The organism is Modestobacter sp. VKM Ac-2983 (assembly GCF_026967885.1).
Classification (GTDB): Bacteria; Actinomycetota; Actinomycetes; order Mycobacteriales; family Geodermatophilaceae; genus Modestobacter.
Genome location: NZ_JAPVBK010000001.1, coordinates 1,311,871 through 1,356,800 on the forward strand (window position 1 = coordinate 1,311,871; position 44,930 = coordinate 1,356,800).

General features: G+C 72.8%; 48 protein-coding genes, 1 tRNA gene and 1 pseudogene (1 of these 50 running past the window's edge). 34 read left to right on the forward strand and 16 right to left on the reverse strand.

Translation table 11 applies throughout. The features are described 5' to 3' along the window. Nucleotides 1–231 carry the 3' end of a radical SAM family heme chaperone HemW gene (gene hemW, locus O2W18_RS06315; RefSeq protein WP_269186679.1) on the forward strand. The gene continues 1,002 nt to the left of window position 1, outside the view, so only the last 231 of its 1,233 coding nucleotides appear in the window; its start codon lies beyond the left edge, outside the window; its stop codon occupies nucleotides 229–231. 72 nt (nucleotides 232–303) lie between these two features. Here hemW and recQ read toward each other — a convergent pair whose 3' ends face one another. Then, nucleotides 304–2,142: a DNA helicase RecQ gene (gene recQ / locus O2W18_RS06320; RefSeq protein WP_269186680.1), complete on the reverse strand. Its 1,839-nt coding sequence runs from the start codon at nucleotides 2,140–2,142 to the stop codon at nucleotides 304–306. Nucleotides 2,143–2,247: 105 nt separating this feature from the next. Between recQ and O2W18_RS06325 the strand changes: the two genes are divergently transcribed. From O2W18_RS06325 to O2W18_RS06340, 4 genes are read left to right on the forward strand one after another with little or no spacing between them, the layout of a single operon-like run. Continuing rightward, on the forward strand, nucleotides 2,248–3,150 hold the full coding sequence (locus O2W18_RS06325; protein WP_269186681.1) for an ATP-binding cassette domain-containing protein: 903 nt from the start codon (nucleotides 2,248–2,250) through the stop codon (nucleotides 3,148–3,150). Next, entirely contained in the window at nucleotides 3,147–3,887 is a 741-nt protein-coding gene (locus O2W18_RS06330) for an ABC transporter permease (protein WP_269186682.1), read from the forward strand. Before O2W18_RS06325 ends, O2W18_RS06330 begins: the two co-directional genes overlap by 4 nt. Before the next feature lie 36 nt (nucleotides 3,888–3,923). Further along, nucleotides 3,924–5,048 (forward strand): sensor histidine kinase, encoded by a 1,125-nt coding sequence (locus O2W18_RS06335; protein ID WP_269186683.1) that lies wholly within the window; start codon nucleotides 3,924–3,926, stop codon nucleotides 5,046–5,048. Continuing rightward, the gene (locus tag O2W18_RS06340; protein WP_269186684.1) at nucleotides 5,045–5,653 is read left to right on the forward strand and encodes a response regulator transcription factor; all 609 of its coding nucleotides are present in this window, start codon (nucleotides 5,045–5,047) and stop codon (nucleotides 5,651–5,653) included. Before O2W18_RS06335 ends, O2W18_RS06340 begins: the two co-directional genes overlap by 4 nt. Nucleotides 5,654–5,657: 4 nt before the next feature. On the opposite strand, the gene O2W18_RS06345 is transcribed toward O2W18_RS06340, so the two are convergent. The 3 genes from O2W18_RS06345 to O2W18_RS06355 all read right to left on the reverse strand — a co-directional run bounded on the left by O2W18_RS06345 (nucleotide 5,658) and on the right by O2W18_RS06355 (nucleotide 6,810). After that, complete coding sequence (locus O2W18_RS06345) at nucleotides 5,658–6,026, reverse strand: type II toxin-antitoxin system VapB family antitoxin (RefSeq protein WP_442929128.1); 369 nt, start codon at nucleotides 6,024–6,026, stop codon at nucleotides 5,658–5,660. Nucleotides 6,027–6,226: 200 nt separating this feature from the next. Continuing rightward, nucleotides 6,227–6,568: a type II toxin-antitoxin system PemK/MazF family toxin gene (locus O2W18_RS06350; protein ID WP_269186685.1), complete on the reverse strand. Its 342-nt coding sequence runs from the start codon at nucleotides 6,566–6,568 to the stop codon at nucleotides 6,227–6,229. Further along, nucleotides 6,565–6,810, reverse strand: coding sequence for a hypothetical protein (locus tag O2W18_RS06355; protein WP_269186686.1), 246 nt, complete (start codon nucleotides 6,808–6,810; stop codon nucleotides 6,565–6,567). Before O2W18_RS06355 ends, O2W18_RS06350 begins: the two co-directional genes overlap by 4 nt. 169 nt (nucleotides 6,811–6,979) lie before the next feature. Between O2W18_RS06355 and hrcA the strand changes: the two genes are divergently transcribed. Genes hrcA through O2W18_RS06370 form a run of 3 tightly spaced genes read left to right on the forward strand, consistent with a single transcriptional unit; the run spans nucleotide 6,980 to nucleotide 9,910 of the window. Then, nucleotides 6,980–8,002, forward strand: coding sequence for a heat-inducible transcriptional repressor HrcA (hrcA, locus tag O2W18_RS06360; protein WP_269157207.1), 1,023 nt, complete (start codon nucleotides 6,980–6,982; stop codon nucleotides 8,000–8,002). Nucleotides 8,003–8,018: 16 nt separating this feature from the next. Then, nucleotides 8,019–9,155 carry a molecular chaperone DnaJ gene (dnaJ, locus tag O2W18_RS06365; RefSeq protein ID WP_269186687.1) on the forward strand — a complete coding sequence of 379 codons (1,137 nt, stop codon included), beginning with the start codon at nucleotides 8,019–8,021 and terminating at the stop codon, nucleotides 9,153–9,155. After that, the gene (locus O2W18_RS06370) at nucleotides 9,152–9,910 is read left to right on the forward strand and encodes a 16S rRNA (uracil(1498)-N(3))-methyltransferase (protein WP_269186688.1); all 759 of its coding nucleotides are present in this window, start codon (nucleotides 9,152–9,154) and stop codon (nucleotides 9,908–9,910) included. Before dnaJ ends, O2W18_RS06370 begins: the two co-directional genes overlap by 4 nt. Before the next feature lie 76 nt (nucleotides 9,911–9,986). On the opposite strand, the gene O2W18_RS06375 is transcribed toward O2W18_RS06370, so the two are convergent. From O2W18_RS06375 to O2W18_RS06390, 4 genes are all read right to left on the reverse strand, one after another. Next, the gene (locus O2W18_RS06375) at nucleotides 9,987–11,600 is read right to left on the reverse strand and encodes a PhnE/PtxC family ABC transporter permease (protein ID WP_269186689.1); all 1,614 of its coding nucleotides are present in this window, start codon (nucleotides 11,598–11,600) and stop codon (nucleotides 9,987–9,989) included. Then, nucleotides 11,597–12,343: a phosphonate ABC transporter ATP-binding protein gene (locus O2W18_RS06380; RefSeq protein ID WP_269186740.1), complete on the reverse strand. Its 747-nt coding sequence runs from the start codon at nucleotides 12,341–12,343 to the stop codon at nucleotides 11,597–11,599. Before O2W18_RS06380 ends, O2W18_RS06375 begins: the two co-directional genes overlap by 4 nt. Next, nucleotides 12,340–13,290 carry a putative selenate ABC transporter substrate-binding protein gene (locus O2W18_RS06385; protein ID WP_269186690.1) on the reverse strand — a complete coding sequence of 317 codons (951 nt, stop codon included), beginning with the start codon at nucleotides 13,288–13,290 and terminating at the stop codon, nucleotides 12,340–12,342. The genes O2W18_RS06380 and O2W18_RS06385 overlap by 4 nt, the downstream gene beginning before the upstream one ends. Nucleotides 13,291–13,432: 142 nt before the next feature. Then, nucleotides 13,433–14,992, reverse strand: a complete 1,560-nt coding sequence (locus O2W18_RS06390; RefSeq protein WP_269186691.1) for a GAF domain-containing protein — start codon at nucleotides 14,990–14,992, stop codon at nucleotides 13,433–13,435. Nucleotides 14,993–15,143: 151 nt separating this feature from the next. Here O2W18_RS06390 and O2W18_RS06395 point away from each other — a divergent pair, with 151 nt between their 5' ends. From O2W18_RS06395 to O2W18_RS06430, 8 genes are all read left to right on the forward strand, one after another. After that, a complete protein-coding gene (locus tag O2W18_RS06395; RefSeq protein WP_269186692.1) occupies nucleotides 15,144–15,515 on the forward strand; it encodes an HIT domain-containing protein in 372 nt (123 codons plus the stop codon). Nucleotides 15,516–15,608: 93 nt separating this feature from the next. Beyond that, the gene (locus O2W18_RS06400) at nucleotides 15,609–16,739 is read left to right on the forward strand and encodes a PhoH family protein (protein ID WP_269186693.1); all 1,131 of its coding nucleotides are present in this window, start codon (nucleotides 15,609–15,611) and stop codon (nucleotides 16,737–16,739) included. A gap of 2 nt (nucleotides 16,740–16,741) precedes the next feature. Continuing rightward, nucleotides 16,742–17,239: an rRNA maturation RNase YbeY gene (ybeY, locus tag O2W18_RS06405; RefSeq protein WP_269186694.1), complete on the forward strand. Its 498-nt coding sequence runs from the start codon at nucleotides 16,742–16,744 to the stop codon at nucleotides 17,237–17,239. After that, entirely contained in the window at nucleotides 17,236–18,576 is a 1,341-nt protein-coding gene (locus O2W18_RS06410) for a hemolysin family protein (protein WP_269186695.1), read from the forward strand. The genes ybeY and O2W18_RS06410 overlap by 4 nt, the downstream gene beginning before the upstream one ends. A gap of 6 nt (nucleotides 18,577–18,582) precedes the next feature. Continuing rightward, the gene (locus O2W18_RS06415) at nucleotides 18,583–18,921 is read left to right on the forward strand and encodes a cytidine deaminase (RefSeq protein ID WP_269186696.1); all 339 of its coding nucleotides are present in this window, start codon (nucleotides 18,583–18,585) and stop codon (nucleotides 18,919–18,921) included. Between the two features lie 100 nt (nucleotides 18,922–19,021). Then, complete coding sequence (locus O2W18_RS06420) at nucleotides 19,022–19,903, forward strand: UbiA family prenyltransferase (protein ID WP_269186697.1); 882 nt, start codon at nucleotides 19,022–19,024, stop codon at nucleotides 19,901–19,903. Then, nucleotides 19,900–20,979: a sensor histidine kinase gene (locus tag O2W18_RS06425; RefSeq protein ID WP_269186698.1), complete on the forward strand. Its 1,080-nt coding sequence runs from the start codon at nucleotides 19,900–19,902 to the stop codon at nucleotides 20,977–20,979. Before O2W18_RS06420 ends, O2W18_RS06425 begins: the two co-directional genes overlap by 4 nt. Next, on the forward strand, nucleotides 20,976–21,635 hold the full coding sequence (locus O2W18_RS06430) for a response regulator transcription factor (protein ID WP_269186699.1): 660 nt from the start codon (nucleotides 20,976–20,978) through the stop codon (nucleotides 21,633–21,635). The genes O2W18_RS06425 and O2W18_RS06430 overlap by 4 nt, the downstream gene beginning before the upstream one ends. Here the strand turns inward: O2W18_RS06430 and O2W18_RS06435 are convergent, their stop codons facing one another. Beyond that, on the reverse strand, nucleotides 21,636–22,235 hold the full coding sequence (locus tag O2W18_RS06435) for a hypothetical protein (protein WP_269186700.1): 600 nt from the start codon (nucleotides 22,233–22,235) through the stop codon (nucleotides 21,636–21,638). It abuts the gene before it with no gap. Nucleotides 22,236–22,310: 75 nt separating this feature from the next. Between O2W18_RS06435 and era the strand changes: the two genes are divergently transcribed. The 3 genes from era to O2W18_RS06450 all read left to right on the forward strand — a co-directional run bounded on the left by era (nucleotide 22,311) and on the right by O2W18_RS06450 (nucleotide 24,820). Beyond that, nucleotides 22,311–23,228 (forward strand): GTPase Era, encoded by a 918-nt coding sequence (era, locus tag O2W18_RS06440; RefSeq protein WP_269186701.1) that lies wholly within the window; start codon nucleotides 22,311–22,313, stop codon nucleotides 23,226–23,228. An 84-nt stretch (nucleotides 23,229–23,312) separates the two neighbouring features. After that, nucleotides 23,313–24,059 carry a DNA repair protein RecO gene (gene recO, locus O2W18_RS06445; protein WP_269186702.1) on the forward strand — a complete coding sequence of 249 codons (747 nt, stop codon included), beginning with the start codon at nucleotides 23,313–23,315 and terminating at the stop codon, nucleotides 24,057–24,059. Next, nucleotides 24,056–24,820 carry an isoprenyl transferase gene (locus O2W18_RS06450; protein ID WP_269186703.1) on the forward strand — a complete coding sequence of 255 codons (765 nt, stop codon included), beginning with the start codon at nucleotides 24,056–24,058 and terminating at the stop codon, nucleotides 24,818–24,820. Before recO ends, O2W18_RS06450 begins: the two co-directional genes overlap by 4 nt. A gap of 61 nt (nucleotides 24,821–24,881) precedes the next feature. Here O2W18_RS06450 and O2W18_RS06455 read toward each other — a convergent pair whose 3' ends face one another. Next, entirely contained in the window at nucleotides 24,882–25,241 is a 360-nt protein-coding gene (locus tag O2W18_RS06455; protein ID WP_269186704.1) for an ArsR/SmtB family transcription factor, read from the reverse strand. Nucleotides 25,242–25,306: 65 nt separating this feature from the next. On the opposite strand from O2W18_RS06455, the gene O2W18_RS06460 reads away from it, so the two are divergent. Continuing rightward, nucleotides 25,307–25,582: an antibiotic biosynthesis monooxygenase family protein gene (locus O2W18_RS06460; RefSeq protein ID WP_269186705.1), complete on the forward strand. Its 276-nt coding sequence runs from the start codon at nucleotides 25,307–25,309 to the stop codon at nucleotides 25,580–25,582. Nucleotides 25,583–25,585: 3 nt separating this feature from the next. Here O2W18_RS06460 and O2W18_RS06465 read toward each other — a convergent pair whose 3' ends face one another. After that, nucleotides 25,586–27,559, reverse strand: coding sequence for a methyl-accepting chemotaxis protein (locus O2W18_RS06465; RefSeq protein ID WP_269186706.1), 1,974 nt, complete (start codon nucleotides 27,557–27,559; stop codon nucleotides 25,586–25,588). A 136-nt stretch (nucleotides 27,560–27,695) separates the two neighbouring features. Here O2W18_RS06465 and O2W18_RS06470 point away from each other — a divergent pair, with 136 nt between their 5' ends. The 3 genes from O2W18_RS06470 to O2W18_RS06480 all read left to right on the forward strand — a co-directional run bounded on the left by O2W18_RS06470 (nucleotide 27,696) and on the right by O2W18_RS06480 (nucleotide 29,914). Further along, nucleotides 27,696–28,142: a DUF1622 domain-containing protein gene (locus O2W18_RS06470; protein WP_269186707.1), complete on the forward strand. Its 447-nt coding sequence runs from the start codon at nucleotides 27,696–27,698 to the stop codon at nucleotides 28,140–28,142. 16 nt (nucleotides 28,143–28,158) lie between these two features. Then, the gene (locus tag O2W18_RS06475; RefSeq protein WP_269186708.1) at nucleotides 28,159–28,422 is read left to right on the forward strand and encodes a hypothetical protein; all 264 of its coding nucleotides are present in this window, start codon (nucleotides 28,159–28,161) and stop codon (nucleotides 28,420–28,422) included. A 79-nt stretch (nucleotides 28,423–28,501) separates the two neighbouring features. Next, on the forward strand, nucleotides 28,502–29,914 hold the full coding sequence (locus O2W18_RS06480; RefSeq protein ID WP_269186709.1) for a glycine--tRNA ligase: 1,413 nt from the start codon (nucleotides 28,502–28,504) through the stop codon (nucleotides 29,912–29,914). An 83-nt stretch (nucleotides 29,915–29,997) separates the two neighbouring features. Here O2W18_RS06480 and O2W18_RS06485 read toward each other — a convergent pair whose 3' ends face one another. Then, nucleotides 29,998–31,068 carry a type IV toxin-antitoxin system AbiEi family antitoxin domain-containing protein gene (locus O2W18_RS06485; RefSeq protein ID WP_269186710.1) on the reverse strand — a complete coding sequence of 357 codons (1,071 nt, stop codon included), beginning with the start codon at nucleotides 31,066–31,068 and terminating at the stop codon, nucleotides 29,998–30,000. A gap of 240 nt (nucleotides 31,069–31,308) precedes the next feature. Here O2W18_RS06485 and dusB point away from each other — a divergent pair, with 240 nt between their 5' ends. The 6 genes from dusB to O2W18_RS06515 all read left to right on the forward strand — a co-directional run bounded on the left by dusB (nucleotide 31,309) and on the right by O2W18_RS06515 (nucleotide 36,578). Next, the gene (dusB, locus tag O2W18_RS06490) at nucleotides 31,309–32,466 is read left to right on the forward strand and encodes a tRNA dihydrouridine synthase DusB (protein ID WP_269186711.1); all 1,158 of its coding nucleotides are present in this window, start codon (nucleotides 31,309–31,311) and stop codon (nucleotides 32,464–32,466) included. A 22-nt stretch (nucleotides 32,467–32,488) separates the two neighbouring features. Further along, the gene (locus tag O2W18_RS06495; protein ID WP_269186712.1) at nucleotides 32,489–32,947 is read left to right on the forward strand and encodes an Rv0361 family membrane protein; all 459 of its coding nucleotides are present in this window, start codon (nucleotides 32,489–32,491) and stop codon (nucleotides 32,945–32,947) included. Nucleotides 32,948–33,017: 70 nt separating this feature from the next. Continuing rightward, nucleotides 33,018–33,647: a YdcF family protein gene (locus O2W18_RS06500; protein ID WP_269171455.1), complete on the forward strand. Its 630-nt coding sequence runs from the start codon at nucleotides 33,018–33,020 to the stop codon at nucleotides 33,645–33,647. 8 nt (nucleotides 33,648–33,655) lie between these two features. Then, nucleotides 33,656–34,135, forward strand: a complete 480-nt coding sequence (locus tag O2W18_RS06505; RefSeq protein WP_269186713.1) for a hypothetical protein — start codon at nucleotides 33,656–33,658, stop codon at nucleotides 34,133–34,135. Continuing rightward, nucleotides 34,135–36,021: a DNA primase gene (gene dnaG, locus O2W18_RS06510; RefSeq protein ID WP_269186714.1), complete on the forward strand. Its 1,887-nt coding sequence runs from the start codon at nucleotides 34,135–34,137 to the stop codon at nucleotides 36,019–36,021. Before O2W18_RS06505 ends, dnaG begins: the two co-directional genes overlap by 1 nt. Next, nucleotides 36,018–36,578: a hypothetical protein gene (locus tag O2W18_RS06515; RefSeq protein ID WP_269186715.1), complete on the forward strand. Its 561-nt coding sequence runs from the start codon at nucleotides 36,018–36,020 to the stop codon at nucleotides 36,576–36,578. The genes dnaG and O2W18_RS06515 overlap by 4 nt, the downstream gene beginning before the upstream one ends. A gap of 7 nt (nucleotides 36,579–36,585) precedes the next feature. Here O2W18_RS06515 and O2W18_RS06520 read toward each other — a convergent pair whose 3' ends face one another. Beyond that, on the reverse strand, nucleotides 36,586–36,798 hold the full coding sequence (locus O2W18_RS06520) for a hypothetical protein (RefSeq protein WP_269171460.1): 213 nt from the start codon (nucleotides 36,796–36,798) through the stop codon (nucleotides 36,586–36,588). 67 nt (nucleotides 36,799–36,865) lie between these two features. Next, entirely contained in the window at nucleotides 36,866–37,948 is a 1,083-nt protein-coding gene (locus O2W18_RS06525; RefSeq protein WP_269186716.1) for a GGDEF domain-containing protein, read from the reverse strand. Nucleotides 37,949–38,096: 148 nt separating this feature from the next. On the opposite strand from O2W18_RS06525, the gene O2W18_RS06530 reads away from it, so the two are divergent. Further along, nucleotides 38,097–38,169: transfer RNA gene (locus tag O2W18_RS06530), tRNA-Asn, on the forward strand. Nucleotides 38,170–38,248: 79 nt separating this feature from the next. Then, on the forward strand, nucleotides 38,249–39,484 hold the full coding sequence (locus O2W18_RS06535) for a site-specific integrase (RefSeq protein WP_269186717.1): 1,236 nt from the start codon (nucleotides 38,249–38,251) through the stop codon (nucleotides 39,482–39,484). A 214-nt stretch (nucleotides 39,485–39,698) separates the two neighbouring features. Here O2W18_RS06535 and O2W18_RS06540 read toward each other — a convergent pair whose 3' ends face one another. Next, nucleotides 39,699–41,102 carry a hypothetical protein gene (locus tag O2W18_RS06540; protein WP_269186718.1) on the reverse strand — a complete coding sequence of 468 codons (1,404 nt, stop codon included), beginning with the start codon at nucleotides 41,100–41,102 and terminating at the stop codon, nucleotides 39,699–39,701. 254 nt (nucleotides 41,103–41,356) lie between these two features. Between O2W18_RS06540 and O2W18_RS06545 the strand changes: the two genes are divergently transcribed. The 3 genes from O2W18_RS06545 (at nucleotide 41,357) to O2W18_RS06555 (ending at nucleotide 44,105) form a co-directional block, all read left to right on the forward strand. Then, nucleotides 41,357–42,220, forward strand: a complete 864-nt coding sequence (locus O2W18_RS06545) for a phosphotransferase (protein ID WP_269186719.1) — start codon at nucleotides 41,357–41,359, stop codon at nucleotides 42,218–42,220. A 404-nt stretch (nucleotides 42,221–42,624) separates the two neighbouring features. Next, complete coding sequence (locus O2W18_RS06550; RefSeq protein ID WP_269186720.1) at nucleotides 42,625–43,548, forward strand: restriction endonuclease; 924 nt, start codon at nucleotides 42,625–42,627, stop codon at nucleotides 43,546–43,548. A gap of 305 nt (nucleotides 43,549–43,853) precedes the next feature. After that, on the forward strand, nucleotides 43,854–44,105 hold the full coding sequence (locus tag O2W18_RS06555) for a hypothetical protein (RefSeq protein WP_269186721.1): 252 nt from the start codon (nucleotides 43,854–43,856) through the stop codon (nucleotides 44,103–44,105). Between the two features lie 184 nt (nucleotides 44,106–44,289). On the opposite strand, the pseudogene O2W18_RS06560 reads toward O2W18_RS06555, so the two are convergent. Further along, nucleotides 44,290–44,856: pseudogene (locus O2W18_RS06560) on the reverse strand (transposase); the annotation flags it as partial. Nucleotides 44,857–44,930: the final 74 nt, after the last annotated feature.

Here is a 44,930-nt window from a genome sequence, read left to right on the forward strand (position 1 = left end):
GACACCGAGCTGCTGACGGCGGAGGACCAGGCGCTGGAGCGGGTGATGCTGGGGCTGCGGCTCCGCGACGGGCTGCCGCTGGCCGCGCTGTCGGCGGCCGGGCGGGCACGGGCCGCGGAGTCCGTCGCACGGGGGCTGCTGGCGGCCGGGCCGCATGAGGCCGGGCTCGCCGTCCTCACCGACCGGGGCCGGCTGCTCGCCGACGCCGTCGTCCGCGACCTCACCGATTGAGGAAGGGCCCCGCTGCCCCCCACCGCTCGCAAGCTCGCGGCGGGCCCCTGCAGCGGGGCCGAAGAGCGGGCGTCAGCCGTGGAGGGCAGCCAGGACCTGGTCGCCGAACTTCTCCAGCTTCGTCGCGCCGACGCCGCCGATCGTGCCCAGGGCCGCCAGGGTCGCCGGCTCCTCGGTGGCGATCTGCCGCAGCGTCGCATCGTGGAAGACGACGTAGGCGGGCACCCCCTGCTCCTTGGCGGTGGCGGCCCGCCAGGCCCGCAGCCGCTCGAAGGCACCCGTGGCCGACGCGGGCAGCTCGGGGACGGCGGCCTTGGCCCCACGGGCCCGGACGGCCCGCACCGGGCGGTCGGGCTCGCGGCGCATCAGCACCTCGCGCTCCCGGCGCAGCACCGGCCCGCTGGCCTCGTTCAGCGCCAACGTCCCGTACTCGCCCTGCACGGCGAGCAGCCCCTGCGCCAGCAGCTGGCGGACGACGCCGCGCCACTGGCCCTCGGACAGGTCGGTGCCGATGCCGAAGACGGTCAGCTCGTCGTGGCTGTGCTGGGCGACCTTGTCGGTGCGCCTGCCCAGCAGGATGTCGATCGACTGCCCCGCGCCGAAGGACTGCCCGCGCTCGCGCTGCAGCCGCAGCACCGTGGACAGCAGCATCTGCGCCGGGACGGTGGCGTCCCAGGACTCCGGCGGGTTCAGGCAGGTGTCGCAGTTCCCGCAGGGTGAGCTCTCCTGGCCGAAGTGGGCCAGCAGCCGCACCCGCCGGCACTCGACGGTCTCGCAGAGCGCCAGCATCGCGTCCAGCTGGGCGGAGAGCACCCGGCGGTGCGCGGCGTCGCCCTCGGAGGAGTCGATCATCTTGCGCTGCTGCACGACGTCGGCGAGTCCGTAGGCCAGCCATGCGGTGGAGGGGAGTCCGTCGCGGCCGGCGCGGCCGGTCTCCTGGTAGTAGCCCTCCACCGACTTGGGCAGGTCGAGGTGGGCGACGAAACGGACGTCGGGCTTGTCGATGCCCATGCCGAACGCGATGGTCGCCACCATCACCAGGCCGTCCTCGCGGAGGAAGCGGGACTGGTGCAGCGCGCGGGTCCGCTGCTCCAGGCCCGCGTGGTAGGGCAGCGCCGCGATGCCCTGGCCCACCAGGAACTCGGCGGTCTTCTCCACCGAGGCCCGGGACAGGCAGTAGACGATGCCGGCGTCCCCGGGGTGTTCGGTGCGCAGCAGGTCCAGCAGCTGCTTGCGCGGCTCGTTCTTCGGCGCGATCCGGTACTGGATGTTCGGCCGGTCGAACCCGGCGACCACGTGCAGCGCGTCGTCCAGCTGCAGCCGGGTGCTGATCTCGGTGTGCGTGGCCCGGGTGGCCGTCGCTGTCAGGGCGATCCGGGGGACGTCGGGCCAGCGCTCGTGCAGCATCGACAGCGCGAGGTAGTCGGGCCGGAAGTCGTGCCCCCACTGCGCGACGCAGTGCGCCTCGTCGATGGCGAACAGCGCGATCCGGCCGCGTTCGAGCAGGCGGGCGGTCGGGGAGGCGCCCCCGCCCAGGGACTCCGGCGCCACGTAGAGCAGGTCGAGCTCCTCGGCGAGGAAGGCCTCCTCGACGGCCCGGCGCTCGGCGCGGTCCTGGCTGGAGTTGAGGAACCCGGCGCGCACCCCGAGGGTCCGCAGCGTGTCGACCTGGTCCTGCATGAGCGCGATCAGCGGCGAGACCACGACCCCGACGCCGTCCCGCAGCAGGGCCGGCACCTGGTAGCACAGCGACTTCCCGCCACCGGTGGGCATGAGCACCAGTGCGTCGCCGCCGGCGACGACGTGGTCGACGACCTCGCGCTGCGGTCCACGGAAGGCGTCGTAGCCGAACACCCGGCCGAGCACCTCGAGGGCCGGGTCCTGGAGCGCGGGGTCCTCGATCACGTCCACGAGGCGAGGGTAGGCGGGTCGGGGCCGGTGGTCTGACATCCGTCATGAGGTGTGGACGACGTCTCACACTGCCGCCGGACCCCCGGTGACCACCAGGCTCAGGTCATGCCCGAGACCCCCGCGCTCGACGTCCGCGGACTGACCGTCCGGTACGGCGACGCCACCGCCGTCCACGACCTGACCCTGGCCGTCCCCCGAGGGGAGACCGTCGCCCTGCTCGGCGCCAACGGGGCCGGGAAGTCCTCCGTCGTCAACGCCGCGCTCGGCCTGTTCCGCCCGGCCGCCGGCACGGTCCGGCTGCTCGGCCGCGAGCCGGCCGCGGCGCTGCAGGCCGGCGGCGTCGGGGCGATGCTCCAGCACGGCGGCCTGCCCAGCGAGGCCCGCGTCGGTGAGGTGCTGGCGCTGGTCCGCCGTCGCTACCAGGACCCGTGGCCGCTGGCGGACCTGGCCGCCACGGCCGGCATCGGCGGCCTGCTCGACCGCTCGGTCGACGCGCTGTCCGGTGGTCAACGCCAGCGGGTGCTGCTCGCCCTCGCCCTGGCCGGGGCACCCCCGCTGCTCCTGCTGGACGAGCCGACCTCGGCCATGGACGTCGAGGGCCGGCAGGCCTTCTGGGCCACGATGCGCGACCTCGCCGGGCGCGGGCACACCGTCGTCTTCGCCACCCACCACCTCGACGAGGCCGACGCGGTCGCCGACCGGGTCGTGGTCGTCGCCGGCGGGCGGGTCCTCGCCGACGGTTCCGCGGCAGGGATCAAGTCGCGCATCGGCGGGCGCACCGTCCGGTTCCGCTGCCCCGGACCGCGGGACGACCTCGCCGGGCTGCCCGGCGTCACCGGCGCGAGCGGGGACGGCGACCTGGTCGAGCTGGCCACCTCCGACGCCGAGGCCACCCTGCGCGCGCTGCTGGCCAGCCGGACCGCACTGCCCGACCTCGAGGTGCGCGGCGCCAGCCTCGAACAGGCCTTCCTGCACCTCACGAGCACCGCGGACGGAGCCCTCCGATGACCGACCTGTTCGGATTCCAGCTCCGCCGGGTGGGGCGCAACAAGCAGTACCTGTTCTTCACGGTGCTGCTGCCGGCGCTGTTCACGATCTTCTTCACCCAGGTCATCGGCGGGCAGGCCCCGGCCGGCGAGTTCCAGGACCTCGCCGGCGCCGTCCTCGTCTCGATGATGGCCTACGGGGCGATCGGGGCGGCGCTCGGCGCGACGATCCGGATCGCCTTCGACCGCTCCTCCGGCTGGCTGCGCCAGCTGCGCGTGACGCCGGTGCCCGCCGGGTCGGTGTTCGCCGTCGACGTCCTGGTCGGGGCGCTGCTGGTGCTGCCCAGCCTGGTCGTCGTCGCGCTGGTCGGGCGGTTCGTCAACGGCGTCGAGTTCGGTCTGGGCACCTGGGTGGCGCTGGTCGGGTCGCTGTGGGCGGGGTCGATGGTCTTCGTCGCCCTGGGCGTGGCGGTGGGGCTGGCGCTGGACGCCCAGGCCGCCGGCGCGGCGATCGGGATCCTCGGCACGGTGCTGGCCGCGCTGGGCGGTCTGTGGTTCCCGGTGGAGATGTTCCCGGACGGGATGGTCCCGCTGGCCCACGCCCTGCCGTCGTACTGGTTCGCCGAGCTGGGCCGGGACGTGGCGGCCGGCACGTTCACCGGCGCGCCGGTGCTCGTGCTGGCCGGCTACGGCGCCGTGTTCGCCGCCGCCGCGCTGGTGGTCGCCCGGCGGCGCCCGCTGCACGCGGTGGCGGGCTGACTCGTGACCGGGCAGCTGAGCGCTAGCGTCCGTCTCGTGGACCGGTCCAACTGGTGGGGTCAGGCGATCTGGGCGGTGCCCTGGCTGCTGTTCCAGTTCTTCCCGATCGCCGACCTGGTCACCACCGACCGCCCGACGGCGGCGCGCTGGGTCGGCGCGATCGGGCTGCTCGTCTTCACCGTGGTCTACCTGCGGGTGATGGGTCAGCTCGGCCGGCCGCGGGCGCTGCGGCCGGAGTTCGCGGCGACCGCGGTGCTGGCCATCGCGCTGGCGGTCGGGTTCGGGCCGGGCTGGGCCGGGCTGATGATCTACGTGGCCGCGGCCGCCGCGGCCACGCTGCCCGGCCGCTGGGTGTGGCCGGCCGTGATCGGCGCGGCGGTGGTGTGCCTGGCGGTGCCCCTGGCCTCCGGCGATCCCGGCCTGCTGTTCCTGTCGCCCATCTGCCTGCTCACCGCCTTCGGGATCCGGGGCACCAGCTACCTGATCACCGTGAACCGGGAGCTGCAGGAGGCCCGCGAGGAGCTGGCCCGCAACGCCGTCACCGAGGAGCGGCTGCGCTTCGCCCGCGACCTGCACGACCTGCTCGGCCACTCGCTCTCACTGATCGCGCTCAAGAGCGAGCTCGCCCGCCGGCTGGCCGAGGCCGACCCGGCCCGCGCCCGACAGGAGATGGCCGACGTCGAGGCGGCGGCCCGCCGCGCGCTGGCCGAGGTGCGGGACGCCGTCAGCGGCTACCGGCAGGTCACCTGCGCCCAGGCGCTCGCCGAGGCGCGCTCCGCGCTGACCGGGGCCGGGATCGACGTCCGGCTGCCCGCGCGGGTGCCGGCGTTGCCGGGCACGGTCGACGCCGCGCTCGGCTGGGTGGTGCGCGAGGCGACGACCAACGTGCTGCGGCACAGCCGGGCCGGCACGGTGACGATCGGCCTGGCGGAGGACGGGGTGCACGCGGTGCTGACGGTGACCGACGACGGTCGGGGCGCGGAGGACCCGGTCACCGTGTTGGGGACCTCGCCGGGGTCGGGCCTGGCCGGGCTGCGCGAGCGGGTCGGTGCGCTGGGCGGTGAGCTGGCGGCCGGCCCGGTGGACGGCGGTGGGTACCGACTGCAGGCCACGGTGCCGCTGCTCCCGGTGTCGGCGAGCACGGTGTCGGTGAGCACGTGACGATCCGGGTGCTGCTGGCCGAGGACCAGGCGCTGGTGCGGGGTGCGCTGCGGGCATTGCTGGACCTCGAGGAGGACATCGAGGTGGTGGCCGAGGTCGGCCGCGGTGACGAGGTGCTCGAGGCCGCCCGCGCCTGCCGCCCGGACGTCGCGCTGCTGGACATCGAGATGCCGGGGCAGGACGGGATCGAGGCGGCCCGGGAGCTGGCCTCCGCGCTGCCGGAGGTGCGCGCCGTCGTCCTCACCACCTTCGGCCGGCCGGGATTCCTGCGCCGCGCGATGGAGGTCGGCGCCGCCGGCTTCCTGGTCAAGGACTCGCCGGTGGCCGAGCTCGCCCGGGGCATCCGGGCGGTGATGGCGGGGGAGCGGGTGATCGACCGGGACCTGGCCGCCGCGGCGCTGGCCATCGGCGCGACGCCGCTGTCCGGCCGCGAGGCCGACGTGCTGCGGGCGGCGGCCGACGGGGCGACGGTCGCCGACATCGCCGGGCGGCTCTTCCTTTCCGAGGGGACCGTGCGGAACTACCTGTCCGCGGCGATCGGCAAGACCGGGGCCCGCACCCGGGTGGAGGCGGCGCGGGTCGCGGAGGAGAAGGGCTGGCTCTGAACCGTCAGCGCGCCCGGCCGGCGTCGGCCGGGCTGGCGTCTGCGGAGGTGCTCCCGGCCGGGGTCTGGGCCGGCATCAGCGAGTCGAGGTCGAGCACCCGGACGTGGATGACGTTGCGCTGCTGCAGGGCCGCGCGCAGGGCGCGGTGCAGGCCGTCCTCCAGGTACGTCTCGCCGTGCCACTGCACCGCGTGCGGGAACAGGTCGCCGTAGAAGGTCGAGTCGTCGGCGAGCAGGGTGTCCAGGGCGAGCTCGCGCTTGGTGGTGACGAGGGTGTCCATCCGGATCTGCCGGGGCGGGATCATCGCCCAGTCGCGGGTGGAGAAGCCGTGGTCGGGGTAGGGGCGTCCATCACGCACCGCCTTGAAGATCAGGGCTGAGCCTCCCGCTCCCCGGCCCCCCGGTGGGGTCCGTCGACCCGGCCCACACTAGTGGCGTCCCGAGGCCGTCGCCGACGCCTGATCGGACGGTATCGATCCCACGTGCGCGCCGCGGCCGAGCTCGGGTCGAGGTCGCGGGGCTGGGTGGGAGCGCAGTCCGGAGCCCCTGGAGGCGCGGTGGACCTCGGGTCCGGTCAGAGCCCGAGGATGCGGCGGAGTCCTCGGTCGACGTCCTGCATGAGCGCTGCGGGCACCTGGCCGGCCAGCTCCTCGAGGTCGTGGCGGTCCAGGGTCGCCAGTGCGGTCACGTTGACGGTGGAGTCGCGGGGGAGTCCGGTGGCCGCAGCGGGGAGGAACACGTTGCCGGGCAACGCGGCAAGCGCGGTGTTCGACGTGATGATCGCGGTCAGGACCGTGGGCAGCCGGCTGGCGTTGTAGGCATCGGACTGGATGACCAGCACGGGACGGCGCTTCGCCGGCCGGCTGCCGGTCGCTGGGCCCAGGTCCGCCCAGTGGATGGCGCCGCGTTCGATCACCAGTCGTCTCCGGTGTTGAGCAGGCGCCGTCCGGCGGTGACGGCGTCGGTGCTCGAGGTGTCGGGTTCGGCTGCGGTGTCCAGCGCCGCGTCGATCTGGCTGGTCAGTGATGCGGCGTCGAGCTCGTCGAGGTAGCGGCGCGCTGCGGTGGCGAAGAACTCCGAGCGGCTCATGCCGAGTTCAGCGGCCCGCTGCGAGGCTCGGTCGAAGGTGTCGTCGGGCAGGGAGATCGCCGTCTTCACACGACGAGTATTACTCGGTAGTACCTCGACCGTCCAGCGGTTGGCACCCGCGAGCCGGAGGACGGCCGCGGTGGCCGGTCGTATGCTGGCACTCGGTCCACGCGAGTGCCAGGCACCTGCCCGGGCAGCCACCGCGGACCACGTCGATCCGGTACGGGAGGTGTCAGCCGTGGCGCACGACGACCGGCGCCTGCGGGTGCTGCGGGCGATCGTCCAGGACTACGTCTCCACCAACGACCCGGTGGGGAGCAAGGCCCTGGCCGCCCGCTACGACCTCGGGGTGAGCCCAGCGACCATCCGCAACGACATGGCGGTGCTGGAGGAAGAGGGCTACATCACCCAGCCGCACACCAGTGCCGGCCGGGTGCCCACCGACAAGGGCTACCGCTTCTTCGTCGACCGGCTGAGTGCGATCAAGCCGCTGTCGGCCGCCGAGCGCAAAGCGATCGAGAAGTTCCTCGACGGCGCCGTCGACCTGCACGACGTGCTCGGCCGCAGCGTCCGGTTGCTGGCCCAGCTGACCCGTCAGGTCGCCGTCGTCCAGTACCCGACGCTGTCGCGCAGCGCCGTCCGGCACCTGGAGCTGGTGCCGCTGTCGACGTCCCGGCTGCTGATGGTGCTGATCACCGACACCGGCCGGGTCGAGCAGCGCGTGGTGGAGGTGCCGGTCGACACCGAGGCCGAGACCGTCGCCGAGCTGCGCACGCTGCTCAACACCGCCTTCACCGGCGCGAAGCTGGGGGAGGCCAGCGACAAGGTCGGTGACCTGGTCGACAACTCCGCCCCGCACCTCCGCCCGCTCGTCGCCGCGGTGAGCGCCACCATGCTGGAGACCCTGGTCGAGCCCTCCGAGGACCGGCTGGTCATCGGCGGGACGGCGAACCTCGCGCAGGGCAGCGCACTGGACTTCCCCGGCACCTTCCGGCCGTTGCTGGAGGCGCTGGAAGAACAAGTGGTCGTCCTGCGGTTGATGGCCGAGGTGGGGCCCAGCACGGTGACCGTGAGCATCGGTGAGGAGAACGAGCACGAGGCGCTGACCGCCGCGTCGTTCGTCTCCGTGGGCTACGGGTCCGGCGACCAGGCGCTCGGTGGCCTGGGTGTCGTCGGCCCCACCCGGATGGACTACGCAGGGAACATCGCCGCGGTACGAGCCGTGGCCCGCTACGTCGGCCATCTGCTGGCCGAGAGCTGAGGACTGAGAACGCTTCATGGCAACCGACTACTACGGCGTGCTGGGCCTTGCCCAGGGAGCCAGCGACACCGAGATCAAGCGCGCCTATCGGAAGATGGCGCGCGACCTGCACCCCGACGTCAACCCCGACCCGGGTGCCAAGGAGAAGTTCGGGGAGGTCAGCCGGGCCTACGAGGCGCTGACCGACCCGGAGAAGCGTCGGATCATCGACCTCGGCGGTGACCCCTACGAGACCGGGGGTGGCCGCGGCGGCAGCCCGTTCGGCAACGCCGCCGGCTTCGGTGGCCTCGGCGACATCATGGACGCCTTCTTCGGCGGGGCCGGCGGACGCGGGCCGCGCGGCCGCACCCGGGAGGGCGAGGACGCGCTGATCCGGGTCGACCTGGACCTGGACGAGACGGTGTTCGGCACGACGACGGAGGTCACCGTCGACACCGCCGTGCTCTGCGACGTCTGCACCGGTGCCGGCACCGCGCCCGGCACCCACCCGGAGACCTGCTCCACCTGCAACGGCCGCGGCGAGGTGCAGAGCGTGCAGCGCTCCTTCCTCGGTCAGGTCATCGCCAGCCGCCCGTGCCCCACCTGCCAGGCCACCGGCCAGGTCATCCCCAACCCGTGCCCGAAGTGCGCCGGTGACGGCCGGGTGCGCTCCCGCCGCACCATCCCGGTGAAGGTCCCGGCCGGCGTCGAGGACGGCATGCGGATCCGGCTGGCCGGCTACGGCGAGGTCGGCCCCGGGGGCGGCCCGGCCGGCGACCTCTACGTCGAGGTCCGCGAGCGCCCGCACGACGTCTTCACCCGCGACGGCGAGGACCTGCACTGCCGGGTCACGCTGCCGATGACCGCGGCGGCGCTGGGCACCACGCTGAAGCTGGAGACCCTCGACGGCATCGAGGACCTCACGATCAAGGCCGGCACCCAGTCCGGCAGCGTGCTCACCCTGCGGGCCCACGGCGCCCCGCGGTTGCGCGGCACCGGCCGGGGCAACCTGCTCGTGCACCTGGACGTGCAGACGCCCACCCGGCTCGACGGCCGCCAGTCCGAGCTGCTGCGCGAGCTGGCCGGGCTGCGCGGTGAGGACCTCACCGACGGCAACAGCGCGAACCACGGCGGTCTCTTCACCCGGGTGCGCGACGCGTTCAACGGCCGATGAGCCAGGCCCCGGACGCGCTCTCCGCCGACGGTGCCCCGCTCTTCCTGATCGACGCGGTGCCGGACGGCGACGTCCTGACCGTGGACGGCGCCGAGGGCCGGCACGCCGTCGACGTGCTGCGGCTCGGGGCCGGTGAGCGGGTCCGGGTGAGCGACGGGCAGGGGCTGCTGGTCGAGGGCTCCGTGCTCGCGGCCGTGGGGTCGGCGCTCCGCGTCCAGGTGCTCGCCCGGCACGACGTCCCCGCGCCGCAGCCGGAGTTCGTGCTCGTGCAGGCGCTCCCCAAGGGCGACCGGGGCCCGCTCGCCGTCGACCTGGCCACCGAGCTGGGCGTCGACCGGATCGTGCCGTGGACGGCGGCCCGCTGCGTCACGCGGTGGCGGGAGGACCGGGTGGACAAGGGCCTGGCCAAGTGGCGCTCGGCCGCCCGGGCCGCGACCAAGCAGGCCCGCCGTCCGCGGGTGCCCGAGGTGACCGAGCCGATGAGCACCCGGCAGGTCTGCGGGATGCTCGCCGAGGTCGACCTGGCGCTGGTGCTGCACGAGCAGGCCCGCCAGTCGTTCGCGCAGGTCGAGGTGCCGGCGACCGGGACGGTCGCCGTCATCGTCGGCCCCGAGGGCGGGCTGACCGACGGCGAGGTGGTCGCCTTTCGTGCGGCCGGCGCCCATTCGGTCCGCCTGGGTGCGGAGGTGCTCCGGACGTCGACCGCCGGCGCCGCCGCCCTCGCCGCGCTCAGCGTCCGCACCCGCTGGGCCTAGCCCTCGTTGATCATCGGCACGTGGCTGCTGGACACGCCGGTGCGGGCAGCCGAACGCCGATGATCAACTGCCAGGGCTACCGCAGGGCGGCCCGGGCGCGGGCGCTGACCAGGTCGACGGCGGCGGTCAGCAGCACCAGCGCCACCAGCACCGTGGTCACCGCCCCCCAGTCGAAGGCGGCCACCCGGGAGGCGAGCAGCGCACCCAGCCCGCCGGCGCCCAGCAGCCCGACCAGCACGGTGTCCCGGATGGCCACCTCCCACCGGTACAGCGCGAACGCCAGCACCGGCCCGATCGCCGCCGGGACCACCCCGTACAGCCAGCCGCCCACCGGCCCGGCGCCCAGCGCGGTCAGCGCCGCCCGGGGCCGCGGGTCCAGCTCCTCGGTCGCCTCCGCAGCCAGCCGCCCCAGCACGCCGAGGGTGTAGACACCCAGTGCCAGCGCGCCGGGCAGGATCCCGGGCAGCAGCACGAACAGCAGCACCAGCGCCCACACCGGCGGCGGCACGGCCCGCAGCAGCAACAAGGCGAGCCGGGCGACGCTCCCGGCCAGTCGACGTCCGGCGGACGCCCGGGCCGGGCGGGCGGCCACCCCGGCCAGCAGCACCGCCCCGGCGGTGGCGACGGCGATCGCGATCACCGACATCTGGACCGTGTCGACCGCAGCGACCGCGACCGCGGACAGCAGGGGCGCGTCGACGTCCGGGGGCCAGGCGGCCGCCAGCACGTACCGCAGCTGCTCGCCGGTCCGGTCGGCGACCAGGGTGGCCGGGGAGATCGCCAGGTACCACCACGACCAGACGACCGCGGCCAGCGTGCCCAGCACCGCGGTGGTCAGCGCCGGGTCCCGGCGCAGCCGGTCCCCGGAGGAGCGCGGTGCGGCCACCCGTCGCCGCACCGCGCGGCCGCCGACGTCGGCGAGCAGGCACAGCAGCGCCAGGGCGTACACGCAGGACCACACCTGCTCCCAGCGCAGCGAGCTGAACGACAGCAGCAGCTGGTAGCCCAGCCCCCCGGCGCCGATCAGCCCGAGCACCACGGCCGAGCGCACCGCGCACTCCAGCCGGTAGAAGGAGTACGACAGCAGCCCGCCGGACGCCGGGGGCAGCAGCCCGTACAGCGCGGCCGGCACCCGCCCCACCCCGCCGGCCAGCAGCGCCTCGTAGCCGCCGCGCGGCACCTCGTCGAGCAGGTCGGCGAAGACCTTCGCGGTCACCGCGCCGTAGGGGACGCCGATCGCCAGCACCCCGACCCAGGGATCCAGCCCGAGCAGGTTGACCAGGAGCAGCCCCCACACCGCCTCGTGCAGCCCTCGGGGGACGGCGAGGGCCCCGCGGGACAGCGTCCAACCCAGCCGGCGTCGTCCCCAGGAGGTGCGGGCGACCGCCACCGCGCCGACCGCGCCCAGCAGCACTGCCAGCGCGGCCCCGAGGGCGGCGTAGGCGACGGTGACCAGCACCGAGTCGGCGAGCACCCGCAGGAACTCGCCGTCCAGGGCGGGGGAGAGGGCAGCGGAGGCGAACCGGCCGAACTGCCCGGCGCCGGCCGGGTTGACGACGTCGCCGGCGAACGCCCCGGCCCCGGCCAGCGACCAGCCGAGGACGGCGAGCGCCCCCAGTCCCCACGCCCAGCGGCTCCGCACCCGGTGCAGCCGTGGCGGTGCCTGCGGCCGGTCCAGGACGGCGGTCACCGCGGGGCGCCGTAGAAGTCGGCGAGGTCCCCGACCGTGAGCACGGCCGCGGGCGCGTCGAGCACCACCCGGCCCTCGACCAGGCCGACCACCCGGGTGCAGTGCCGCAGCGCCAGCGCCGGGTCGTGCAGCGAGGCGACCAGCGCGCCGCCCCGGTCGGCGGCCAGCCCGGCGAGGAGGGCGAGGGCACGCTCGGCCAGCACCGGGTCCAGCGCCGACGCCGGTTCGTCGGCGAGCACCAGCTCCGGCTGCTGCACCAGCAGCCGGGCGAGTGCGACCCGTTGCCGCTGGCCGCCGGAGAGCCGCTCGGTGCGCTCGAACGCCCGGTCGGCCAGCCCCACCCGCTCCAGCGCGGCGAGCACCTCGGGCAGCCCCTGCGGGCGGAGGAGCGACCAGGCCGCCCGCCAGGCCGGCCAGCTGGAGAGCCGCCCCGCGTTGACGTTGTGCACCACGCGCAGCTGACCGACCAGCTCCAGGTGCTGGTGGACGGTGCCGACCCGGGCGCGCAACTCCCGCTGGGCCCGGCCCCGCAGCGCCGTGGGGTCGGCCCCGAGCACCTCGACGGTGCCGGCGGTGGGCGGCACCGAGCCGTTGACCAGTCCGAGCAGCGTCGACTTGCCGGCCCCCGAGGGGCCGACGAGGGCCACCCGCTGGCCGGCGTCGACGGTGAGGTCGACGCCGGCCAGGGCACGGGTGCTGCCGTAGTGGACCTCGGCGCCGTCCAGCCGGAGGACGGCGCTCAGCTGATCAGCCCCAGGTCGCGGCCGATCGCCTCGATCTGGGTGTAGTTCGCCGCCTCGGTCGGGATGAAGGCCCCGGCGCCGAACAGCTCCAGCACCTCGTCCCCGGCGGGCAGGCCGGTGAAGTACTCGAGCAGCCGTTCGGGCAGGTCCGCACCCAGCCGCTCGACCGCCTGCGGACCGAGCAGCCAGTGGTAGTCGTGGTACTCCGGCGTGCGGGCGTACTGGACCACCGCCGCGGGGTCGACGGTGCCGTCCTCGACGCGGGACCGCCACACCTGCTCGTTGAGCACGCCGGCCTGGTAGCTGCCGGAGGAGACCAGCGAGATCGTCGCGTCGTGGGAGCCGGAGAACCCGGGCCCGCCGGGGAAGCCCTGCGGGTCCAGGCCCTGCTCGGCGAGGAAGTACGCGGGCATCAGCCGGCCGGACGTCGACGTCTCGCTGCCGTAGGTGAAGCGCAGGTCGGCCAGCGGGGTGAGGTCGTCGGCCGGGGCGAGCCCGGTGGCGGGGTTGACGATGAAGACGGAGTGGAACGACTCGTCGATGTCGCGCTGGGCGATCGGCTCGGCGCCGGGGGTCTGCAACCGGGCCTGGACGCCGGTGAGCCCGCCGAACCAGACCAGGTCGAGGTCGCCGGTGCGGAAGAGGGAGACGGCGGCGCCGTAGTCGGTGACCGGCTGGTAGCGGACGTCGAGGTCGAGCGCCTCCGACATCGAGTCGGCGAGCGTGCCGTACAGCCGTTGCAGGACCTCGGGGTCCTGGTCGGGGATCGCGCCGATGGTCAGCGAGCCGCGGCTGCCGGTCGAGCCCCCGGACGACGACACGGGGGAGTCCCGGCTGCAGGCGGCGAGCCCGGCGGCGAGGACGGCGGCGCTCCCGGCGAGGAAGCCGCGCCTGTTCAGTGCGTGTTCTCCGAAGCCACCCGACCGGACGGCGCGACGGCTGCTCACTACGTCCTCGGATGGGGCTGCGGTGCGGACACGGGGGACCTCCAAGGGAGAGGGGCGACGGGGACCGGCCCATCGTCGCCCACGCCGTCCTCCCGGGCCGCGCCGACCACCGAAATGGCCATTTCGGTGGTCGGCGGGACGGTCAGGCCAGGTCGACGATGCTGCGGGTGACCGCCGCCTGCTCGGTGAGCACGCCGCCGATCAGGTGCTGGGTCTCGTTGATCCGCTCCACGATGTCCCGGATCGAGGCGAGTGCGCCGACCACGTTCTGCACGTCGCCCTGGATCGCCGCGACCCGGCTGCTGACGTCCTCGGTCGCCTGGGCGGTCTCCCGGGCCAGCTCCTTCACCTCACCGGCGACCACGGCGAACCCCTTGCCGGCCTCCCCGGCCCGGGCGGCCTCGATCGTGGCGTTCAGCGCCAGCAGGTTCGTCTGCTCGGCGATCCCGGTGATCACCTTCACCACCTTGTCGATCTCCGCGCTGGAACGTCCCAGCCCGGCCACGAACTCGGTGGCCTCGCCTGCGACGCGCTGACCGTCACCGGCGACCTTGGTGGCCTCGGCGACGTTGCGCTCCACCTCGTCGATCGAGGCGACCATCTCCCGGCCGGCGTCGGCGATGCGCTGGGTGGCGGCCAGTCGCTCCAGCGTCTGGGAGATCAGGAAGGCGGTGTTGCGCAGGGCGTCCCGCCGGCTGTCGGCGAGGATCAGCGTCCGCTTGGCGAAGAAGTCCATCGTGCCGACGATCCGGCCGCCGACGCTGATCGGCAGGCACACCCCGGAGCGGACGCCGGCGTTGCGCGCGGCCGGGGCGCGCACGCAGTCGTGCACCTGGCCGAGGTCCTCGACGAACACCAGCTCGCCGGCGGCCCAGGTGCGGCCGGCGACGCCGACGCCCTTGGCGAAGCCCGCCTCCAGCGTGATCCGCCGGAACTCCGGCCCCAGGTCGCCGGACTCCTGGGCGAACCGCAGGTCGTTCGTCGAGGCGTCCAGCGCCCAGTAGGAGCCGTAGTGCCAGTCGAACTCCCGCCGGATGGTGTCCAGCGCGACGGACAGCGTCTCCTCCTGCGTGCGCGCCTGGGCGAACCCGCGGAGCAGGCTGTTGATCGCTGCGACGTCGCCGGCGGCACGCTTCTGGTCAGCGGCCTCGGCCACCCGGCCGAAGGCCTGGGAGACCAGCAGCCCCACCGCCCGCAGCGCGTCGAGCCGTTCGGCCGACGGAGCCAGGGTCTCCATGGTGAAGAAGTCCATCGTCCCGACGACCCGGCCCTTCTGGATGATCGGGAAGCAGACGCCGCTCTTCACCCCGACCCGTTGGGCCACGGGGGCCCGCACGCAGTCGGTCATCTCGCCGAGGTCGGCGACGAAGAACAGGTCCCGGGCCTTCCAGGCCCGTCCGGAGAGCCCGACGCCCTCGGCGAAGGAGGCGCTCCGGGTCACCGCGCGGAACTCGGGTCCGGCGTCACCGGACTCCACGGTGAAGTGCAGCTGCCCGTCCTCCGGCGCGACCATCCAGTAGGAGCCGTACGCCCAACCGAAGCTGTCCCGGACGGTGTCGAGCGCGACCCGGGCCACCTCCTCGCAGGTGGTGGCCCGGTCCAGGGCGGTCAACACCCGCGTCACCGCGGTCACGTCGGAACGGGCCTCGACGAGCTCGGCCCCCTGGTCGACGGTGCTGCGGCGGGACGCGACGATGCGCATGGCTGTCTCCACGGTCGGGGCCGCCGTCGTTTCGACGTCCGCTGACGTCCTCGGCAGCTCCGAGCGTCGGTGTAGCCGAACCGGCCGGTTGTGTGCGACCTACCCGGACTTCTTCGTTCCGCCGAGCTGGGCACCCCCTACAGTCGGGCCGGTGACCGAGCCGACGAGCGACTGCCTGTTCTGCCGGATGGTGACCGGGGACATCCGGCCGGACGTCGTCCGGGAGACCGACCGCACGCTGGCCTTCCGGGACATCGACCCGCAGGCGCCCACCCACGTGCTGGTGGTCCCCAAGGAGCACCACGCGACCCTGGGCGCGCTGGCCGAGGCCGACCCCGGGCTCACCGCCGAGCTGGTCGCCGCCGCCCACGCAGTGGCGGTCCAGGAGGGCCTGGTGACGGCGGAGGTGCCCGAGCCCGGCTACCGCGTCGTGGCCAACACCGGCCCGCAGGCCGGCCAGAGCGTCCACCACGTGCACCTGCACGTGCTCGGCGGCCGCGGCCTGGGCTGGCCCCCCGGCTGAGCCCGGCGGCCCGAGCGGGGTGTCGACGCGGTCCGCGCGGGTACGCTGGATCGAGTCACAACCCCCGTCGCAGGAAGGCAGGGTCGAGCGTTCTTGCCCGACACCTCACCAGACGCCGTACCGGAGACCATCGCGTCCTCCCGTGAGCTCTCCGCGCGTGCCGCGGCAGCCGGCGTCCCGGAATCGGCCGTACCGGCCGAGGTCCGCACCTCCATCACCGTCCCCGACAGCGTCTCCATGGTGGCCCTCCTGGGGTCCGGGGACGAGCTCCTCCGCCTGGTCGAGACCGAGCTCGCCGCCGACGTGCACGTGCGCGGCAACGAGATCGCGATCACCGGACAGCCGGCCGACAACGCCTTCGCCGTCCGGGTCTTCGACGAGCTGATCGCCCTGCTGGCGACCGGCCAGGCGCTGCGTCCGGACTCGGTCCGCCGCGTCGTCGGCATGCTGCGCGCCGGCGGCTCCGAGCGCCCCGCGGACGTGCTGAGCCTGGACATCATCAGTCGTCGGGGCCGCACCATCCGGCCCAAGACGCTGAACCAGAAGCGGTACGTCGACGCCATCGACCACCACAGCGTCATCTTCGGCATCGGCCCGGCCGGCACCGGCAAGACCTACCTGGCGATGGCCAAGGCCGTGCAGGCGCTGACCACCAAGCAGGTCAACCGGATCATCCTGACCCGCCCCGCGGTCGAGGCCGGTGAGCGGCTGGGCTACCTGCCGGGTTCGCTGTCGGAGAAGATCGACCCCTACCTGCGGCCGCTCTACGACGCGCTGCACGACATGGTCGACCCGGAGTCGATCCCGCGGCTGATGCAGGCCGGCACCATTGAGGTCGCCCCCCTGGCCTACATGCGAGGCCGCACGCTCAACGACGCGTTCGTCATCCTCGACGAGGCGCAGAACACCACCGCCGAGCAGATGAAGATGTTCCTCACCCGGCTCGGGTTCGGCTCGAAGATGGTCGTCACCGGCGACGTCACCCAGGTCGACCTGCCCGGCGGTGCGCAGAGCGGCCTGCGGATCGTGCGCGAGATCCTCGACGGCATCGACGACGTCCACTTCTCCACGCTGACCAGCTCCGACGTCGTCCGGCACCGGCTGGTCGGCGACATCGTGGACGCCTACGAGCGCTGGGACGCCACCCGGCAGACCCCGGCGCAGGCGACCGGCACACGCCCGGCCCGGCCCGGCCGGGCCCAGCCCCGGCAGCAGGGGAGCTGAGCGTGCCCGTCGAGGTCGCGAACGAGTCCGAGATCTCCGTCGACGAAGGCGCGCTCGCCGGCGTCTGCCGGTACGTGCTGGACGCCATGGAGGTCAGCCCGCTGGCCGAGCTGTCGGTGCTCTGCGTCGACGTCGACTACATGGCCAGCCTGCACGAGCGGTGGATGGGCGAGAAGGGCCCGACCGACGTGCTGGCCTTCCCGATGGACGAGCTCGACACCGCCCGTCCGGACGACCCGGACCCCGGTCCGGCGCTCCTCGGTGACGTGGTGCTCTGCCCGGCCGTCGCCGTCCGGCAGGCCCGCGCCGCCGGCCACTCCACGGCCGACGAGCTGCTCCTGCTGGCCACCCACGGCGTGCTCCACCTGCTGGGCTACGACCACATGGAGCCCGACGAGGAGAAGGAGATGTTCGGCCTGCAGTCCAAGCTCCTCGAGGGTTGGCGCGCCACCCCACGAGAGCCGGTGACCGGCGAGCCCGTGGAGCCGGAGACCCGATGAGCTCGACCGCGATCGTCCTGCTGGGGATCGCCGTCGTCCTGGTCCTCGTCGCGGGCGTCTTCGCCGCACTGGACGCCGCCCTGCAGCGGCTGTCCAAGGCCGCGGTGGAGGAGCTGCGGCGGGACGGTGCCAAGCGGGCCGGTCCGCTGACGCAGGTCATGGAGGACCGGGCGCGGCACGTGGCGCTGCTGCTGCTGCTGCGGATCGTCTGCGAGACGGCGGCGACCGTCATCGTCGCGGTCATCCTCGACGGGCTGTTCGCCAGCATCGCCGTGGGTGTCCTCGTCGCCATCGCGGTGATGACGGTGGTCAGCTACGTGCTGATCGGCGTCGGCCCGCGGACGCTGGGCCGCCAGCACGCCTACCCGATCGCGCTGGGCGCGGCCTCGCTGATCCGGCTGCTGGGCCGGCTGCTCGGCCCGATCGCCACGCTGCTGATCCTCATCGGCAACGCGATCACCCCCGGCCGGGGCTACCGCGACGGCCCGTTCAGCAGCGAGGTCGAGCTGCGCGAGCTGGTCGACATGGCCGAGGAGCGCGGCGTCGTCGAGGCCGGCGAGCGGAACATGATCCACGGCGTCTTCGAGCTCGGCGACACCATCGCCCGCGAGGTGATGGTGCCCCGGCCCGACGTGGTCTGGATCGAGCGCGGCAAGACGCTGCGGCAGGCCCTGGCGCTCTGCCTGCGCAGCGGCTTCAGCCGGCTGCCGGTCATCGGGGAGAACGTCGACGACATCATCGGCGTCGTCTTCCTCAAGGACCTGGTGCGGCGCACGCAGGGGGCCACGGACCCCCGGGCCAGCGAGCCGAAGGTCGAGGACGTGCTGCGCCCGGCCAGCTTCGTGCCGGAGTCCAAGCCGGTGGACGAGCTGCTCCGGGAGATGCAGGCCTCCCGCACCCACATGGCCGTCGTCGTCGACGAGTACGGCGGCTTCGCCGGCCTGGTCACCATCGAGGACATCCTCGAGGAGATCGTCGGCGAGATCGACGACGAGCACGACACCGTCCAGCGCCCGCCGATCGAGGAGCTGGAGGACGGCTCGGTGCGGATCACCGCCCGGCTGCCGGTCGAGGACCTCGCCGACCTGTTCCGCGTCGAGCTCCCCGACGACGACGGGGTGGAGACCGTCGGTGGTCTGCTGGCCCGGGAGATCGGCGTGGTGCCGATCGAGGGGTCGGAGGCCGAGGTCGGCGGATTGCGGCTGGTCGCCGAGAGCACCGGCGGGCGGCGCAACCAGATCGACACGATCCTGGTCTGCCGGGTGACCGAGCCGGGCTCCGACGAGGAGGCCGACGAGCCCGCCCGCGAGCCCGAACCGGCGGCCGTGGAAAGCTGAGCGGCCGTGACCTCCGCTGAGCTGGACCCCGAGGACGCCAAGCTGATCACGCTGGCCCGCTCCGCCCGGAGTCGGACCGGTGCCGCGGAAGGCGCCGCGGTCAGGGACACCGACGGCCGCACGTACCTCGCCGCCACGGTGGCCCTGCCCTCGCTGCAGCTGTCCGCGCTGCAGGCCGCCGTCGCCGCCGCCGTCTCCAGTGGGGTCGACGGGCTCGAGGCGGCCGCCGTCGTCAGCGCGGCAGAGGCCGTCGAGGAGGCCGGGCTGGCCGCCGTCCACGACCTGACCGCCGCGGCGCCGGTCCTGCTCGCCGGCCCCGACGGGGTGCTGCGGACCACCTCCTGACCACGGTCGGCGACTGGCCGATGTGTCGAAGGGTGTAGTCGACCTACACCTTTCGGGGCGCGGAGATCGGTCCGCCCTGGAGCAGGGTGGATCTGTGTCCGTGACACGGCATTCGCCCCTGCTCTGTGCCGTCCCCCTGCTCTGGGTGGAGGCCCGCCCGGTGGTGCAGGTCGTCTTCGCGCTGCGGTACACGGTCGGGGCCGTCGTCGGGGTGGCCGGCGCAGGAGTGCTGCGGCCGGCGGTCGCGGTCGGTGCGCTCGCCTGGGTGCTGCTGATGACGAGCATCTACCTGGTCAACGGGGTCTCCGACCTGCTCGGCGACCGGGCCAACGGCAGCACCCGCCCGCTGGCCTCCGGTCGACTCGCGGTGCGGGTCGCGGTGCGGACGGCGGGGGCGCTCGCCGGAGCCGGCCTGCTGCTGGCGGCCTGTTCCGGGGTGCCCACCCTGCTGTCCTGCGCGCTGATGACGACCCTGCTGGGCTGGGCCTACAGCGTCGGACCGAGGCCGCTGAAGCACACCGTGGCCGGCACCACGGTCGCCGCGATCGGGGGCGGGCTGCTCAGCTACGGCGCCGGGGTGGCGGCCGCCGGTGGCGGCCTGACGGCCCCGTACGCAGCGGTGTTCCTCCTCCTGTCCGCCTGGATGGCCGTCGCCGGCACGTCCAAGGACCTCGGTGACCGGGAAGGGGACCGGCTGGCCGGACGACGTACCTTGCCGGTCGTGGCCGGACACCGCACCGCCGTCCGGGTGATCGCCGGCGGCTCGCTGCTGCTCGGGCTCACCGCCCTCGCGCTCGCCGGCGTCTGGCCGCAGCTCCTCGCGCCCGCCGCCGCGCTGTGCCTGGGAGGCGAGGTCGTCGCCGTGCTCGCGCTGCTGACGCCGGAGGGCGGCCCACGGCAGCACCGGCGTCGGCCCTACCGTGCCTTCATGGTCACCCAGTACCTGGCGAACCCGCTCGTCGTCGTCAGCGTGCTGCTGTGACGGCACCGGAGGACGTCGGCCGGCTGACCGGTGCCGACGCCCAGCTCGACGCCGCGATCGCCGACACGGTCCTGACCGACGCCGCCGTGGTCGCACCCCGACTGTCGGCGGACCCCGTCCGGGCCGCTCAGCTGCACGGTCGCCTCCTCGCCGTGCTGCGGGTGACCCACGCCCGGGTCCGCGGGCTGCCGCCGGCTGCGGCCCCGGCCGCCCAGGCCGACGTGGGCGCCGACCGGGCCCGCACCGGCCTGCACCCGGCCGAGTCGCTGCGGGTGGCCAGCCTGCTGTTCCAGCGCGCGCTGCCCGCGCTCGTCGGGCACCACCGGGACGACGCGGTGCCCGGCGCCGGGTCCGCCACCGAGCAGGTCGCGCTGGTGCTGCACCAGGTGATCGACGAGCTCGTGATCCCTGCGTCGATCTCCTACGTCGACGTGCTGCTCGCCCGGATCAGCGACGCCAACCGGGACGAACGCCGCCGCGTCGCCCGTGACCTGCACGACCACACCAGCCACGGGATCGGTGCGGCCATGCAGGGGATCGACCTGGCCCTGCACCTGCACGCCACCGGCCAGCCGCTGGACGTGGCACGGCTGCGCACCACCCGGCAGCTGCTGCTGGACACGCTCAACGACGTGCGTGGCATGGCCACCCGGCTGCGCGACGTGGTCGGGGACCGCACGCTCGGCCAGGCGCTGCAGGAGTACCTGGACTTCACCGCCCCGGTCGGGCTGGAGGTCACGCTCGCCGAGGACGGCGAGGACGTGGCGCCGCTGCCCGGCCACGTCAAGGAGGAGAGCTACCTCATCGTGCGCGAGGCGATCCGCAACTCGTTCCTGCACGGCCGACGGGCGACCCGGCTCGACGTCGCCGTCCGGGTCGCCGACGGTCAGCTGACGGCCACCGTGGCCGACGACGGCTCCGGCTTCGACCCCGCGGCCGTCGACGCCACCCGGAGCGTGGGGCTCTCCTCGGTGCGCGAGCGTGCCCAGGGCCTCGGCGGCAGCGTGGCCCTCGACACCGGGCCGGGCGGCGTCCGGCTGGTGCTCACCGTGCCGTTGCCCGGGGCGTCGACGTGACCGGCGTCGAGCGCGGTCTCCAGGTGGTCCTGGTCGACGACCACCGCCTGTTCCGCGAGAGCCTGGGCGCGCTGCTCGCCGTCCACGAGGGGATCGAGGTGGTCGCGGAGGGCGCGAACGGGGAGGAGGCGGTCCGGCTGGCCCGCCTCCACCAGCCCGACGTGGTGCTGCTGGACGTGGAGATGCCGGGTCAGTCGGTGCTGACCTCGCTGGTCGAGATCCGCAGTGCCTCGCCGTCCACCCGCATCGTCGTCCTGACCATGCACGAGAACACCCCGCTGGCCCGCCAGCTGCTGCTGCGCGGTGCGTCCGCCTACCTGATCAAGACGATCGGGCACCACGAACTGGTCGCGGCGATCCGGGCCGCGACCGACCGTGAGCAGGACCTGATCACCCTCTCGGTGTCCCGGGGCGGACTGGCCGGCCTCACCTCGGGGGGTGGGCCCATGCTGTCCGAGCGCGAGGTGGAGGTGCTCGCCCTCGTCGGCAAGGCCCGCTCCAACGCCGCGATCGCGGCCGAGCTGCGGATCAGCGAGGGCACCGTGAAACGGCACCTGAGCAACATCAACGCCAAGTTGGGGTCGACGTCCCGGCTGGACGCCGTGCGGCGCGCGACCCGGGCACGGCTGCTCGCCCCCGGCCTCGGCGACGACTGATCAGTCGCGGAACGGGCGGCCCAGGGCGTCGGCGACCGCAGCGGGGTCGCGCACCCAGGCGGTGAACGCCTTGGGGGTCTCGCCGTCGGTGTCCAGGTGCCGGACGCTGATCCGGTGCCGGCCCGGCCACCAGCCGCCGCGTCCCTTCGCCTTCGGCCAGCCGGCCGGCGGTGCTCCCGGCACCACCTCGCCGATCAGCACCAGCGGGACGACGCCGAAGGACGACGTCTGCCGCAGCCCGGCGATGTCGGTGGAGACCGCGAAGTCGGAGACGGTGAACCGGCCGGTGGACACGGCCAGCACCAGCAGCCCGAGCCCGAGGGCGACCGGTGCCTCGTCGGCGACCGCGGCGCTCCCGTCCCGCCAGCCCAGGAACCCGAGCCAGGCCGCGACGGCGAGCACGGTCAGCGCGGTCACCCGCGGCGAGGCCGGGTCGTACTGCCAGTACCGCAGCGGCCGCGGGGTCACCGTGACGTGCCGCTTCGGGCCGCGGCGGGCGACGTAGCCGTAGCTGGTGACCTGGTCGATGTGCCGCTCGCGGTCCCGGGCGGCCTGCACGATCAGGGGCTCGCTGTTGTCGCGTCGGGACCGGGGTGGCATGCCGGCCATGATCCCAGGGCAGCTCCCGCCCCGGCCGCGGCAGTGCTGTCGGTGCACAGTGGGAGACTGGACGGCGTGACCTCCTCCGATCAGCCGCCGTACCGCAGCGGCTTCGCCTGCCTGGTCGGCCGGCCCAACGCGGGCAAGACCACGCTGACGAACGCCCTGGTCGGCGAGAAGGTCGGCATCGTCAGCAACCGGCCGCAGACCACCCGGCACGCCATCCGCGGGGTCGTGCACCGCCCGGCGGGCCAGCTGGTGCTCGTCGACACGCCCGGGCTGCACAAGCCCAAGAGCCTGCTCGGCCAGCGGCTCAACGACGTCGTCCGGGACACGCTGTCCGAGGTCGACGTCATCGTCTTCTGCATCCCCGCCGACCAGCCGGTGGGCGCAGGTGACGCGTTCATCGCCCGGCAGCTCAAGGCGGTGACCACCCCGATCGTCGTGGTCGTCACCAAGACCGACGCGGCCAGCAAGAAGGCGATCACCGAGCAGCTGATCGCCGCCAGCCAGCTGGTCGAGGCCCGCGAGATCGTGCCGGTCAGCGCCGTCGCCGGTGACCAGGTCGGCCTGCTGGAGGACCTGCTGATCGGGATGCTGCCCGAGGGGCCGCCGATGTACCCCGACGAGCAGACCACCGACGAGGACGTCGAGCGGCAGATCGCCGAGCTGGTGCGCGAGGCGGCGCTGGAGAAGGTCCGCCAGGAGGTGCCGCACTCCCTCGCCGTCACCGTCGAGGAGATCAACCGCAAGCCCGACCCGCGCGACCCCGACGCCGTCTTCACCGAGGTGCACGCCCTGCTGCACGTCGAGCGGGCCAGCCAGAAGCCGATGCTGCTGGGCAAGGGCGGCGCCACGATCAAGGCGATCGGCAGCGAGGCCCGGGTCGGGCTGGAGATGCTGCTCGGCGGCCGGGTGCACCTGGCCCTGCACGTCACCGTGCTGGGGGAGTGGCAGGACGACCCGAAGAAGCTGCACCGGCTTGGCTACTGAGGCAGCAGGCGAGTGAGCATCGCAGGGAGCGCCAGCGACCGAGGAGCGGAGCGATCTGCTGCCGGGGAACAGGGCTACTAGGCCGTGAGCACCACACCGCAGTCCCTGTACCGGGACGAGGGCGTCGTGCTGCGCACCCAGAAGCTGGGTGAGGCCGACCGGATCGTCACCGTGCTGACCCGCCGCACCGGCAAGGTACGTGCGGTCGCCAAGGGCGTGCGGCGCACCAAGAGCAAGTTCGGTGCCCGGCTGGAGCCGTTCAGCCACGTCGACCTGCAGCTCTACACCGGCCGCAACCTCGACATCGTCAGCCAGGCGGAGTCGATCCGCCCCTACGGCACCGAGATCGTCGGTGACTACCGCGCCTACACCGCCGGCACGGCCGTGCTGGAGACCGCCGACCGGCTGACGGTGGAGGAGAAGGAGCCGTCGCTGCGGATGTTCCTGCTCGTCATCGGGGCGCTGCGCACGCTCGCCGAGGGGGTCAAGCCCGCCTCGCTCGTGCTGGACGCGTTCCTGCTCCGGGCGATGTCCGTCGCCGGCTGGGAGCCGGCGCTGGGCGACTGCGCCCGGTGCGGCGAGGCCGGCCCGCACCGGCACTTCTCCGTCCCGGCCGGGGGCACCGTCTGCCCGTCCTGCCGGCCCACCGGCTCGGCGATGCCCAGCCCGGTCACCATCGAGCTCATGGAGGCGCTGTTGTCCGGCGACTGGGCGCACGCCGAGGCCAGCCTCGGCACCAACCGGCGGGAGGGCAGCGGCCTGGTCGCGGCCCTGCTGCAGTGGCACCTGGAGCGCGGCCTGCGCTCGCTGCCGCTCGTGGACCGCACATGAGGCGCGAGGTGAAGGCGCCGAACCCGCACCCCTCGGGCGCCACCCCGCCGGACATCCCGGCCGACAAGGTGCCGCAGCACGTGGCGATCGTGATGGACGGCAACGGCCGCTGGGCGAAGCAGCGGGGGCTGCCGCGCACCGCCGGGCACGAGGCGGGGGAGTCCTCGCTCTTCGACTGCGTCGAGGGCGCCATCGAGCTGGGCATCGGCGCGATCAGCGCCTACGCGTTCTCCACCGAGAACTGGCGGCGCAGCCCCGAGGAGGTCCGCTTCCTGATGGGCTTCAACCGCGACGTCATCCGCCGCCGCCGCGACGAGATGCACGAACTCGGGGTGCGGGTGCGCTGGGCCGGGCGCCGTCCCAGGCTGTGGCGCAGCGTCATCAAGGAGCTGGAGGTCGCCGAGGAGCTCACCCAGGACAACGACGTCCTGACCCTCACCATGTGCGTCAACTACGGCGGCCGGGCCGAGATCGCCGACGCCGCGGCCGCGATCGCCCGCGAGGTGGCCGCCGGCCGGATCAAGCCGGACAAGGTCACCGAGGAGACGGTCGCCCGGTTCCTGGACGAGCCGGACATGCCCGACGTCGACCTGTTCGTGCGCAGCTCCGGGGAGAACCGCACCAGCAACTTCCTGCTGTGGCAGTCGGCCTACGCCGAGCTGGTCTTCCTGGACACGCTCTGGCCGGACTTCGACCGCCGGCACCTGTGGCAGGCGGTCGAGGAGTACGCCAGCCGGCAGCGTCGTTTCGGCAGTGCCTGAACAAGGACCCCCTCGCCCCCCACTGCTCGCAGGCTCGCAGCGGGTCCCTGCGAGGGGGCCATCAGGCGGTGGACTCGGTGTCGGTGGGCTCGGTGGCGTGACTGGCGTGGGCCAGGGCGTCCCGGACGATGTGTGCCACGTGCCCGTCGACCAGGCGGTAGTCGACCTCGCGGTGCCGGCGGACACCGGTCACCAACCCGGCGCCGCGCAGCACCCGCAGGTGCTGGGAGACCAGCGGCTGCGGCACCCCCAGCGCCTCGACCAACTGGTGCACGCAGCGGGAGCCGTGCTCGTCGAGCAGGGTCACGATCGACATCCGCAACGGGGAGGCGAGGGCGGCCAGCAGCTCACTGGCAGCCTGGACGTCGGCGGGCACGGTCCGCGCCGCCGGCCGGGTGGACGGGGTCGCGGACGCGGTCATGGCGTCATGGTCCGAGTCGCTGAGAACCGTTGTCAACCTCCGGGCGGAGGAGGAAGCTGGCCCCGGTGTTCGCCGTCACCCGTCTGCGGGTCCCCGAAGCCACCGTCCCGGCGTTCCTGACCGCCGCGGACGAGCTGCTGGCCGCGCTGCGCGAGCGCCTCGGGTTCGTCCGCGGCGAGCTCGGCCGGTCCGCCGACGACCCGGAGCTGTTCGCGCTCTGCACCAGCTGGGACGGCGTCGGCTCCTACCGCCGGGGCCTGTCCGCGGCCGAGGTCAAGATCGCCGGTGCGCCGGTGTGGGTGCACGCCCTGGACGAGCCCGGCGTCTACCTCACCGACTGACGCTCAGGGCAGCTGGAAGCGGGCGACCAGCTCGCGCAGCTCCTCGGTGACCGTGGCCAGCGCCGCCGCCGTCTCCCGGGTCGACTCGGTGGAGCCGGCGGTGGACCGGGCCGCCTCGGTCACCGAGCGGACGTTCGCCCGGACGCCGTCGGTGCCGCTGGCCGCCTCGGCGACGTTGCGGCTCATCTCCGCGGTCGTCGCGCTCTGCTCCTCCACCGCCGAGGCGATGGTCTGCTGGAAGTCGTTGACCTGCTCGACCACCGCGGCGATCCCGGCGATCGACGCCGCGGCGCCGGCGGTGTCGGTCTGGATCGCCTCCACCCGCCGGACGATGTCCTCGGTCGCCCGCTGGGTCTCCGCGGCGAGGTCCTTGACCTCGCCGGCGACCACGGCGAACCCCTTGCCGGCCTCGCCGGCCCGGGCCGCCTCGATGGTGGCGTTGAGCGCGAGCAGGTTGGTCTGCTCGGCGATCGAGGTGATGGTGCCGACGACGTCGCCGATCTGCCGGGACGACTCCCCGAGCCGGGCCACCATCGCCGTCGTCTCGCGGGCGGCCGCCATCGCCGAGGCGCCCACCCGGGCGGCTTCCGACGTCGAGTGCGCGATCTCCCGGATCGAGGCCCCCATCTGCTCGGCGCCGGCGGCCACCGTGCGCACGTTGTCGCTGACGGCCTCGGTGGCGGCCCGGGCCGTGCCGGCCACCTCGGTGCCGCGGGCGGCGTCGCGGGCGACGGCGTCGGACAGGCCGCGCAGCTGGTCCGATGCCCCGGACAGGTCGTTGGTGCGGTCCCGCAGGTCGCTGAGGGCGCTGCCCACGTTCTCCAGCGACCGGTTGAGCGCGACGGCCAGCGTGCGCACCTCGTCGGTGCCCGACTCCGGCAGCCGAGGCCGCAGGTCGCCGGCGGCGACCAGCTCGAGCGCGCCCACTGCGCGGTCCAGCGGCCGGGTGAGGGCACGGGCCACGAGCAGGGCGAGGACGGCGACGACGGCGGCGACGAGCAGGGCGACCAGCAGCACGGCACGCAGCAGCGAGGACGCCGGCGCGACCGCGTCCGCCAGGTCCTCGCTGAGCACCACGCCCCAGCCGTAGCCCGCGAACCCGAGCGCACCCTGCGACGCCGACCAGCCGCGCACCTGCTCGACGTCCTGGCCGGTGCCGTCGGCGAGGCCGTCCGTGCCGTGGCCCGAGCCCCCGGCGACCAGCGCGGTGGCGGCCGGGGAGCCGGCCGCGGCCAGGTCCAGCCCGTCCTCGGCGCCGGGTCCGACCAGGACGGCGCCGTCGCTGCGCAGCAGCTGGGCGGTGACGTCCAGGCCGCGGGCCGCCAGCCCGGCGACCTGCTCGTCCATGATCTGCCCGATCACCCGCGGCACCGAGGCCCAGTTGACCCACAGCCGCTGCACGCTGCCGTCGGGCCCGTAGACCGGTGCGGCGTACACCAGGGTGGCGTCGTCCCGGCCGGTGGCTGCGGTGACCAGCGGGTCGACCTCGGGGTCCTGCACGTACGTCTGGCCGGCCGGCAGGGCCAGCGCCTGGGAGAACCACGGCCGGGCGGACAGGTCGGCGGTGGCGTAGGCGGCCGGGTCGACCGCCTCGCCGTCCCCGGTGACGCTGTTGCCGGCCACCACCCGACCGGTCAGGTCGACCACCAGCAGCAGGTCGTAGATGACGTAGTTGGTGCTGTAGAAGTCCGCGGCCTGCCCGACGGTGGCCGGGTCGGCGGAGGCGTCGGGGTTGAAGGCGAAGGCCTGCACGTCGCCGTACCGCTCGAACAGGTTCCGGTCGATCTTGTCGATCGTCGACCGGGCCTCGCTCTGCAGCAGCTCCCCGGAGTTGCGGACCCAGTCGCCCTCGCTCCGCTGCCAGGCGAAGACGCCCAGGCCGGCGAGCGGGATCGTGGAGCAGGCGAGCACGACCAGGACCAGCAGCGCGCGGAGGGAGCGCAGGCGCAGGGCGGTGGCCAGGCGGGTGCCGGTCATGGGGTGGCCTCTCGGAGGTGCGCTCCTGCCCGCGTGTGCCGCGCGCGTGTGTGCGTCCCCGAGATCGGCAGCGCGCGACCCTCTTGTGACCACCGCCGGGGAGTAGGCCGACCGCCACCGGGGCAGGGACCGCCCCGTGGACGTGCTGGCGGCAGAAGAGACGACCGGGTTCCCCCACAGCTTCCTCTCCGAGGAGCTGCTCGAGGACTACGTGAACCTCTTCATCAGGTTGGTCGAGGCCGTCGGGGCGATCGTGATCTTCATCGGCGCGGTGATCGCCACCGTCCAGTTCGTCCGCGCTGCCGTACGCGGCCGGCACCGCGACGAGTTCGTCCGGGTCCGGCTGGGGCTGGCCCGCTACCTGCTGCTCGGCCTGGAGTTCCAGCTGGCCAGCGACGTCCTGCGCACCGCCATCGCGCCGTCGTTCGAGGAGATCGGCAAGCTCGCCGCGATCGCGGCCATCCGGACCGCGCTGAACTACTTCCTGGGCAAGGAGATCGCCGAGGAACGCGAAGAGGTCGAGAAGAACGACGAGAGGCGCCGCGAACGCGAGGGCGGGCGCGCCGGCGGTGACCGGACGTGAACCGTGGAGAGCCGGCATGAGCCCGTTGCTGGAGGACGCCGCACTGCTGGTGGCCGTGCTGGGCCTGGCCTCCGGCCTGATCACGTTGGTGCGGCTGCGTGACGTCCTGCTGGCGTTCGGCGTCCTGCTCGACTTCCTGATCGCAGCCGGCCTGATCCGGCTCGCCGGCGAGCTCACCTTCCGCGGCCTGGTCGGCGTCGCCCTGGTGATCGCCGTCCGGAAGCTGGTGATGCACGCCCTGGGGGCGGACCGGCGGGTGCCGACCGCCGCCGGGAGCTGATGCCCGTGGCCGGGCGACGTCGCTCCGGCGGCTAACGTCTGGGGGTCACTCGCCGACACCCCAGCCGGATGGAGCCCCCGTGCCCAGCGACACCGCCCCCGCCCGTACCGCCGACCCCGCTCGCCTGGACAAGGTGGTCAACCTCTGCAAGCGCCGGGGGTTCGTCTTCCCCTCCGGTGAGATCTACGGCGGCACCCGCTCGGCCTGGGACTACGGCCCCCTGGGCGTGGAGCTGAAGGAGAACATCAAGAAGCAGTGGTGGCGCACCGTCGTGCAGAGCCGGGACGACGTCGTCGGCCTGGACTCCTCGGTGATCCTGCCCCGCCAGACCTGGGTCGCCTCCGGTCACGTCGGCGTCTTCACCGACCCGCTGACGGAGTGCCAGAACTGCCACAAGCGGTTCCGCGCCGACCACCTCGAGGAGGCGTTCGAGGAGAAGAAGGGCCGGCTGCCGGAGAACGGGCTGGCCGACATCTCCTGCCCGAACTGCGGCGTGACGGGATCCTGGACCGAGCCGCGCGACTTCAACATGATGCTGAAGACGCACCTCGGCCCGGTCGAGGACGAGTCGGGGCTGCACTACCTGCGCCCGGAGACCGCCCAGGGCATCTTCGTGAACTTCGCCAACGTCATGGGCGCCGCGCGCAAGAAGCCGCCGTTCGGCATCGGGCAGATCGGCAAGTCCTTCCGCAACGAGATCACCCCGGGCAACTTCATCTTCCGCACCCGCGAGTTCGAGCAGATGGAGATGGAGTTCTTCGTCGAGCCGGGCACCGACGAGGAGTGGCACCAGTACTGGATCGACGCCCGCACCGCCTGGTACACCGACCTGGGCATCGCGGCGGACAACCTGCGGCACTTCGAGCACCCGAAGGAGAAGCTGAGCCACTACTCGACGCGCACCGTCGACATCGAGTACCGGTTCGGCTTCACCGGCTCGGAGTGGGGCGAGCTCGAGGGCATCGCCAACCGCACCGACTTCGACCTGAAGACCCACTCGGAGCACTCCGGGACCGACCTGTCCTACTTCGACCAGGCCTCCGGGGAGCGCTGGACCCCTTACGTCATCGAGCCGGCGGCCGGGCTGACCCGTTCGCTGATGGCCTTCCTGGTCGAGGCCTACACCGAGGACGAGGCCCCCAACGCCAAGGGCGGCGTCGACACCCGCACGGTGCTCAAGCTCGACCCGCGGCTGGCGCCGGTGAAGGCCGCCGTCCTCCCGCTGTCGCGCAACGCCGACCTCTCGCCGAAGGCCCGTGACCTCGCGGCGACGCTGCGCCGCAACTGGAACGTCGACTTCGACGACGCCGGCGCCATCGGCCGCCGCTACCGCCGGCAGGACGAGATCGGCACCCCGTTCTGCCTGACGGTCGACTTCGACACCCTCGAGGACGACGCGGTGACCATCCGGGAGCGCGACTCGATGACCCAGGAGCGGGTCGCCCTGTCCCAGGTCGTCAGCTACCTCGGAGCCCGCCTCCCCGGCTGCTGACCCGGGGTGCTGCCGGGCGGGTCAACCCGGCTGACCTGACGTTGAGCCGTGTCACGGCGCGGCTCAACGTCAGGTCCACCGGCTCAACCCGCGCCGACCAGGTCGTCGGCCCGGGCCAGCCACCCGTCGTCCCCATCGCATCGATCTCGGGGCCGGCCGGTGGCTCGGGGGACCTCGGTCCAGTCCCGGGTCGCTGGTCCGGGGGTGGACAGCATCCGTCGGACCAGGCGGTCGAACTCGGCCCGCCGGGCGCCCAGGTCGACCGCTGCGGCGCGGACGAACCGGACACCTCGGGCCCTGAGCTGGTCCTCGGCCCGCTTCTCCTGCCAGAGCGCGTCCTCGGGGGTCCGGCCGAACGCCGGACGGCGGTACTTCACCCGGCCGTCGAACTCGAGGGCCACGGCGTGCTCGGCGTACCAGCCGTCGACGACCTTCACCAGCCTCCCGTCGATCCAGAGCTCCACCTGCGGGACGAACGGCGGCAGGCCGAGCGCGGCAACTGTCATCCGGCCGTGGGTCTCCAGCCACGACTCGGCCCGGCCGTCTGCGAGTGCGACCGCCCGCACGCTCCGCGGGACGCCGGGCACGCACGCCTGCCTCTCCAGCACCCGGCCCAACTCGTCGCGCGTGGTCAGCCCGCGCAGCAGGGCGGCATCGACGGCGGCCACGGCATCCACCTCAGGCCAGTCCCGGGCCAGGTCGACGACGGTGCGCGCCGCGGTCGTGACCCGGTAGGCGCCACGGACGGTGACCTCGTCGGCCGGCAGCGCGGCCCGGGTCATCAGCCACCCACGCCCACGGCGCCACCGGTGCGGATCGGTCAGCTCGACCGTCGGCGGGGCGGACCTCGGACGGGGCAGCCCCCAGACCCACGCGGCCGTCGCACCACTCAGGACGGCGGACGACCGGGCCAGGCCGGCGGTGACGGCCACCGCGTCGAGCCCAGGGCGTCGTCCGGTCCGCTCGACCTCGGCGAGGTCGGCCGCGGTGATGAAGACGCCGGTGCGCAGCCGCACCCACGCTCCGGCCCGTACCGCCGTCCGGACCTCGCGCTCCCCGATCCCCGTAGCGGCGAGTTCAACGGTGGTGAAGACCCCCAACCGACGACGTCCGGGCTCGTCGACGGCCATCGGGACGGGCACCGGGACGGTCATCCGAGCAGCCTGACCACCCGCCGGACCAAGAGCGCACCCTCGGACCCACCGGTGGACGGGGCGCTCACCGGTGGACATCGGCAGGCGCTCCAGCCGGGAACCCGGTAGGCGCCGACCGGGTTGACCCACGTGACCTGACGTTGAGCCGGGTCACGGCACGGCTCAACGTCAGGTCAGCCGGGTTGACCCACCTCGGCGCCGTGAGCCCGGGCACACCGCCGGCCCACCTACCCTGGGGTCGTGACCAGCACCCTCTCGCGCACGACGGCGCTGCCGTCGTTGCAGCTCGGTGGGCTGACGGTCGACCCCGCCGTGGTGCTCGCACCGATGGCCGGGATCACCAACCCCGCCTTCCGGACGCTGTGCCGGGAGTTCGGGGCCGGGCTCTACGTGTGCGAGATGATCACCACCCGGGCGCTGGTCGAGCGCAACGTCAAGACGCTGAAGATGGTGCAGGCCGCCCCTGGGGAGGCCGACGCGTTCAGCGTGCAGCTGTACGGGGTCGACCCGGCCACCGTCGGGCGCGCGGTGCAGATGCTCGTGGACGAGCAGGTCGCCGGCACCCGCCCCGCGCACATCGACCTCAACTTCGGCTGCCCGGTGCCCAAGGTGACCCGCAAGGGCGGCGGCTCGGCCCTGCCCTGGCGTCGCCGCCTGTTCGGCAACATCGTGCGCGCCGCGGTGCAGGCCGCCGGCGACGTCCCGGTGACGGTCAAGACCCGGGTCGGCATCGACGCCGAGCACGTCACCTACCTCGACGCCGGCCGGATCGCGCAGGACGAGGGCGCCGCGGGGATCACCCTGCACGGGCGCACCGCCGACCAGCTCTACAGCGGCACCGCCGACTGGTCGCACATCGCCCGGCTGGTCGAGGAGGTGTCCATCCCGGTGCTCGGCAACGGCGACCTGTGGGAGGCCGACGACGCGCTGCGGATGGTCGCCGAGACCGGCTGCGCCGGCGTCGTCGTGGGCCGGGGCTGCCTGGGCCGGCCGTGGCTGTTCGGCGACCTGGCCGCCGCCTTCGCCGGCTCGCCGCACCGCACGATGCCCACCTTCCGGCAGGTCGCCGAGATCATGCACCGGCACGCGACGCTGCTGGCGGCCGACCAGGGCGAGGTGCACGGCTGCAGCGACTTCCGCAAGCACGTGGCCTGGTACCTCAAGGGCTTCTCGGTCGCCTCCGACGTCCGTCGGGCACTGGCCATGGTCTCCGGCCTCGACGAGCTCGCCGGCCTGCTCGACTCGATCCCCGACCAGCCCTACCCCCAGGGCGTGCTCGGGGCGCCCCGCGGGCGCACCACCCCGCCGCGGCCGGTCGCGCTGCCCGAGGGCTGGCTGGCCGACCGCGACGACCCCCGGCCGCCGGCCGGGGCCGAGCTGCTGGTGAGCGGCGGATGAGCACCACGACAGGAGTCCAGCGGTGACCCAGGGTCCCTTCCTCTACGACGACGACCCGGCGCCGCTGCACACCGGCACCCCGCAGAACCACAACAAGCTGCTGATCGGCATCTTCGGGGCGACGGTGCTGGTGGCGGTGGTCATGGTCGCGCTGATGCCCTTCTTCAAGGGGTCCGGTGAGGACCAGGCGCGCGAGGTGGCGGGGGTGTTCGCCGCCGCGCTGAGCCAGGGTGACCTGGAGACCGCCTACGGCCTCGTCTGCGACGACGTGCGCGCCCGGGTGGCCCCCGCCGACCTGGCCGACCAGTACCTGCAGCCGGGCACCCCGACGGTGACCGGGGCGACCGACAGCGAGGTCGACGGGGAGCCGGTGCAGCTGGTCGACGTCCGCTGGGACGACGACGGCGCGGTGACGACCAGCCAGCTGACGGTGGTGCCCGAGGGCGGCACGAAGGTCTGCGGCACGACCGCTGCTGGGTGAGCCCAGACGCAGGCGGCACGCCGTCCCCAGGGGTTCCGCCGGTGCCAGCCGGCCGTGGTACCCATGACGGGTGGCAGCGGTGGCGGGGCGACTGGTCGTCCGGGTGCTCGGGGCAGCGGTGACCGCGGCCCTGCTGCTGGCCGCGTCCACGGCCTCGGCCATCTGGTGGATCGCCCGGCAGGACGCCCGCCCGACCTCCGACGCGATCGTGGTGCTGGGCTCGGCGCAGTACAACGGCGTCCCGTCGTCCATCTTCGAGGCCCGGCTGGAGCACGCCCGGGAGCTCTACGAGGAGGGGGTGGCCCCGGTGATCGTGACGGTGGGCGGCAAGGCGACCGGCGACGAGTTCTCCGAGGCCGAAGCCGGCCGCGACTACCTGGCCCAGACCGGCGTGCCGACGGATGCGCTGCTGGCCGTGCCGGAGGGCGTCGACACGCTGGAGAGCGTGCGTGCGGTGGCCGCCGAGTTCGACGCCCGGAACTGGGACAGCGCCGTCCTGGTCAGCGACCCGTGGCACGCGATGCGCGCCGAGCGGATGGCCGAGGACGCCGGGCTGGACGCATGGAGCTCACCGACCCGGCAGGGGCCGGCCGTGCAGACCCGCACCACCCAGTTCCGCTACATCATGCGGGAGACCGCCGCCTACCTGCTCTACCGCGCGACCGGCGAGAGCGTCGCCGGAGCACCCGGGATCGGCTGAGGAGAACCGTGCTGGAGCTGGGCAAGAGCGGATCGCACGGCACCGAGCGGGGCACCGTCCCGGTGCTCTCCGACGGTGCCGTGGTGGCGACGTTGCGCGCCGCCAACTGGAAGGAGAAGGCCACGGCCGAGGTGGGGAACCGGCACTGGGCCTTCCAGCGGCAGGGCACCCGTGAGCTGGTCGGGCGATGGGCCCAGGAACCGGCGGAGAGCGTGCGGCTGCACGCCCGCCAGGTCTCGGCGTGGAAGGGCACCTGGTCGATGGAGCTCGACGGCCTGGCCGTCGACGTGGCGAGGACGTCGGTGCGGAAGGGCACCCATCGCTACGACAGCGGTGGCCGCCGGCTCGCCGAGAGCGGCACCACCGGCGGCTGGAAGCCGCGGCCCACGCTGACCACCGAACCCGGCCTGCCGTTGGACTCGGCCGTCTTCCTGCTGTGGTTCGAGTTCGTGCTGGGCCGGCGGCGCATCGCCGCGGCGGCGGGCTGATGGCCGGGCGAGGGCGCATCCGCGCCGCGGACATCGCGACGGTCCGCGAGCGGACCAAGATCGACGAGATCATCGGCGAGCACCTGCAGCTCAAGCGCGCCGGCGGCGGGAGCCTCAAGGGGCTCTGCCCGTTCCACGACGAGAAGTCGCCGTCCTTCCAGGTGACGCCCTCGCGAGGGCTGTACCACTGTTTTGGTTGTGGGGTCGGTGGCGACGTCATCCGGTTCGTCCAGGAGATCGACCACCTGTCCTTCGCCGAGTCCGTCGAGTTGCTCGCCGGCCGCGCCGGGGTGCAGCTGCAGTACGAGGACGACGGCGGCCGGGCCACCGCCGGACCGAGCCGGGCGCAGGCCGGGCAGCGCGCCCGGCTGGTGGCGGCCAACACCGCGGCCGCCGACTTCTACGCCGCCCAGCTGATGACGCCGGAGGCCGCCCCGGCCCGCTCCTTCCTCGCCGACCGCGGCTTCGACCGGCAGGTGGCCCTGGACTTCGCCTGCGGCTATGCCCCCGGCGGCTGGGACACCCTCACCCGGCACCTGCGCGGCCTGGGGTACACCCAGGACGAGCTGGTCACCGGCGGCCTGGCCAAGGAGTCCTCCCGCGGCACGCTGATCGACCGGTTCCACCGCCGGCTGCTGTGGCCGATCCGCGACCTGACCGGCGACGTCATCGGGTTCGGCGCCCGCAAGCTGATGGACGACGACCCCGGCCCGAAGTACCTGAACACCCCGGAGACCCCGCTCTACAAGAAGAGCTCGGTGCTCTACGGGGTGGAGCGGGCCAAGCGCGACATCGCCCGGAACCACCAGGCCGTCGTCGTCGAGGGGTACACCGACGTGATGGCCTGCCACGTCGCCGGCGTGACCACGGCCGTGGCCTCCTGCGGCACCGCCTTCGGGCCGGAGCACATCAACGTGCTGCGCCGGCTGCTGATGGACCAGGACGAGTTCCGCGGGGAGGTCGTCTACACCTTCGACGGCGACGCGGCCGGCCAGGCGGCGGCGATGAAGTCCTTCAAGGAGGACCAGCGCTTCGTCGCCCAGACCTTCGTCGCGGTCGAGCAGGAGGGCCGCGACCCGTGCGAGCTGCGCCAGGCCCACGGGGACGCCGCCGTCCGTGACCTGATCGCCCGGCGCACGCCGCTGATCGAGTTCGTGCTGCGGACGCACCTGGCCGACTACGACCTGGACACCGTCGAGGGCCGGCTCGCCGCGCTGGACAAGACGGCGCCGCTGCTCGCCCAGATCAAGGACCACGCCCTGCGACCGGCGTACGCCCGGCGGCTGGCCGGCCTGCTCGGCCTGCCCGACGAGTCCGAGGTCGTCGCCCGGGTGCGTCAGCTGGCCGGGGAGAACGGCGGCGAGCGCCCGAGGTCGCGCCCGCGCACGCCGCAGCGGACGCCGGACGACGCGGCGGTCGAGGTGGAGCGGGAGGCGGTGAAGGCGGCGCTGCAGTGCCCGGAGATCGCCGGGCCGCAGTTCGACGCCGTGGACCCCAGCTCGTACACGCACCCGGACTACGCCGCGGTCGCCGCCGCGGTGTCGGCGGCCGGGGGAGCGGCGGGGGCGACGACGAGCGGGGCGGCGTGGCTGGAGGAGGTGACGGCGCACTGCGACCGGGACACCGCCAAGGCGATGCTGACCGCGCTGGCCGTCGAGCCGCTGCACGCGGTGGGGGAGAACGACCCGACCTACGTGAACGCGCTGATGGCCCGGCTGCACGAGATGGCCACCGTCCGGGAGATCGCCGCGCTCAAGGGCAAACTGCAACGGACCAACCCGATCGAGGCTCAGGACGAGTACATGCGGGCGTTCAAGAAGCTGATGGACCTCGAGCAGTTGGCGATCTCGCTGCGCAAGCGCGCCGCCGGCGGGCTGACCCCGTGAGCCTGCTCGCGCGGATGCGCGCGAAGTTCGCCCGCCCGCCGGAGCCGGTGCGCGCAGCCCTCGCCGGCGACGCCGACGAGCAGGTCCTGGCGTGGGGGGAGCGGGTCGACGGCGGGTGGACCGTGGCGACCTCGCGCGGTCTGCGTGTCGTCCCGGCCGGGTCGGGGGAGGCCACCGCACCGCTGGCCTGGCACCAGATCGGGACCGCACGGTGGGGCGCGGCCGGTGAGGGCGGCACCTTCGTGATCACGCCGCTGGTGGACGTCGAGCCCGGGGTCCAGGCGCGGGAAGCCCCCCAGCGGCACGTGCTGCGCGAGGCCGGGGGGCTGCCGGGCGTGCTGCGCGCCCGGGTCGACCGGACGGTGGTCACCAGCAAGAGGCACCCGCTGCCCACCGGGGGCGGGGTGCTACTGGTGGCCCGCCGGGTGCCGGGGCAGGCGGCGCGGGAGTGGACCGTCGTGTTCGACGACGACGCCGACCGGGACGACCCGGTGGCGCGTCAGGTCGCCCGCGACCGCCTGGCCGCAGCGGTGGACGCCGAGGACCCCAGCCGCTGACCCGGGGTCAGTTGCTGCCGGTCTCGTTGCCCAGCCGGGCCTTGACGGAGTCGACGGCGGCGTCGGCGCGGGCCTGGGCCATGCCGGCCGCGGTCTGCAGGCGCGGGTCGTCCTTGGCGTGGTTGTAGAGGCGGCGGATCTGCTCGTAACGCTCGCGACCGGCCTTGGCGCCGAGGACGTAGCCGGCGCCGAAGCCGGCGATGAAGGACAGCTTGGCCACGGGGGACCTCCTGGGTTGGGCGGAAGTGATCACGCTACCGGCACTGCCCGGTTCCGACCCGTCGAGCTCAGGACGTCGGGCTCAGCGCGCGCGGGTGGCCCGGCGCGTAGGCGATCCGGTCGCGGCCGGCCCGTTTGGCCTCGTACAGCGCGCGGTCGGCGGTACTGAGCAGGGAGAGGACCGTCTCGACGGGTTCCTGACCGGGCGCAGGGTCTGCGCTCACGACCCCGATGCTGACGGTCACCGGAGGCAGGTCGGGGTCCGACCGGTCCCGCACGGCCGCGTGCAGTCGCTCGGCGGCCCCGGTGACCTGCTCCGGTCCGGGGAAGTGGGCGACCCAGCCCAACTCCTCCCCGCCGAGGCGCACGAGCAGGTCGTCGGCGCGGGCGATCCGGGTCATCGCGCCGGCGACCTCGGTCAGCACCCGGTCGCCGACGGCGTGCCCGTGGGTGTCGTTCACCGTCTTGAAGTGGTCGAGGTCCAGCACCATCACGGTCACCTGCTCGCCCGCCGCAGCGGCGGCCGCCACGATCGACCCGGCCCGGGCGTCGATGCCTCGGCGGTTGGACAGCCCGGTCAGCGGGTCGGTGACCGCCAGGGTGCGGGCCAGGTCGCGGGCGGCCTGCATGCGGCGGACCAGCAGCGTGACCACGGTGATCGGCGCCAGCATCATGACTGCCATCGTCAGCGCGGAGTAGGCCCGGAGCAGCGGCGGGGTGGGCAGGGTCAGGCTGATCGCGACCACACCCGCCAGCGCCACCACGGTGGTGACGGCCACGGCCCGGCTCCGGAGCAGCATCGCGGCGGCCACCGGCACGACGACCAGCGCTGCAGCGCACAGCCAGCGGATGGTGATCTCCTGCTGGCAGAGACCCTCGACGATCATGATCGTGCTGGCCGCACCGATGATGACGGCGCCGTCCCGGGGCCCCAGCCGCCGGCGGACGGCGACGTAGCCGGCCATGCACCCCCAGATCGAGGCGCCGAGTGCGGCCAGCTTGGCGTCGGCGTGCGCCCCGACCGAGCGTTGGAAGCCGCTCACCACGAACAGCGGGATGCTGCCGGTCAGGCAGATGGCGAGGAGCGTGACGGCGCGCCACTCGATGTGGCGGCTCACGTACGCCGCCGCTCGCTCGCCCCGCTCCCGCATGTAGACAGCGTCGGCACCGGCTCCACCTGCCTTGAGCGGCTTCACCCAGGTGGGTGGCCGAAGACGCGACCCGCCGGATGCCACCCCCGGCCCATCGCCGGGTCAGGCGTGGGGTAATCTCTGTGGGCGCGCGGGCACCACCCGCCGATCCCCCGTAGCTCAATTGGCAGAGCATGCGACTGTTAATCGCAGGGTTATAGGTTCAAGTCCTATCGGGGGAGCTCTGACCAGGGCTTATAGCTTTGGAGCTTCCCGCCAGGCATCATCAACTCATCGGAAACCGATGAGGGCAGGTGCCGCATGGGACGACCACCGCTGCCGGTGGGCACGTTCGGCAAGATCGGGTACCTGCTCCTGCAGAGCGGTGAGGTCCAGGCCCGCGCCCGCTTCCGGGACTTCGACGGCCGCACCCGGCTGGTCTCCAAGACGGGCGTTTCGCGCGCCGCAGCCGAGCGGGCGCTGAAGGCCGAGCTGGCCGCCCGCCGCGGACCCGGGGGAGTCGGAGTCATCACCGCCAGCTCCCGGGTGTCGGCATTGGTGGAGGCGTGGCTGGACGCCGACCACGGCTGGTCGACTGGCACAGAACGCACCTACCGCTCGGTGATCCGCACCTCGGTGCTGCCCGCCTTCGGCCAGCTGACGTTGCAGGAGGTCACCCCCGGCCGGGTCGGCCGAGCGCTCACCGCGATCGCCAAACGCAGTGGGCCCGGTGCTGCCAAGACTGCACGGGCGTGCCTGTCCGGCATGTTCTCCCTCGCCATCGACGATGGCGCCCTCACCGCCAACCCGGTGCGCGACGCCACCGTTCGGATCGACACCACCGCCAAGAAGGCACCGCGGGCGCTGACCGCTGGGCAGACCGCCCGGCTGGTCGAGCTGTTCCACGCCAGCCCGCGCGCCGCCGAGCTCGATCTGGCCGACATCGTCGACTGGATGCTCGCCACCGGCGCCCGCATCGGCGAGGCGGTGGCGCTGCGCACGGGTGAGACGGCCGGCCGGCCGCTGCTGGACCTGGACGCCGGCACGTGGGAGGTCAACGCCACCGCGGTGCGGGTGCCCAACCAGGGCATGGTCGTGCAGCCGCGCACCAAGACCGCCGCCGGCTGGCGGATCATCGCGGTGCCCGAGTTCGCGGTGGACATGGTGCGCCGCCGGCTTGCGTCACCCCACCGGCCGGACACCGAGCTGGTCTTCTCCGCGCCGTTCGCCGGGACGCTACGCGACCCGAACAGCGTCTCCGGCGACCTGCGCCAGCTGCTGGACTCCTTCGAGTGCGAGATCTGTGGCGGAACCGGCTTCCAGCCGGCGACGAGCCGGACGGCCGCCGGCCGCCCGGTCCGCTGCGCCGAGGGCCCGTGGTCCTGGGTCACCTCGCACACCTTCCGCAAGACCGTGGCCACCCGCCTGGACGAAGCAGGATTCACCCCGCGCCAGGTGGCCGATCAGTTGGGCCACGCCAACCCTTCGATGACGTTGGACGTCTACTTCGGCCGCCAGGTGGTCAGCGCCGAGGCGGCGCGCGTGCTTGGCCGGTGACCGGGTCGCCTGCTTTGACGGGTAGGCGACCCGATCGACGATGTCTAAGCCACAACGGCCAACGTCCCTCCGCTGACGCCGATCGGGCAGCGGTCCGGGGGTGTATCTGAGCGGCCCAATATGGGACACCGCTGCAGCACTGGTGCAGTTGCCTCCGATCCTGCGGTCCTACACATCAAAACCGTGACGAACAAGATCAGCAGGAAGATCACATTCACGAGGTCGCGCGTTGCTCCCTCACGCTCTCGATTCTCACTCGAAGCTTGTCGATATCAGGGGTGAAGCCTCGCCACATGCCCTTCCACCGAGCCGTCGATCCTTCCGTGGTTATCGACCTCTGCTCCTTGATCACATAAGTGATGACGAATGGCCCGTCGGAACGGTCCTCTGATGCAGGACTTGCGGCAAGTCGATAGGCTGCCAATGCGCGATGGTTTCCATCTAAGATCATGCGCGGTGCCGCCCGTTTACTCACGTCTTCTTCGGCAGCGCTTCCACCTTCGCCGGTCGGACTCCCCTCCCGCTTCAAGGCGCCGTTCTCGTCGGCATCTGCCAACTCGTACACAAGTACAGAGATGATGCCGTTCATTTGCTCTTCTACCAGCCGGGCCATTCGGGAGATGCCGCGAGATCGCATTCCGGGTGGCACCTCACGAACGCTCAGTGGTTCCGGATGCACAGGCAGCGGGTGCTCAAGTTCAATCTTGTCCCACTTTGCCTCCTCGTTCAAGTCCTCGCCATTGAAGTTGGTCGGAACCCACCCGCCATCTGAGGGTTTGATGTACCAAGGTGTGTGCCAGTCCCCAATATCGCTTGCATGCCAAAGCTCGACGCGGCATTTGACATTCTCCCCAGAGAGGACACGCCAGTCGTGGTAAACGGCCAGCTCGTGGCGGTATAAGCACCTCAGCTCAGCAATAGTGACCTCCGGTGCCAACGCCTTATCGTCGGGTGCGGTGGCGTACAGCCCTCTTCGCCTGAGCCGGTCGGCCGTCTCCATGACGCAAGCAATATGACTTGTGAGCTCATTAAGTGATCGCTCGTCCTCCTCACTGAGGAGGTCTGCGTAGTGAGTCCCGATCTGTTCAAGCCTCTTCCGCACCTCGCCGGCGCCTTGTCTTATCTGAGTCCACATGAAGCGAGGCAACATAGTGCCGCGACTCAGGGCACTGAATGCCAGATTGGTGTACGCTGTTTCGATCGCCATAATCAACTGCCGCCGAAGTCCTGCCTCGCTAGCATTGCTGAAGTGTTCGAGCGCGGCGAGCGAGTCGGCGGAGATGCGCAGGGCCTGTTCTTGCACACCAGCGAGCGTCCGTGAACCGATTCTCTGCAGGCTGCCAACGGTCGACATGAGCTGTGCGTTCGCTATGGTCTGCGATAGTTCACGGACGGCGTTCTGTTGGGCCGCAGCCCTCTGTTCGCTATCGAGATCAATGCTGCGCGCCAAGAGGAAGAATAAGGCGCTCAACAGCACGGATGAGGCCATCGCTGCCCAGTCGTCCCAGTGCCATTCATCCGCCTCCAACGCTTGGGCGAGGAAGCCGATGCCAATGAGGAGTACGATGACAGAAACGGATATTAGGGTGCGGGTCCGACTAAAAGCCAGTGAACTCACCTCCGACTAGGATGGATCGGCAGGGGTACTGATTGATTCGCGGGCGCCACTAGGATGACACGCTCTGCGACTCTTGGCAGTCAGCTTGGAGCGGGGACGCAGCGTTCGACCGGTGACCGCAGACGCCTGCGGTCACATTCCGGGCGGCGCAGATGCTAGGGCTCAGCCGACTTCAAGCCGACGTCCACCGACAACTTGCTGCCGCGGAGGGGGCAGGTAACAGTCGGGCTAGCCTCCTTTCAGCAGCAGACGCGATGCTCGAGGTCTGTGGGCAGCTCGGGTTGGGCGCGTACAGGGAGGCGTTGGCGCTTGACAACAAGCCTCGGTTCGTCTTTGCCTTCGCTCCCGGCGACTTCAAATTCGCCGACGGGACCTCAGCCGAGGAAATCGTCCTCAAGGTCTATGCCCGACCGCATCCAGGGGAAGGAACCCTCCTGACTCTATGGAGGGAACAAGGCGTACCTGTACCACGAGTAAGCTTCGGCGATACTTCGAACTGCGACTGGCTCGCGCTTGAGCGTCTATCCGGCCAAGCCCCGAGACCGTCACTTCCGCAGGACCGGTTCGAGATGACCGATGAGATCTCCCGGTTCGGCCCGAGGATGCACGACGTTAGGCTCGCACCCCGAGTGGTGCTTCGTCAGTTGCTCGACACGATGCTCCCGCGCTTCTGCGCCGCTGTGAGCGCCTTACAGCGCTGCGGGTACGGCTTAAGCTCGGCATGGATAGGCCGGGCTGAGGATACATACGCGGCGGGCGAGGCGGGACCGCTACACGGCGATCTGACGACCGAAAACATCCTCGTCACGGAAGGTCGGCGCCTGTATCTCATCGACCCTTCCGCCCTTCACGGGGATCCGAGCTTCGATGCGGCACGGTGGGCAGCGCGCCTAAGCGGACCTGGGTGCGAGCCCGACGTGCTACTTGAGCACTGGTCGATGAATGAATCTTTCCCTGACCGCGGGCTTGCAGAAAGGATGCTAGCCATCGAATGCATTCTGCAGGCTGGGTCCCGAGAACTAATTAAGGCCGAGGTGGGCATGGCCCCATGCCGTGGCGACCATGCGACCACCGACCTTATTGCAGCGGCAGGCCGAGCGTGGCGCTGGCACTCCTGACGACACGCCTTCGAATCGTGTCCGACCCTGCTGCACTATTGGCGACTCGAGGCAAGGTGCCGTTGCATTCAGGAGCGCTCCGACCGTCGGAGCACTTAGCAGCGGCCGTAGTGGCTTGGGGCTGTGGCTGCGACCGTGTAGCCGGAGTCGGTGCCCTTGTCCCATAGGCCGCCCTCGCGGCGCGCCCAGCCGTGTCCTGCAGCGGCCCGCTATGGGACAGCCCGCTGTCTCACGGACTCGAGCTTCTATTGCCGACGGCCGCGGCGAGGCGCGGACGTTCCGCAAACCGTGGCACGCTTCCGGTCGTGGCGGGTGTGCGTTTCGACTCTGAGGGGACGTCGCGGGTAGCGAGTCGCGAGTGGGCGGCCGCGTGGGTCGAGGACTCGCGGGCGTACTGGCCCCTGGTGCTCGGCGACTACCGGGAGCGGGTCGGCATGTTCTACAGCGACCAGTTCCGCGACCACCCCGACGCGTTCCCCCTGATGCAGCCCACGCGCATCACCGTGGTCGCGTCGCTGCTGCGGGCGTGGGTGTTCGCCGCACCGACGGAGGTCGATGAGGGGGAGGTACTTGAGATGTGGGAGGACCCAGTCCTCGCGGACTGGGACACCCTTCATGCGCCGAACCTGGAGGATCAGGTCCGCGCGGTCGCCGGCCTGAGCGGCGACCTGGAGCTGCTCGAGACCGAAGACGTCGAGCAGCAGGCTATGAGTGACCGCGGAACGCTTCCTATCAACGTGTGGGCGCACAAGCGCATCAAGGCGTTCGGCCTGCGCGGATGGGTGCTCGCCGACCATCACGAGCGGGATCGGCACCTCGCTGAGGGATTCGCGGAGTTCAGCGGGTACGGCACGAACCGTGCGCGTCTGCGGGAGCTTGCCAACGAGTTCGGGACCCTCGAAGCGATGGACAACCCCAACGCGCGGGGCCTCAAGCTGGAGCCTTTCATGCGTGAGCTGCTTTCGGCGCACGGCTTCGAGGTCGAGAAGGGCAAGCACCGCGAAGGTGAACAGGTCGACCTGTTCGTACACCGCCCCATTCGGGCACTGGTCGAGTGCCGCTGGTACGCCGAACCGGTCGACCGGCTGGCAGTAAGCGAGCTAATCGGCAAGCTCACCCGTGACCGCCCGGCCATCGTGTTGGGCATCTACGTATCGATGAGCGGGTTCACGGGGCCTGCTCGGACGGAAGCTCGCGAGCACGCCCGCGACAGAGCCGTCGTCCTGCTCGATCGGGCCGATGTCCTCAAGCTGCTGCGCGGGGAACAGCACGCGCGTGCGCTCGTCGACGAGCGCATCGACGAGCTCGTCCGTCGTTACGAGACCTGACGCCTGAGTGCGCCGGCATCGCGAACGGAAGCTCCGAAGCGGCGGCTGCGATCGCGACTGCGCCCGCGAATCCACCCGAGGACTGGTAGCCGCGCGCATTACAGGGTTCGCTCGGTTCAGCCGACCGGTCCGGCGGCGCTACTACGTTGGCGCGCCGCCGCCTACCACGCCGCCTTACGCGTGCTGCTGTGCGAGACCTCGCGAGCTGGGCGTCCCTGTGGGGTCGGAGTTCCGCCCGTGACGACCGAGGCGACGCGGTCGCGCGTCGCGCCGGCCCAACCCGACGTCGCACTTACCGTGCCCGCATGACCTGCACCGACCCGACCTGCACCGCCCAGCAGGAGCTCGACAATCTGTCGTACCTAACGCCGACTTGCGCGTGCTGCGAGCAGAACTCGCAGGAGGAGGACGTCCTGGGGTCGCTGATCGGTTCGGCGGTGGTGCTGGGCGGCCTGATCGGGATCAACGCGATTGCGCCGCACGCCAAGCGGGTTTGGGACGGCGCCGCGTACCCCGCGCTGCGGTCGACGGGGCGGACGCTCAACCCCTGGGCCTGAGACGAGCCGTCGCGGCGCCGGTTCGTCCTCCGGGGGCGTCGGGTCGCGCACCCAGCCGGTGCTGCGGACGGCACACCTCGTACGCCAGCTGCTCAGCACGTGCGCGGCGGCCTCGGGGTGCTCACGCACGATGCGGCGCAGATCCGTTCTTCGCGTGCGCTCAGACATCCCATGGTTCGGGAGGTCAAGCCGCGGCGGCGGTGATGGCGGGCCAGGCGGTGCTCTCGTCGTAGGTGGTTCGGGTTTCGAGGCAGCCGTGGAGGATGCCGACGAGCCGGTTGCCGAGTTGTCGGAGGGCGGCGTGGTGTCCGGTGCCGCGGGCGCGGAGGGTGTCGTAGTAGGCGCGGGCGCCGGGTGAGGCGGTGAGCGCGCAGAAGGCCCATTGGTGGGTGGCGTCGGCCAGGTGCTTGTTGCGCGCGTAGCGGGCCAGCACGAGTCGGCGGGTGCCCGAGGCGCGGGTGATCGGTGAAGTGCCGGCGTAGTTCTTGCGGGCCTTGGCGTCGGCGTAGCGGGCGTGGTCGTCACCGAACTCAGCCAGTACCCGGGCGCCCAGGATCGGTCCCAGTCCGGGTTGGCTGGTCACGATGTCAGCGTCCGGGTGTCGGCCAAAACCCTCGGCCACCACCGCCTGCAGGGAGGTGATCTCGCTGTTCAGCCCGGCGATGAGCCGGACGTGGCTGGCCACGATCGCCGCGTAGGCGGCCTCGATCTGCGGGGCCAGGCGCAGCGCCGGCGCCCGCAACGCCGCCTGTGTCAACGACGGCTGAAAGTGGACCCCTCAGCGTCGGGTGAAAGTGAACCCCCTCCGGTGGTCAGTCGTCGGTG

Coding starts and splice junctions, on each gene's coding strand:
- O2W18_RS06325 (WP_269186681.1), top strand. CDS start 2,248: ATGCCCGAGACCCCCGCGCTCGACGTCCGCGGACTGACCGTCCGGTAC.
- O2W18_RS06330 (WP_269186682.1), top strand. CDS start 3,147: ATGACCGACCTGTTCGGATTCCAGCTCCGCCGGGTGGGGCGCAACAAG.
- dnaJ (WP_269186687.1), top strand. CDS start 8,019: ATGGCAACCGACTACTACGGCGTGCTGGGCCTTGCCCAGGGAGCCAGC.
- O2W18_RS06370 (WP_269186688.1), top strand. CDS start 9,152: ATGAGCCAGGCCCCGGACGCGCTCTCCGCCGACGGTGCCCCGCTCTTC.
- O2W18_RS06390 (WP_269186691.1), bottom strand. CDS start 14,992: ATGCGCATCGTCGCGTCCCGCCGCAGCACCGTCGACCAGGGGGCCGAG.
- O2W18_RS06410 (WP_269186695.1), top strand. CDS start 17,236: ATGAGCTCGACCGCGATCGTCCTGCTGGGGATCGCCGTCGTCCTGGTC.
- O2W18_RS06435 (WP_269186700.1), bottom strand. CDS start 22,235: ATGCCACCCCGGTCCCGACGCGACAACAGCGAGCCCCTGATCGTGCAG.
- O2W18_RS06450 (WP_269186703.1), top strand. CDS start 24,056: ATGAGGCGCGAGGTGAAGGCGCCGAACCCGCACCCCTCGGGCGCCACC.
- O2W18_RS06455 (WP_269186704.1), bottom strand. CDS start 25,241: ATGACCGCGTCCGCGACCCCGTCCACCCGGCCGGCGGCGCGGACCGTG.
- O2W18_RS06465 (WP_269186706.1), bottom strand. CDS start 27,559: ATGACCGGCACCCGCCTGGCCACCGCCCTGCGCCTGCGCTCCCTCCGC.
- O2W18_RS06475 (WP_269186708.1), top strand. CDS start 28,159: ATGAGCCCGTTGCTGGAGGACGCCGCACTGCTGGTGGCCGTGCTGGGC.
- O2W18_RS06485 (WP_269186710.1), bottom strand. CDS start 31,068: ATGACCGTCCCGGTGCCCGTCCCGATGGCCGTCGACGAGCCCGGACGT.
- dnaG (WP_269186714.1), top strand. CDS start 34,135: ATGGCCGGGCGAGGGCGCATCCGCGCCGCGGACATCGCGACGGTCCGC.
- O2W18_RS06525 (WP_269186716.1), bottom strand. CDS start 37,948: ATGCGGGAGCGGGGCGAGCGAGCGGCGGCGTACGTGAGCCGCCACATC.
- O2W18_RS06535 (WP_269186717.1), top strand. CDS start 38,249: ATGGGACGACCACCGCTGCCGGTGGGCACGTTCGGCAAGATCGGGTAC.
- O2W18_RS06545 (WP_269186719.1), top strand. CDS start 41,357: ATGCTCGAGGTCTGTGGGCAGCTCGGGTTGGGCGCGTACAGGGAGGCG.
- O2W18_RS06555 (WP_269186721.1), top strand. CDS start 43,854: ATGACCTGCACCGACCCGACCTGCACCGCCCAGCAGGAGCTCGACAAT.